This window comes from Burkholderia glumae LMG 2196 = ATCC 33617 (genome assembly GCF_000960995.1).
GTDB classification, from domain to species: domain Bacteria; phylum Pseudomonadota; class Gammaproteobacteria; order Burkholderiales; family Burkholderiaceae; genus Burkholderia; species Burkholderia glumae.
Window position 1 is genome coordinate 2,695,641 of sequence record NZ_CP009434.1, and the last position, 56,700, is coordinate 2,752,340.

Genomic DNA, 56,700 nt, shown 5'->3' on the forward strand with positions numbered 1-56,700 from the left:
ACAGGTATTTCGGCGAATTCCAGCGGTTGTTCTTCGTCAGGTAGCGCTTGATGAACTGCTTGAGCGAGTCGGCGTCCTCGTCCACGCCCCAGAAGTTGCGGTTCTTGAACGGCGCCACCGCGGCCGAGTAACCGGTGCCCACCGGATTCACGAACACCAGGTCGCTCTTGTCGAGCAGGCTGTCCGGGTTGTCCTCCATCTGATAGGGGGCGGGCGGCGTGAAGCTCGGCATCGAGGTGCGAATCCGGCGCGGCGCGAACGAGCCGAGCAGCACGAACACCGACGACGAGCCCGGCCCGCCGTTGTAGAAGAACGTGACGGGGCGCGTCTCCTCCTTCTGCCCGTCCTGCGTGAAGGCCACGTAGAACAGCTTCGCGTTCGGCTGCGAGCTGCTCGCGTCCACCGTCACGAGATGGCCGGCGCTGGCCGTGTAGGCGATCCGCTTGCCGCCGATGACGGCGGTGTGATGCGTGACGGCGGCGCTCTCCGTGGTGTCGCTGACCGAATCGTCGGGGCCGTTGCCGTAGGCGACCGGGTCGAAGAACGGCTCGTCGCGGCCGCGCGCGAGCGCCACCGGATTGACGGTCGGCGGCACCCCCTGCGAATTGTGTGCGCCATGATGCAGCGGAAACGTCTCGCCGCTTGCTGAGGAACCCGAATCGTTGCCCATCGTACCGCTCCTTTGATTTGGTCTTGCCTGCCTGAACGAACCACCATGAACCTCCTGCCACCCACCAGCCGCCGGTTCCGCCCGGCACCGCTCGCCCGTGCCCGTGCCCGTGCGCGGGTCGCGCGGCGGCGCCCGCGCCGGCCGGCGGCGCCCGCGCCGCGCGCCTAGTGCGCCGCGCCTTGCAGCACGGCCGCGATCTGCTTGCCGTCGGGGCTGCCGAGGCCCGTGCAGGCGTCCCAGCCGGCGGCGGCCGCAAAGGCGCCGTTGTTGCCGCGCGTTATGTCGTGGAATGCCGAGGGCTGCGCGTACAGCTTCGGATTGGCCCAGCCGACCGGGCTGCCCGCCGCGGCGTTGATGCGCGCGATCAGCGCGGCCCACAGCGGCGCCACGGCGCTGGTACCGCCCATCACGGCGGTGGTGCCGGCCACCGATATCTGATAGCCGGTGGTCGGCGAGGCGTCGCCGGCCACGTCGGGCACGCCGCGCTTGGTGAGCGGCGTGCTGCCGCCGCCCTTCAGCGCCGCCGAGAGCCCCTTCTGATAGGGCGGCGCGTCGAACACGGCGCTCACGCCGCCGCCGCCCGCGCCGCCGCCGGCTGCCTCGTCGTTCCACACCACCTCGCTGCGGATGCCCTGGCCCGCCTGGGCGTCGAGCGTGGTGCCGCCGCAGGCGAGCACGTAGGGGCTCGACGCCGGAAAATCGACGTGGTTCGAGCCGTCCTGCAGGCCGTCGCCGGAACCGTTGTCGCCGGAGGCCGCGCAGATCGTCACGCCGAGCGCGGCGGCCGACTTCAGCACGTTGTTGAAGGCCTGGATCGACTGCCGGGTCCAGCCGGCCTCGGGGCCGCCCCAACTGATCGACACCACCGACGGATGGTTCTTGGTGTCGTGGATCGCCTGGTTCACGGCCTGGATGAAGCCCGAATCGCTGTTCGGCGCGAAATAGACGGCGATGGTGGCGCCGGGCGCGATCGCCCCGGCCACCTCGATGTCGAGCGCGACCTCGCCGTCCGGGCCGTTCGGGTCGCCGGTCGGCGCATTGCTGCCGCCCGCCACGCTGATGTCGACGAGCGTCGGACGCGGCAGGCCGAGCTGGTCGAAGTAGCCGTTGATGTCGGCCGTGCGATAGCCGCCGCCCAGTTCGATCAGCGCGATGCACTGGCCGGCGCCGTCGCCGGCCGGGAAGTCATAGATCGAGGCGAGCTGCACCGGCGTGTAGGTGGTCCCGGCGGTGCCGCGGGCAGGCTGGAACGGCGGGCGGAAGCGGAAATGCGGGTGCGCCTGCGGCCGCGTGTCGAGGCCGAGCACGGCGGTGACGGCGTCGTGTAGCTCGTCGGGCAGTGCGATCGCGCCGGTGCATGCGCGAAACTTGCCGACCGCGTGGTGCTGGTATTGCTGCAGCTTGACGCCGAACGCGCGCTCGAACTGCTCGATGGTGCCGGCCAGCACGACCACGCTTTCCAGCGGGTCGACGCGCTCGACCGTCAGGTGATGCTGGCGCGCGAACGCCTCGGTGCGCTTGACGTCGTCCTCGCGCGAGCCGAAGTGCTGGGCGAAATCCTCGCGCGACACCGGCTTGGCGGCCGGGTCGCCGCTCGCGAGCCGGTCGACCAGGGCGTCGAGCGCCTGTTCTCCCTCGCGCCGCAGCATCACCGTCACATGTATCCGTTCGGCAGGATCGCAGGCGCCGACGCATTGGGATTCGGTGATGACCTTCGGCTCGCTGCCTGCGTGAAGATGCCTTGCCATGTTATGACCCTCCAAGTTACCGCGTGTACGGACTACGGAAAATCCGATCCGGCCTGCCGGATGCGTGGCTGGCGGGCCGCCGGCGTCGCGCTCTCAACGACGCCGGATCGATCGATCTGAATGAAACGGCCAAACGAGTGTAAAGCAGCGGCGGCGATCGCGCGCGCGAGTTCGCGGCGCGTTCGGCTTGCGGAACGCAACATGTGCAACAAACCGTTGCGATGGGACGCCCGCGCCGGCCGTCGATCCGGCGGCCGAAAGACAGCGCGCGCGGGCGGCGGCGGGCCGGACGCGGCGGCCGGCGCGCGGGACCTCAGGCGCCCGGCAGGCGGTGAGCGGCTCGGGGGGCAGTCGTTTCGTTGCGCGGCGCGCGCGAAATATTTTTTTGCACCGATTTTGGGCCGCCCGCGGCGGGTTGCCGGCCGGGTTGCGCGGCTCGCCGTCCAGGTCGGCCGAGCGGCCGGCCGCATCGTGAACGGCTCGAGCACGCGCGCGGCGGCCCGCCCGCGCAAGCCGCCGCCGGGTGCGCCGTCAGTCGACCGACAGCCGGCAGGCGAACGCGAACAGCGCGGTGGCGAAAGTCCAGCGTTGCAGCGTCTGCGCGAGCGGGTGCGCGCGCATCCAGCCCGAGATCCGCGAGGCGCCGATCACGTAGGCGGCATCGAACAGTGCGCCGGTCACGATCAGCAGCACGCCGAGTTCGGTCATCTGCCAGCCCACCGCGCCCGCGGCCGGCCGCACGAACTGCGGCAGCAGCACCGAGCAGAACAGCAGCGCCTTCGGGTTCAGCAGGTTGGTGAGCAGGCCCTTGGTGAAATGCCGGCGCAGCGGCAGGCCGGCGCGCGTGGCCAGCGCCTCGCCCGCGAGCGCGAACGGCGGCGAGCGGAACACCTGCCAGGCCACGTAGGCGAGATAGGCCGCGCCGCCGTAGCGCACCACGTCGTAGAGCCACGGCGCGTTGCGCAGCAGCGCTGCGACGCCGCAGGCCGACAGCGTCACGTGAACGGCCCGCGCGAGCGCGAGGCCGCCGGCCGCCGCGAGGCCGGGGCGCACGCCGCGATTGATGCTGGTCTGCAGCAGCAGCGCCATGTCGGGGCCGGGAAGCGCGTAGACGGCGGCGAGCGCCGCGATGTAGAGGGCGAGCAGATGAGGCGAAATCATGGCGTGAATCGGGCGAAAGAAGCACAAGGACGGGAAAGCCGGCTCGGAAGCGGCCTGAAAACGCGCGCGGCCGCCGCAGCAAGGCCGGCGCGCGGGATGGCGCGCGACGGGCTTCATATTGCCGAAGTCGGCGGAGCGCTTTTGAGCTATCTACCCACTGCAATCAGGCAAGACGAGCGGCAATCCTCTATATTTCGATAACGAAAAAACGGAAACCGCCAATCATGTTCGATCTCGACAAAACCGACCGCGCGATCCTGGCCGCCGTGCAGCGCGACGGGCGCATCCCGATCGCGCGGCTCGCCGAATCGGTCGGCTTGAGCGAAACGCCGTGCGCGCGGCGTCTGAAGCGGCTGGAGAGCGAGGGCTACGTCGAGCGCTATCGCGGGCAGCTGTCGCGCCAGCGGCTCGGCTACGGCGTGGTGGCGTTCGTGCTGTTGCGCATCGCCGTCCATGAGCGAACCCTGGCCGACCGCTTCGAACGCGAGGTGCTGGCGATGCCGCGCGTGCTGTCGTGCCACAACGTATCGGGCTCGGCCGACTATCTGCTGCAGGTGATCGCGCGCGATCTCGACGACTACGGCAGCTTCGTGCGCGACGCGCTGCGCGTGCTGCCCGGCGTGACGTCGGTGGAATCGGTGCTGTCGCTGCGCGAGGTGAAGGCCGACGCGGGCCTGCCGATGCCGTGACGGGGCGCCAGGCGCCGCGGCCGCCGGCACGGCCGACCCACGCGGCGCGCCCGCGCCGCCGCCGCGCGGCTCAGCGCGCGGCGGGCACGCGCAGGTGGGCGCTGGCGAGATCCTCGAGGAACGCGGCCACGATCGGGTCGGTCTTCGCGCGGCGCGCCACGACCATGTGGAACGTCACGTCGTAGTTGAGCAGCTCGGGGTTCAGCGGCGCGAGCAGCCCTTGGGCGACGTAAGGCGCGGCGAAATGCTCGGGCAGGTAGCCGAGGTGGTGGCCCGACAGGATCAGCAGCGCGACCGCCTCCATGTTGTCGGCGGTGCCCGTCACGCGGTCGGGCGAGGTGGACAGCTGCGCCTCCGGCAGCGGATAGGTGCGCCAGGCCCATTCGTGGCCGGCCGCGTCGGCGGCCGACAGCCCGCCCGCGCGCTCGAACAGCGGATGGCCGCGCCCGCAGTAGGCCACCTGCCGCTCGACGAAGAGCGGCGTGTAGTCGAGCACCGGCACGCGATGCCAGAAATAGCCGACCGCGATCTGAATCTCGTCGCCGAGCAGCTTTTCCTCGAGGTCGCCGGGCGGGCGCACCGAGATCGAGAACTTCACCGCCTCGTCGCGCGTGCGAAACGCGGCGATCGCCTCGGCGATGCGCGCGTTCTGGCTGATCGGCGTGTGCCCGATCAGGCCGATATTGAGCGTGCCCACCAGTTGCCGGTCCATGTGGCGCGCGGCGCTGCCGAACTCGTCGAGCGCCACCAGCAGCTTGCGGCTCATGCTCCGGAACCGCTCGCCCTTGGGAGTGAGGCGAAAGCCGCTGCGGCCGCGCTCGCAGAGCCGGTAGCCGAGCCGCGTCTCCAGCGACGACAGCTGCGCGCTGATGGTGGACTGCCCGACGTTGAGCACCGTCTGCGCGGCCGTCACGCCGCCCGCGTCGGCCACCGCCAGAAACACCCGGATCAGGCGCAGATCCAGCGTCGACAGATTCCCCAGCACCGCTTGCCCCCCTTGATTACATCGATTTCAGTCGATGTTGACGTCGAAACCTTGGCATTTTTCCTGTGCGGCGAAACGCGTACAACTGTGCGTCCCGCCGCGTCGAATGATACGGCAACCGTTCCCACCCAAGCGCATCATCGAGACGCCTCCATGACCGATCCCCGCTACTTCCAGCCGCTCGGCGGCAACGAAATGCCGCGCAGCGGCGGCATCGCCACCATGATGCGGCTGCCCCACCTGCCCGACGCGGCCGGCCTCGACGCCTGCTTCGTCGGCGTGCCGTTCGATCTCGGCACCTCGAACCGCACCGGCGCGCGCTTCGGCCCGCGCCAGATCCGCGCCGAATCGGTGCTGCTGCGCCCCTACAACATGGCCACGCGCGCCGCGCCGTTCGATTCGCTGCGCATCGCCGACGTCGGCGACGTCGCGATCAACCCGTACAACCTGCACGATTCGATCGCGCGCATCGAGGCGGCCTACGACGCGATCCTCGCGCACGGCTGCAAGCCGATCACGCTCGGCGGCGACCACACCATCGCGCTGCCGATCCTGCGCGCGATCCACCGGCGGCACGGCAAGGTCGCGCTGATCCACGTCGATGCGCACGCCGACGTCAACGACACGATGATGGGCGAAAAGATCGCGCACGGCACGCCGTTCCGCCGCGCGGTGGAGGAAGGCCTGCTCGCGACCGACCGCGTGGTGCAGATCGGCCTGCGCGGCACCGGCTACGCGGCCGAGGATTTCGACTGGTGCCGCCAGCAGGGCTTTTGCGTGGTGCAGGCCGAGGCCTGCTGGAACCAGTCGCTCGCGCCGCTGATGCGCGAGGTGCGCGAGCAGATCGGCGACACGCCCGTCTACGTCAGCTTCGACATCGACGGCATCGATCCGGCCTACGCGCCCGGCACCGGCACCCCCGAGATCGCCGGGCTGACCGTGCCGCAGGCACTCGAGATCGTGCGCGGCACCTATGGCCTGAACCTCGTCGGCGCCGATCTGGTGGAAGTCGCGCCGCCCTACGATCCGTTCGGCACCACCGCGCTGCTCGGCGCGAACCTCGCCTACGAGCTGCTGTGCGCGCTGCCCGGCGTGCGATATCGCGACTGACGCCGCGCCCGATCCGACGCACCGGGAGCCGAGCGCGCCGGCTGCCTCGCTGCCGCGCCCAGGCGCTCACGCTGGAGCAAGGCGCCTCGCCCGGGCATCACGTTGCGGTGGCCGCTCGGCAACCGCCGCGACGCGCCGCGGCGAAGATCTGCCGGTGCCTGCCGTGGCCGGCAGGTGCCCGGGGGCCATTGGAGAACGACCTCTAAAATCCGACAGGGGCCGCCGGCGCGCTGCGGCACGCGAGACCTGCCCCACCTCGGCGCCGCCGTGCGCCCTGCCTCGATACGGCGATGCCCCCGGCCGCCTGCCGATACCTCCCAGGCCGGCGACGAGCCAAATATTAAGCAGGACGCATTTTCCTTGAGCGTCGCTCGCCGCATTTGCTACGCTTGTTTCGACGCCCGGGCGGCGTCAAAAAATGTTTCTAAAATTTAAACGCTTAAATTCTACTGGAGCCGACCGGTTCGGCATCCATGTTCAGGAGGATGACGATGGACAGACGATCGATGTTGCGCTGGAGCCTCTCGGCCGCGGCGCTCGCCGGCCTTGATCTCGCCGGCGCGGTGCCGGCACTTGCCGCGCTGGGCGCGTCGGCACCCGGCTCGTTCGCGATGGGCGCGGACGTGTCGACACTGCCGCAGCTCGAGGCGCGCGGCGCGCGCTTCTTCGACCGCAACCAGGCGGGCGACTGCCTCGCGATCATGCGCGCGCACGGTGTCGATTCGATCCGCATCAAGGTATGGAACGACCCCGGCAATCCGGCCTTCTACCCCGCCAACCAGAGCGATCCGGGTGGCTACAACGACGCCGCGCACGCATGCGCGCTCGCGCGGCGCGCGGCCGCCCTCGGCATGCGCGTGCTGATCGACTTCCACTACAGCGACTGGTGGGCCGACCCGGGCAAGCAGTATCCGCCGCACGCCTGGGCGGGCAAGAGCCTCGCCGAAACCTGCGCACTGCTTTCCGCCTACACGACCGACGTGCTGCGCCAGCTGGCGCGGGTCGGCGTGCGTCCCGAATGGGTGCAGATCGGCAACGAAATCACGGGCGGCATGCTGTGGCCGCTCGGCAAGTACGACCAGTGGGACAACCTCGCGCAACTGCTGAAGACCGGGCACGACGCCGTCAAGGCATTCGATTCGAAGATCAAGGTGATGCTGCATCTCGACAGCGGCGGCGACAACGCGAAGAGCCGCTGGTGGTTCGACAACGCGACCCAGCGCGGTGTCGCATTCGACGTGATCGGCCTGTCGTACTACCCGCAATGGCAAGGCTCGCTGGACGACCTGCGCAACAACGCGAACGATCTCGCCGTGCGCTACGGCAAGGAGCTGATCGTGGTCGAGACGGCCTATCCGTGGACCACCAGCGACGGCGACAGCGAACCGAACTCGATGACGAACACCGGCTCGACGACGTTCCCGCCGTCGCCCGCCGGGCAGGCGCAGTTCATCGCCGCGGTGGCCAACATCGTGAAGGGCATCCCGGGCGGGCGCGGCAAGGGCGTGTTCTGGTGGGAGCCGGAATGGATTCCGACGCCAGGCGTGGGCTGGAAGGCCGGTGCCGGCGACCAGTGGGACAACAACACGCTGTTCGACTTCCACGGCAACGCGCTCTCGTCACTGGATGCGTTCCGGCAGCGCTGAGGCCTGACCGCTCGCGGCGTGAGCCGCGAGCGCGGCGGCCGGCCCGGGGCCGGTCGCCGCCGTGCGTCAGCCGGGCGTATCGCAGCGTCCGCGCGCGCGGCGCGCATCGTTCGCGGCGCCGGCGCCCGGCTCGCGGGCCGCGCGCAGCAGCCCCCATGCCGCGAGCGCCAGCGCGCCGCAGCACAGGAACGTCGCGCGATAGCCGAACAGGTCGAGCAGCGCGCCGGACAGGATTCCCGACACGATCGACCCGACGCGGGCGGTGCTGAAGAACATCGCGGTCGCGGTGCCGGGGCGCGCCGGCATCATGTCGCACACGCGCGTCATGCCGAGGCACGACGTAATCGCGACGACAGCGGCGCTCAGCAACTGGAGCGGCAGCACCGCGCCGACATGCGGCACCACCGCGAGTCCGGCGAAATAGAGCGCATGCACGGCCGCGCAGCCGGTCAGCCAGCGGGCCTTGTCGAGCCGGGACGAGCGCACTCCGAGCCAGAGCATCATCGGAATCTCCAGCAGCGCCGCCAGGCCGAGCGCGGCCGACACGTCCGCGGGCGAGCCGCCCAGGCCGCGCACGAGGAACAGCGGCAGCACGATCATCGTCGCGTTCGCCGCCAGGCCGATCAGCGTCAGTGCGGCCAGCGTGCGCATGACGACCGCTCGCGGCGCGGTGGGATGCGCCGCGGCCGCCGGCGCACCGGCGGCGCGCGCCGGCGCTGCGGCAGGGGCGGCCCGCGCGGCCGGCTCGGGAATCCGCATCACGATCATCATGCACACCGCGAAGCCGAGCGCGGCGGCAAGAAACAGGCCGAAGAAGCCCGCTTGCGCGAGGATCAGCGCGCCGAGCGCCGGCCCGAACACCCACGCCACGGACAGCATCGTGCGCAGCGCCGCCGCGGCGAGCTCGCGCTCGGCTTCGTCCGCCGCCGGCAGCACCGCGCGGGCGAACGAGAAGATGTGCGACAGCGACACGGCGCCCGCCCCCAGCAGCAGCGTGCCGGTGGCGATCACGGGCGCCTGGGCGCGCAGCCGGCACAACAGCGCGAAGCCGAGCCCGGCGGCCGCGAGCGACGCGACGAGCAGGGGCCGGTGGCGGGCATGGCGATCCGACCAGCGCCCCGCCCAGGTGCTCGCGATCACGCCGCTGGCCGCGATCAGTGTCATGAACCCGCCGGCGACCCACGGCGACATGCCGGCCGCCTCGACGCCGAACAGCGACAGAAACGGCGCGGTAAACGACATCGCGACGCCCAGCATCAGCGCGGCCGCGGACAGCGCGACGAAATGCGGAATCCGGACCAGGCCGGCAAACCGGGCTCGCATGCGCTCAGCCCGGCACGATCCAGGCCGCGGCGTCGACCGCGCCGATCACCGGCCCGCCCAGCACGAAGGTCGCGTTCACCGGCGCGGGCGCCGGCACCGGCGTTGCGCCGTAGTTGAGCGCGAACGTCAGGCGGCCGCGCCGGCGCAGCCGCAGGCCCTCCGGCAAGGCCTGCACCGGCAGCCCGGCCGCGCGCACGCTGCGCACGATCACCGCACGCAGCACGGTCGGATCGAAACAGGCCGGCGCGTACATCACGCGGCCATGCGCGACGAGTGCCGGCACGCCGTCGTCGAAGGACGCGAGCACCTCGACCTCGCCGCTGTCCTCGATGTGGTCGCGCCATTTGACGGCATGCCCCTCCACCCCGTCGATGCTCACGCGTGGCGCCAGCGACGGCCGCAGCGATTCGACCTGTTCGATCCGGGCCGGCAACACCTCCCTCAGCGGGCCGGGCGCGAGCCCCGGCACGATCGCGAACTCGGCGGTCCGGGAGCCGCTGCGCGGGCCGAACAGCCAGTGCCCGGCGCCGCGCTTGACCTGCTCGACCAGGCCGTCCGGCACGACCGGCAGGCTCGGCGCCACGACCAGCGCATAGCCGTCCAGGTCCGCGCTCGCCGCGACCAGATCGACGTCGAGCCCCAGCTCGCGCAGCGCCCGATACCAGTCGAACACATGCTGCTGATAATCGAAATCGGCGCCGTGCGGCTGAATCCGGATCATCCAGTCGGCTTCGTAGTCGAACAGCAGGGCCACGCGCGCGGGCGCCGGGCGAGCGTTCGTCAGCGCCGGATCGAGCGTCGCGAGTTCGGCGGCGACCCGTGCGACTTCGCGCCCGCCGGCGGACAGCCGGTCGTCCGGCGTATTCAGCCCCGAATGCAGTTGCTCCTGCGCATGCGGATATTGCCGCCAGCGGAAATACGACACGAGTTCCGCACCGTGCGCGAACGCCTCCCAGGTCCACAGCCGCACCGCGCCCGCGTGCGGCACGGGATTGTACGGCCCCCAGTTCACGGGGCCGGCCTGCTGCTCCATCACCCACATCCGCCCGCGGCCGATCGCGCGATACAGGTCATGCGAGAACGCCGACACGTCCGGATGCCCGGTGCGCGCCCAGCGCCGCTTGTCGCCTTCGTCGAGCGGCAGCACCTCGGTGCGCGGCACCGGATAGCTGTCCCACCCGGCGACGTCGAGGCCGGCGCGGGCGAACGCGTAGTGATCGAATTCCGTGAAGAAACCCATGAAGTTGTGCAGCACGTCGCGGCCCGGCGAATGCGCGCGAATCCGTTCGACCTGCAGCGCATGGAACCGCGCGACCTCGTCCGACTGGAAGCGCATGAAATCGAGCCGATGCGCCGGATTGGCATCGGTCGGCGTGTGCCGAGGCAGCTCGATCTCGTCGAAGCTGCGGTACTCCATGCTCCAGAACACGTTGCCCCACGCGCGGTTCAGCGTCGCGATCTCGCCGTAGCGCGCGGCGAGCCAGCGCCGGAAGCCGGCCAGCGCGGCGCGCGTGTAGCTCGGCAGCGTGTTGTGGCAGCCCAGCTCGTTGTCGGTCTGCCATGCGATCACGGCCGGATGGTTGCCGTAGCGGCGCGCCATCGCGTCGACGATGCGCAGGCAGTGTTCGCGATAGACCTCGCTCGACACGTCGTAATGGCGGCGCGAGCCGAACTGCCAGGCCTGCCCGTCCGCGCCGACCGGCAGGATCTCGGGATGGCGTTCGACGAGCCACTTCGGCGGCGAGGCGGTCGGCGTGCCGAGCACGATCCGCAGGCCATGCCGCGCGAGCGTGTCGATCGCCTCGTCGAGCCAGTCCCAGCAGTAGCGCTGCGGCTCCGGCTCCATGCGGCTCCATGCGAATTCGGCGATCCGCACGCAGCCCAGGCCAAGCTCGGCCATGCGACGCGCATCGCTCGCCCATTGTTCGCGCGGCCACTGCTCGGGGTAATAGCAGACGCCAAGGCGCATCGCGGCGTTCGTGCCGGCAGGAGAAAGGCTCATCGGGTCATCCTTTGGTCGCGCCGAACGTCAGGCCGGCGACGAAGTGTTTCTGCATCGCGAAGAACATCGCGACCGACGGCAGCGCGGCCAGCACCGAGCCGGCCGACACCAGGTTCCACGCGGTGGTCCATTGCCCTCTCAGCGCGGCGACGCCCACCGTGATCGGCGCGGCATCGTCGCCCTGGGTCAGGCACAGTGCCCAGAAGTAGTCGTTCCAGACGAAGGTGAACACCAGAATCGCGAGCGCCGCGAGGGCGGGCCGCACCAGCGGCAGCACGACGCGCAGGTAGATCGTCCATTCGCTCGCGCCTTCCACGCGCGCGGCCTCGATCAGCTCGAACGGCAGCTCGCGAATGAAGTTGCGCAGGAACAGCGTGCAAAAGCCGGTCTGGAACGCGGTATGGAACAGCACCAGCGCCCATACCGTGTTGTAGAGGCCGATGCCGAGCATGAGCTGCCGCACCGGGATCATCAGGATCTGGATCGGCACGAAGTTGCCGGCGACGAACAGCCCGAGCAGCACCGCGTTGCCGCGGAACCGGTAGTTGGCGAGCGCGTGCCCGGCCAGCGAGGCGAGCAGGATCGACGCGACCACCGACGGCACGGTGATCAGGATGCTGTTCGCGAAGTAATGGAGCATCGGCGTCTGGGTCAGCGCGGTGCCGTAGTTGTCGAGCAGCGCGAAGTGCTGCGGCCAGGACCAGTAGTGGCCGGCCGCCAGCTCGTCGCTGGAGCGGATCGAGGTGACCAGCACGGCCATCAGCGGCGTGAGCCACAGCGCGAGCGCGCAGGGCAGGGACACGCCATAGAGCCAGCGCGACGGCCGGCTCCAGCGGGAAACGGGCATGGGATACATGGACTTCGGGCTCCGGTACGGGATCAGGATTCGCTGCGCACGAGCTTGCGCAGTTGCCACGCGATATAGACGAGCATGATCGCGAACAGCACGACCGCGATCGCGGCCGAATACCCTTCGCGGTAGTACTTGATCGCCTGGTCGTACATGAAGTACGCGAGCACCGTCGAGCTGTCGAACGGGCCGCCCCCCGTCATCACCGAGATCAGGTCGAAACTGCGCAGCGCACCGATCACGGTCAGCACGATCGCCATGAACGTCGCCGGCCGCAGTTGCGGCAGGATCACGTGCCACAGCAGCGTGAAGCCGCGCGCGCCTTCCATCCGCGCGGCCTCGACGATCTCGCTGTTCAGGCCGGTCAGCCCCGTGAGGTAGAGAATCATGCAGAACGGAATCTGCGGCCACAGCGCCGCGACAATCACGCCGTAGGTCGCGTAGCGCGGATCGCCGAGCACCGGGATGCCGTGGCCGACGATCAGCTTCAGCAGGCCGAAGGTCGGGTCGTAGAACCACGAGAACACGAGCCCGACGACCACGCCCGGCAGGACGAACGGCGCGAAGAACAGCGATTTCACGAGCCGGATGCCGCGCACGTTCTGGTTCAGGTACAGCGCCAGCGCGAGCCCGAGCGGCGGCGCGGCGAGGAACAGCGCGAGCCAGGCGAGGTTGTTCTTCAACGCGACGTAGAACGTGTCGGATTGCACGAGTTCGCGGTAGTTGCCGAGGCCGATGAACACGGGCGGCGTCATCCCGTCCCATTCGTGAAAACTGAGCCAGATACTGCTGACGATCGGATACAGCACGAACAGGCTGAACAGCGCGAGGCCGGGCAGCACGAACAACAGCGCCGCGCGGCTGCGGCGGCGCGCGAGTGACGCGCCGGTGCGCGGCCGGCGGCGCGCACCGCGCGGCAATACGTTATCGGACAGGCTGAGTGACATCGGGAAACCCTCGGCAAGACGGACGAAAGCGGTATCGAGGGCCGGCGCGGCCGGCCCGTTCCACGCGCGCTACTTCTTGTAGATGCGCTTGCGCGTCTGCTCGAGGCGCTGCAGGATGGCGTCGAGCTGCGTCGGGTCGGACATGAACTGCTGCATCGCCTTCATCCCCTCGTCGGCCATCTCCTTGGTCATGTCGCGGTCGTAGAACTGCGCGATGCCGCCCGTCGTCGCCGCGAGCGTATGGAAGCCGATCTTCGAGATCGGGTCCTGCGGCTCGGGCGCCTTGTTGTTCGACGGCAGCTGGCCCATGCCCTTGGCGAACTCGCCGTTGATCGCGGGCTGCCCCATGAAGGCGAGCAGGCGGCGGGCATCGGCCTTGTTGTGGGCCTTGGCCGGCACCACCAGCACGTTGACCGGGCCGTCCTCGGCCAGCGGCACCGATGCGTCGATCACCGGGAAGCGGAAGAAGCCGATCGGGTTGCGTGCCGCGCCGAGCAGGGCCGCCGAATACCAGGTACCCATCAGCGTCATCGCGGCCTGGCCGTTCACGATCAGCGGGCTCAGCGAATCGACGTCGTAGGACAAGGCGTTGTCGATGAAGTCCTTGTCGTCGATCAGCTTCTTCCATGCCGCATAGACGGCGCGCACGCGCGGATCGGTATAGGCGACCTCGCCCGCCATCAGCTTCTGGTGGAATGCATAGCCGTTGATTCGCAAGTCGAGATAGTCGAACCACGCGGCGAGCGTCCATGCATCGCGCGCGGCCACCGCGATCGGCGCGATGCCGGCCGCCTTCAGCTTGCGGCACGCCTCGAGGAACTGCGCCCAGTCGGCCGGCTCGCCGTGAATGCCGGCCTTGTCGAACAGGTCCTTGCGGTAAAACAGGCCATACGCGTCATAGCCGAGTGGAAGGCTGTAGAGCTTGCCCCCGTAGGTCGAGGACTGCTTCACGGCCGCGTAGGTGGCGTTCCAGCCGTTCTTCTGCCAGTCCGGCGTCAGGTCCTCGATCAGTCCGCGCTTGGCGAAATAGGCGAGCCGCTCGCCGTTGTTCCAGCTCACCACGTCGGGCGGGTCGGTCGCGAGCCAGCCGGACATCTGCACCTTGAACGCCTCCTCGCCGATATAGCTGACCTTCAGGTCGATGTCGGGATTGGCCTTGCGGAACTGCTCGAAGGTGTTCTGCCATGTCGCGCGCTGGTTGCCGCGCGCGGCGACGTTGACCTTCAGCGTGCCCGCATCGGCCGCGCCGGACGCGGCCAGCGCGGCGACGGTCGTCAGGGTGAGCAGCAGCTTGCTGGTGCGAAATCTCATCGTTGTCTCCTGGTTTTTGCCTTGTATGGGCCGCGCGCGGGAGGCGCGGCGAATCGATGTGCCGCTAGGCGAACGCCGGCTGCGCCTGCACCGCCGGTAGCGCCGCGCCGGTCTCGTCGAACAGATGGCAGTGTTCGACCGGCAATTGCAGCGCATGCCGCTCGCCGCGCCGCAGCGCGGCCTGTCCGGGCAGCTTCGCGAGCAGCGACGTGCCGCCGGGCTGGTCGAGGTGGACATAGGCGGCCTCGCCGAGTTGCTCGACGAGCGCGACCTCGCGCACGATCGACGGCGCGTCCGGGGCGCTGCCCGTCCCGATCGCGAGGTGTTCCGGCCGAATGCCGACGGTCAGCGGCGTGCCCGCCGCCATGCCGCGCGGCAGCGCGCGGCCTCGCAGCGTGAGCCGCTCCGAGGTGCCGGCGAGCACCAGCCGGCAGGCATCCGGATCGTTCGATTCGACGGCCGCCGGCAGGAAGTTCATCCGCGGCGAGCCGATGAATCCCGCCACGAAGCGGTTCGCCGGCCGGTGATACAGCTCGAGCGGCGCGCCCACCTGCGCGATGCTGCCGAAGCGCGCGACATCGTCGCCCGCGTGCAGCAGCACGACCTTGTCGGCGAGCGTCATCGCCTCGATCTGGTCGTGCGTCACGTAGATCGAACTCGATTGCCCGAAGCGCGCGTGCAGGCGTGCAATTTCCACGCGGGTCTGGCCGCGCAGCGTCGCATCGAGGTTCGACAGCGGCTCGTCGAACAGGAACACGCGCGGCTCGCGCACGATCGCGCGGCCGATCGCGACGCGCTGCCGCTGGCCGCCCGACAGCGCCTTCGGCCTGCGATCGAGCAGCGCCTCGAGTTGCAGCACGCGCGCGGCCTCGGTCACGCGCCGGCGGATTTCATCCTTCGGCACGCCGGCGATGCGCAGGCCGAAGCCGATGTTGTCGAACACCGTCATGTGCGGAAACAGCGCGTAGCTCTGAAACACCATCGCGACGCCGCGCTCGGCCGGCGGCGTGTCGTTCATCCGCTCGCCGCCGATGCGCAGCTCGCCTTCGCTCACTTCCTCGAGCCCGGCGATCATGCGCAGCAAGGTCGACTTGCCGCAACCCGACGGCCCGAGGAACACGCAGAACTCGTGCGACGCGATCTCCAGGTTCACGTCGCGCAGCACCGGCGCATGGTCGCCGTAGCGCTTGGATACATCCTTCAATGAAATGGCAGTCATCACGGGCCTCCGTCTGCGTCACGCAGCACCGTGAATGAAATTTAACCGCTTAAATTTTTGTAGCGCCAAGCGCCGGATTCGCCGTACCATGATGTCTCCTGTCCATCGGCGTCGAGGGTGCCCACGCGTGCTTTGCGCGTCAGGCCGCGATCGATCCGCCGAAATGCTTGTTCGGGGTGTGTCGAGAAATTAGCGCACCGACCTTCACTGTGCAACTTGTGGAACGCCATCCCAATATATGCGCGCAGTTTCGTTTTCGTCAACCCTGACCCTCCTGCCGGCCGCGGCCGACCAGCGCCGATGGTGACGCTCGCCGAAGTCGCGCGCCGCGCGAACGTGACGGCCGCGACCGTCTCGAACGTGCTGCGCAACCCGCAGAAGGTGAAGACGTCCACCGTCGAGCGCGTGATGGCCGCCATCCGTGAGCTCGGCTACCGGCCGAACCTCACGGCTCGCGCGCTGGCCGAAGGCCGCACGCCGACGCTCGCGCTGATGCTGTCGAACATCACCAACCCGTTCTATCCGGAGTTCGTGCTGGCGGCCGAGCGCGAGGCGCGCAAGCGCGGCTACTACCTGCTCGTCACGAACACCGACGACGACCCCGCGATCACGCGCAGTTACCTGGAGCGGATTGCCGGCACGCTCGCGGCCGGCGCGATCGTGATGAACACCGATCTCGCCGAAGCCGAGCTGGCCGACCTCTCGCGCCACGGCGCAGCCATCGTGCTGTGCATGTGGGAGCACCTGCCGGCGTCGCACACGCTGCCCTGCGTGACGGTCGACTTCGCGGCGGCCGGTGCGCTGGCCGCCGCGCACCTGTCCGAGCTGCGGCACCGGCGCTTCGGCGCGCTGGTGGGCAAGGGCTCGGGCGGCCCGCAGTCGGTGCGGCTGCGCGGCTTCGTCGATGCGCTGCTGGCGCGCGGCCACGCCGAAGGCGCGGTCACGACGCTGTCGACGCACGATTCGATCGAGGGCGGCTATGAAGCGACCATGACGCTGCTGCGCGCGCATCCGGAGCTGACCGCGCTGTTCGCGACCAACGACCTGATGGCGATCGGCGCGTTGCAGGCGGCGGCCGACCTGGGCCGGCGCGTGCCCGCCGACCTGTCGGTGGTCGGCATGACGGATACCCAGCTCGCACACCAGTTCCGTCCCGCGCTGACGACGGTGCGGTTCCCGACGCCGTTGATCGCCGCGCATGCGATCGCCACGGCGCTCGAGATGATCGAGGGCGAGCTGCCAGGCGCAAGCACGCGCGTGTGCGGCACACCGGAGCTCGTGGTCAGGGAGTCCACGGCCGTCGCGCCGGCACGCCGCAAGGCGGCATCGGCGCGACGCCCGAATTGAAGCGATGGCGCCCGGCCGCGGTCGTCGGCTGCACGGCCCGGCGGCGGCCGGCGCCTCGCCCCGAGCCTGCGCGAGATCGAAGCGCTGCCTCCGGCAAGCTGCGCTTGCACGACCCGATCCATGGATCGCCGGCGGGTCCGCCGCTCGCCCGAAGTCGAAGGCTGCGCGATCTCATACCTGCCCTGTCCAGCGCATGCGAAACGACCTCGATGCCGCAGTCACGGCGGCCGGCGATCGCGCCGCGCATCGAAACCGCCGCATGCGGACGATGGCCGGCGCGCCTGCGATGGGCCGGTCACGGTGTTCGGCCTGCGGCCCGCTCCATCGCGCGCCGCAGCGCCGCGTAGACGGCCGGCCGGTTGCTCTGCGAGACGTTGAACCGCAGATGGCGCGTGGCCGTGCGCGAGACGCTGAACACGTTGCCGGGCGCGAGCACCACGCCGTCGTCGAGCGCATGGCGCGCCACCAAGGCCGCGTCGAGTCCCGCCGGCAGTTCGGCCCACAGGAACATTCCCGCCTGCGGCCGAATCCGCACCTCGAGCCCGGCCGCCCCGAGCTGGCGCAGCGTCTCGCCCATCGCGTCGCCGAGCCGCGCACGCAGGCCGTCGAGATGACGCCGATAGCTGCCGTCCACCAGCAGCCGGTGGACCACCGCCGGGTTCAGCCCGCCGTTGCCGAAGGTCGTCGCGAGCTTCAGGTCGATCAGCGGATCGATCCACTCGCGCCGCGCGGCCAGGTAGCCGCAGCGCACGGCCGCCGACAGCGTCTTCGAGAAGCTGCCGATCGAGACCACGCGCTGCAGGCCGTCGAACGCCGCGAGCCGTGGCGCCGGCTCGGCTTCGAAGTCCGCGAAGATGTCGTCCTCCACGATCAGCACGTCGTGCTCGGCGGCCAGCGTCAGCACGCGGTGCGCCACGGCCGGCGCGAGCGCCGCGCCGGTCGGATTGTGGAGCGCCGAGTTCGTCACGTACAGGCGCGGCCGGTGCTCGGCCAGCACGCGCGCGAATTCGGCCGGGTCCGGCCCGTTCGCCGTATAGCGCACGCCCACCAGTTGCACGCGGTGCGCGCGCAGCAGGGCCTGGAAGTTGAAATAGCAGGGATCGTCGACCACCACGGTGTCGCCGGGCTCCAGCAGCAGCCGGCAGACGAGGTCGAGCGCATGCGTGCCGCCGTCGGTCAGCAGGATCTGGTCGGGCGGCGCGTCGATGCCGTGCTGCGCGAGCCGCCAGCCCAGTTGCTGGCGCAGGGCCGGCAGGCCGCGCGGCGCGCCGTAGTCGGCCAGGTCGGCCCGCGCGTCGCGCGCGACCGCGCGCAGGGCCCGGCGCATGCCGTCGTCGGGCAGCCACGACGCGGGCAGCCAGCCGCAGCCCGGCTTCAGCACGTCGCCGCCGCTTTCGAGCGACTGGCGCGTGAGCCACAGCGGATCGAGTTCGCGATCGAGGCGCGGGCCGACCTCGGCGAGCGCGAACGGCGGCGCGTGGCCCGCCACGAAGAATCCGGCGCCGCGCCGCGCGGCCAGCGTGCCGTCGGCGACGAGCCGGTCGTAGGCATCGACCACGGTGGATTTGGACACGCCGCAGTTCTCGGCCATCGCCCGGATCGACGGCACGCGCGCGCCCGGCCCGAGCGTGCGGCCCGCGATCCGGGCGCGCAACGCCGCCATCACGTGCGCGACGCGCGTCCCGCCGGCCGGCGCCGGCGCGGGCGCCCCCACCGGCATCTCGCCGCGATTCACCGCCATCTGTACGGCTCCATGATCAGTACAGTTTCCTCGAATTGTGCTGCTGCATAGCTTAACCCGCCGGTGGCCGCATGGGATGCTCGGTGTTTCCCCCTTTCGCCTCCCCACGCATCCATGCAGACCTCCACGCAAGGCTGGCTCAACGGTTTTCTCGGCGTCGTGATCTTCAGCGGCTCGCTGCCGGCCACGCGCATCGCCGTCCACGGCTTCGATCCGGTGTTCCTGACGCTCGCGCGCGCCGCGATCGCGGGCCTGCCGGCGATGCTGCTGCTGGCCGCGTTCCGCCAGCCGCGCCCGGCGCGCGCCGATCTGGTGCCGCTCGTGATCGTCGCGCTCGGCGTGGTGGTCGGCTTCCCGCTGCTGACGGCGCTGGCGCTGCGGCATGTCACGTCGGCGCACGCGATCGTATTCGTCGGGCTGCTGCCGCTCGCCACCGCGACGTTCGGCGTGCTGCGCGGCGGCGAACGCCCACGCGCCGCGTTCTGGCTGTTCTCCTCGCTCGGCAGCGCGGCCGTGGCGGCGTTCGCGCTGCGCCGCGGCCTGCACGCGTCGCCGCTGGGAGACCTGCTGATGCTGGCCGCGATCGTCGCCTGCGGGCTCGGCTATGCGGAAGGCGCGCGGCTGGCGCGCCGGCTCGGCGGCTGGCAGGTGATCTCGTGGGCGCTCGTGCTGTCGCTGCCGGTGATGCTGCCGCTCGCGTTCGCGGCCCGACCCGCCTCGTTCGCCGCAGTCGGCGCGCCGGCCTGGTGGAGCCTCGCCTACGTGTCGCTGTTCAGCATGCTGATCGGCTTCGTGTTCTGGTATCGCGGGCTCGCGCTCGGCGGCATCGCCAGCGTCGGCCAGTTGCAACTGTTGCAGCCGTTCCTCGGGCTGCTGCTCGCCGCATGGCTGCTGCACGAACCGGTGCCGGCCGCGATGGTCGGCGTGACGGCGGCGGTGGTCGGCTGCGTGGCCTGCGCGCGGCGCTTCGCGGCTACCCCGCCCGCGCGCGCGGTGCGCTGAGCGGACATCGGCCGCTCCGGCTCGGCACGCCCCGGCGTGCCGGTGTGCCAGGCCAGCGCCGGAACCGTGACGCCGGGCCGACACGCATGCCGCGCATCGCGGCGCCGCAGTGGTCCGCCGGTGTGCCGTAAGCCGTTGGAAAGATTGCGGGTGGCACCGCGCCATGTCATCAAACTGCCTGAGTCGCGGCGCTAGGATCGGGTGATCGACTCCTTTCACTCCCCTCCCGGCCCGCCATGAACCAATCCGCGTTACCCACCGCAGATGCCGGCCGCTCACGGCGATTCGGCCAGCTGGTCTTTCTCGCCGTGCTCGTCGTCGGCGGCGCGTATGTGCTCACTCATCTGATGGCCGATCTCGCGCCGGTCGGCGAGCCTTCGGTGTTCCCCTACGTGCTGCTCGGCATCGCGCTGCTGATCGCGCTCGGCTTCGAGTTCGTCAACGGCTTCCACGACACGGCCAATGCGGTCGCCACCGTGATCTACACCCATTCGCTGGCGCCGAACGTGGCCGTGGTCTGGTCCGGACTCTGGAACTTCGCGGGCGTGCTGCTCTCGAGCGGCGCCGTGGCCTTCGGCATCCTGCAGTTGCTGCCGGTGGAGCTGATCCTGCAGGTCGGCAGCGGCGCCGGCTTCGCGATGGTGTTCGCGCTGCTGATCGCGGCGATCGTCTGGAACCTCACGACCTGGTACTTCGGCCTGCCCTCGTCTAGCTCGCACACGCTGATCGGCTCGATCATCGGCGTCGGCGTGATGAACCAGCTCATGCACGGCGCCTCGGGCACGAGCGGCGTGGACTGGAGCCAGGCGCTCGGGGTCGGCAAATCGCTGCTGTTCTCGCCGATCGTCGGCTTCGTGCTCTCCGGCCTGCTGCTGCTTCTGCTCAAGGGGCTCGTGAAGCTGCCGCAGCTCTATCGGGAACCGCCGAAGGACAAGACGCCGCCGTTCTGGATTCGCTGCCTGCTGATCCTGACCTGCACCGGCGTATCGTTCGCGCACGGCTCGAACGACGGCCAGAAGGGCATGGGGCTGATCATGCTGATCCTGATCGGCACGGTGCCCACCGCCTTCGCGCTGAACAAGGCGGTCACGCCGGCCGAATCGCAGACCTTTATCGCCGTCGCGCATCAGGCGGCCGCGACCTTCGGCAAGTACACCAACGGCGCCGCGGCGCCCAGCAACTCGCGCCGCGTGGTCGAGACCTACCTGCAGACGCACCGGATGACGCCGGACACCGTGCCCGCCGTGCAGCAGTTGTCGAACTCGCTCGCGGCCGCGGTCGGCTCGACCGGCTCGATCGCGAGCACGCCGCAGGGCGACGTCGACAACCTGCGCAACACCATGTACCTCGTGTCGGAGGCGATCCGCCTGATGGACAAGGCCGGGCAGCCGGCCTTCTCGGCCGACGATCGGGCCGCGATCAACAACTATCGCGCGCAGCTCGACCACGCCACCAAGTTCATCCCGACCTGGGTCAAGGTCGCCGTCGCGCTCGCGCTCGGCCTCGGCACGATGGTGGGCTGGAGGCGGATCGTGGTCACCGTGGGCGAGAAGATCGGCAAGCAGCATCTGACCTACGGCCAGGGCGCCTCGGCCGAAGTCGTCGCGATGGTCACGATCGGCGCGGCCGACATGTACGGGCTGCCGGTCTCGACCACCCATGTGCTGTCGTCGGGCGTGGCAGGCACGATGGCCGCCAACGGCTCGGGCCTGCAATGGTCGACCGTGCGCAGCCTGGTGCTGGCCTGGCTGCTGACGCTGCCGGCCTCGATCGTGCTGGCCGGCGCGCTCTACTGGGTGTTCCACGCGCTGCTCTGAGCCCGCGCGGCGTGGCGCGGGCCGCGCCCGCCTCGGCCCGGCCCCTGGCCCGGCGCGGCAGCCGGAGTTGCCGCGCAAGAAACGGAGCGGCACGCGCGCGTGGGGACGCTACGATGCTGTCCTCATGCCGAATGCGGAGAGCCGCGATGCCCCCCAGCCCCGAACCCCGCCGTACCGCGCCGTCGCCGACGCCGCCCGCCCCGTGCTTGGACGACGCCGCTGCGTTCGTCGGCGCGCTCGCGTCGGCCGCGCCGGACTGGCGCGCCATCCGCGAGGCGCTCACGCGCGACGGCGTGGCCGTCATCGAGCGGCTGCTCGCGCCCGACGCCTGCGATGCGCTGATCGCCGCCTATGACGACCAGGCGCGCTATCGAAGCCGGATCGTCATGGCACGCCATGGCTTCGGCCGCGGCGAATATCGCTACTACGCCTATCCGCTGCCGCGCGGCCTCGCCGCGCTGCGGCGCGAGCTGTATGCGCCGCTGGCGCCGATCGCGAACGACTGGAACCGCGCGATGGGCATCGACACGCGCTACCCCGCCGGTCACGACGCGTTCGTGCGCCGCTGCCATGACGCCGGACAACATCGGCCGACGCCGCTGATCCTGCGTTACGGTGCAGGCGACTACAACTGCCTGCACCAGGATCTGTATGGCGAGCACGTGTTTCCGCTGCAGGTCGCCGTCCTGCTGTCACGGCCCGGCGTCGATTTCACCGGGGGAGAATTCGTGCTGACCGAGCAGCGGCCGCGCGCGCAGTCGCGCGTGGAAGTCGTGCCGCTGGAGCGCGGCGACGCCGCGATCTTCGCCGTCCATGCGAGGCCGGTGCAGGGGACGCGCGGAGTGGTTCGCGTCAACCTGCGGCACGGCGTGAGCCGGCTGCGGTCGGGGCATCGGCATACGCTCGGCCTGATCTTTCACGACGCGCAGTGAGGGAGCGACTGCGCTCGATGCCAGGCAGCACCTGGTGCGGCGGCCTCGATTCGATGCGCGTACCGCCAGGGAGCCGGGCCGCTCAACCCTTCGATACGCTGGTGCGCAGCCGGTCACCGGCATTCGCCGCGAGCCGTGCATAACCGGGCAGCGTCAGCAAGGCGAGCACGCCGGCCGCGAGAAACGCCCAGCGGAAATCGGCAAGCACATAGTGCGTGCCGACCGCGTCGCCGCGCAGCATCGATGCGAGCCGCAGCGACATCGCGCCGAACGCGATGCCCATGCCGATCGTCATTTGCTGCGCCGCGCTCGACAGCGTGCTGGCGGCACTGGTCTGCGCCGGCGGGATGTCGGCGAACGCGAGCGTCGCCAGCGTCGAGAACTGCATCGAGCGCGACAGCCCGTAGACGAACACGACGAACAAGGTGATGACGAGCGGTGTCGAGGCGGTGAGCCAGCCGCACGCGATCGTCGCCGCGCCTGCGATTGTCACGTCGACGAGCGCCACGCGGCGGAATCCGAAGCGATCGAGAATCCACGAAGTCAGCGCCTTCATCCCGAGGTTGCCGGTCGCGCTCGCGAGCAGCAGCAGCCCGGACTGGAACGGCGACATGCCGAAGCCGACTTGGAACAGCAGCGGCTGCAGATACGGTACTGCATTGATCGCCACGCGCGTGACCGAGCCGGTCAGCACCGTGACCGAGAACGTCGGCACCTTCAGCGTGGTGAAATCGAGCAGCGGATGCGGCGTGCGGCGTGCATGCCAGAGCGCCGCGGCGCCGAACCCGATCGCGGCGGCGATCAGGCCGAACGCGGCCATGAAATGCGCGTCCTGCTGCCCTGCCGCCTCGGTGCCGCAGAGCATGCAGGTCAGCGTCGCGCCCGACAGCACGAAGCCGAGCCAGTCGAGCGGGCGCGCCTGCTCGGCGCGCTCGTTGCGCACCAGCAGCAGCACGCAGGCAAACGCGGCAATGCCGAGCGGCACGTTGAGCAGGAAGATCCAGCGCCACGACGCGTAGGTGGTGATGAAGCCGCCGACGGGCGGCCCGACCACCGGCGCCACGATGCCGGGCCAGGTGATCGTCGCGATGGCGCGCATCAGCTTCGCCTTGTCGGTGCTGCGCACCACGATCATCCGGCCGACCGGCACCATCATCGCGCCACCCACGCCCTGCAGCAGTCGCGCGGCGGTAAACGTTTCGGTGCCGTTCGACAGCCCGCACAGCACGGAGGCGATCGTGAAGATCGCGATCGCCGAAGCGAACACGGTGCGCGAGCCGAAGCGATCGGCGATCCAGCCGCTGATCGGGATGAACACCGCGAGCGCGAGCATGTAGGCGGTCATGCCAAGGCTCAGCGCGTTCGGACCGACGCCGAACGATTTCGCCATCTGCGGCAGTGCGGTCGCGATGACCGTCGTGTCGAGATATTCCATGAAGAACGTCGCGGCCACGAGATAGGGGAGAAAATCTGTCGTCGGACGACGATCGACGTGCGTGTCGGTCATACGCAATGGCGGGCGAAAGGAGTCGGTGGGACGTCAAGACAACAGGCCAACCGGCGCCGGTTGGCCGAGGCGTCGATGGTACGCCGATTGATCGTCGCTGCGATACGGCTGCCGCCGCCGCGCCGGCGTGGTTTTCGACGGCCGTGCGAAGCTCGCCGGAAGCCCTTGAGGAGATGACGCCGCCAACCGGCCGGCTCAGATTTCGGTGGCGAGCAGGGCATCGCGCTGGTCGGGCGTCAGCGCCGCGATCTCGACGCTCGATTCGCCGTGGAAAATCATCGAGCCATACACTTCAGCGAGACAACTGCTCGCGCTGTCGAGCGCGTAGTCGTCGTCGATCGACGCGTGAAGATGAACCTCACGCCATGCATTGATCGCGGATTCGATCCTCACGATGGAAATCGGCTGGATCGCCTTATCGCTGGAAGTTGCGGCCATGGTTCCTTGCTGGTATCCCGAATGATTGCGGCAGTTGATTATCTATCGAATGCCGAACCCACCGGGTCGATGAAATGACTGGAGCACAAATGCGGTTCGCTCCGCATCGGGGACGCGTAGCATACCACTCGCTGAATCGAGTGACGCATTCAATCGGGCTTGCGGCTCGCGGCATGATCGGTGTCTGCGCTTTGCATTGCACATGACTTTTCCGAGCCTTGAAAGACAAAACCCCCACTGCGCTGGCAGCGGGGGTTTCGAAGGAGGAAGCCTGACGATTACCTACTTTCACACGGGCAATCCGCACTATCATCGGCGTAGAGTCGTTTCACGGTCCTGTTCGGGATGGGAAGGGGTGGGACCGACTCGCTATGGTCATCAGGCTAAAGGGGTTGTCACGTCGCGACAGCGCGCCATGACCAATCTCGAAGAAGTAGTAGGGGTTGTGCTTGTACACCGGCACATTGCTCACTCAACCGCTGTTCGTCGACCTGTTGGTTCGACATGAAACAGACCGGTTATAGGATCAAGCCTTACGGGCAATTAGTATCAGTTAGCTGAACGCATTACTGCGCTTACACACCTGACCTATCAACGTCCTGGTCTCGAACGACCCTTCAAGGGGATCAAGTCCCCGGGGATATCTCATCTTAAGGCGAGTTTCCCGCTTAGATGCTTTCAGCGGTTATCTCTTCCGAACATAGCTACCCGGCGATGCCACTGGCGTGACAACCGGTACACCAGAGGTTCGTCCACTCCGGTCCTCTCGTACTAGGAGCAGCCCCCTTCAAATATCCAACGCCCACGGCAGATAGGGACCAAACTGTCTCACGACGTTTTAAACCCAGCTCACGTACCTCTTTAAATGGCGAACAGCCATACCCTTGGGACCGGCTACAGCCCCAGGATGAGATGAGCCGACATCGAGGTGCCAAACACCGCCGTCGATATGAACTCTTGGGCGGTATCAGCCTGTTATCCCCAGAGTACCTTTTATCCGTTGAGCGATGGCCCTTCCATACAGAACCACCGGATCACTATGACCTGCTTTCGCACCTGCTCGACTTGTCGGTCTCGCAGTTAAGCACGCTTATGCCATTGCACTATCAGCACGATTTCCGACCGTACCTAGCGTACCTTCGTACTCCTCCGTTACACTTTGGGAGGAGACCGCCCCAGTCAAACTGCCTACCATGCACTGTCCCCGACCCGGATCACGGGCCAAGGTTAGAACCTCAAACAAACCAGGGTGGTATTTCAAGGACGGCTCCACCGAAACTAGCGTTCCGGTTTCATAGCCTCCCACCTATCCTACACAGATCGGTTCAAAGTCCAATGCAAAGCTACAGTAAAGGTTCATGGGGTCTTTCCGTCTAGCCGCGGGGAGATTGCATCATCACAAACACTTCAACTTCGCTGAGTCTCGGGAGGAGACAGTGTGGCCATCGTTACGCCATTCGTGCAGGTCGGAACTTACCCGACAAGGAATTTCGCTACCTTAGGACCGTTATAGTTACGGCCGCCGTTTACCGGGACTTCAATCAAGAGCTTGCACCCCATCATTTAATCTTCCGGCACCGGGCAGGCGTCACACCCTATACGTCCACTTTCGTGTTTGCAGAGTGCTGTGTTTTTATTAAACAGTCGCAGCCACCAGTTTATTGCAACCCCTTCACCCTTCTGGCGCAGGCCAGTCAAGCTACAGGGGCGTACCTTATCCCGAAGTTACGGTACCAATTTGCCGAGTTCCTTCTCCCGAGTTCTCTCAAGCGCCTTAGAATACTCATCTCGCCCACCTGTGTCGGTTTGCGGTACGGTCACTGTTAAACTGAAGCTTAGAGGCTTTTCTTGGAACCACTTCCGATTGCTTCGCTTCCGAAGAAGCTCGCGCCACACCCTTGAATTCCGCGCCCGGATTTGCCTAAGCGCCTTCTCCAATGCAGCGACCGGGACTTCCAACACCCGGACAACCTTCCGCGATCCGTCCCCCCATCGCATTTAACAATGGTGCAGGAATATTGACCTGCTTCCCATCAGCTACGCATTTCTGCCTCGCCTTAGGGGCCGACTCACCCTACGCCGATGAACGTTGCGTAGGAAACCTTGGGCTTACGGCGAGGGGGCCTTTCACCCCCTTTATCGCTACTCATGTCAGCATTCGCACTTCCGATACCTCCAGCACACTTTACAATGCACCTTCGCAGGCTTACGGAACGCTCTCCTACCATGCGAGACTAGCTCGCATCCGCAGCTTCGGTATATGGCTTAGCCCCGTTACATCTTCCGCGCAGGACGACTCGATCAGTGAGCTATTACGCTTTCTTTAAAGGGTGGCTGCTTCTAAGCCAACCTCCTGACTGTTTTAGCCTTCCCACTTCGTTTCCCACTTAGCCATATTTGGGGACCTTAGCTGGCGGTCTGGGTTGTTTCCCTCTTGACACCGGACGTTAGCACCCGATGTCTGTCTCCCGTGATTGCACTCTTCGGTATTCGGAGTTTGCTATGGCGGGGTAATCTGCAATAGACCCCCCAACCATGACAGTGCTCTACCCCCGAAGGTGAGACACGAGGCACTACCTAAATAGTTTTCGGAGAGAACCAGCTATTTCCAAGTTTGTTTAGCCTTTCACCCCTATCCACAGCTCATCCCCTAACTTTTCAACGTTAGTGGGTTCGGACCTCCAGTACGTGTTACCGCACCTTCATCCTGGCCATGGATAGATCACTTGGTTTCGGGTCTACGCCCAGCAACTGAACGCCCTATTCGGACTCGCTTTCGCTACGCCTGCCCTATTCGGTTAAGCTTGCTACTGAACGTAAGTCGCTGACCCATTATACAAAAGGTACGCCGTCACCCCTTACGAGGCTCCGACTGTTTGTATGCATGCGGTTTCAGGATCTATTTCACTCCCCTCCCGGGGTTCTTTTCACCTTTCCCTCACGGTACTGGTTCACTATCGGTCGATCACGAGTATTTAGCCTTGGAGGATGGTCCCCCCATCTTCAGACAGGATTTCACGTGTCCCGCCCTACTTGTCGTACACCTAGTTCTTTCATACTGTTTTCGCCTACAGGGCTATCACCTGCTATGGCCGCACTTTCCAGAGCGTTCGGCTAACAATACAAATAAAGAGTACAGGCTCTTCCCATTTCGCTCGCCACTACTTTGGGAATCTCGGTTGATTTCTTTTCCTGCGGTTACTTAGATGTTTCAGTTCACCGCGTTCGCTTCACATGACCTATGTATTCAGTCATGGATACTCCAAAAGGAGTGGGTTTCCCCATTCGGACATCTACGGATCAAAGCTCGTTTGCCAGCTCCCCGTAGCTTTTCGCAGGCTACCGCGTCCTTCATCGCCTGTGATCGCCAAGGCATCCACCACATGCACTTGTTCGCTTGACCCTATAACGAGTCTGTCTCGCTCTCCCGAAGGAGATGACAGCCGCTACAGGTTGAGTTCTCGCATTTGTGCCGTATTCCAATTGAGCCGAACTTGCGTTCGAATCATCTTGAGATACATCGATACAATCACAACCCGGATAACTTCCACGCCCATCTCAAATAAGCGCTTCCGCTATCCACTTTACTACTTCTTCCAGATTGTTAAAGAACGACAGCCGATAAGCGCTACTTCTCGCTCATCCTCTGACTGGCTCAATCGCCAATGACAACTGCTCAGCATCCCTGAACGTTTGTCATTGAAGATTGGTGGAGGCAGACGGGATCGAACCGACGACCCCCTGCTTGCAAAGCAGGTGCTCTCCCAGCTGAGCTATGCCCCCTTCCCTACAGAGACTACCCAGGTGTTCCGTGTCAGACAATTGGTGGGTCTGGTTGGATTCGAACCAACGACCCCCGCCTTATCAAGACGGTGCTCTAACCGACTGAGCTACAGACCCCTGAGTCTGTCTTGATCAACAGCCGATAAGCGTGAACGCTCAATGTATGCGGAATAAGCTCGAGAAAGGAGGTGATCCAGCCGCACCTTCCGATACGGCTACCTTGTTACGACTTCACCCCAGTCATGAATCCTACCGTGGTGACCGTCCTCCTTGCGGTTAGACTAGCCACTTCTGGTAAAACCCACTCCCATGGTGTGACGGGCGGTGTGTACAAGACCCGGGAACGTATTCACCGCGGCATGCTGATCCGCGATTACTAGCGATTCCAGCTTCATGCACTCGAGTTGCAGAGTGCAATCCGGACTACGATCGGTTTTCTGGGATTAGCTCCCCCTCGCGGGTTGGCAACCCTCTGTTCCGACCATTGTATGACGTGTGAAGCCCTACCCATAAGGGCCATGAGGACTTGACGTCATCCCCACCTTCCTCCGGTTTGTCACCGGCAGTCTCCTTAGAGTGCTCTTGCGTAGCAACTAAGGACAAGGGTTGCGCTCGTTGCGGGACTTAACCCAACATCTCACGACACGAGCTGACGACAGCCATGCAGCACCTGTGTATCGGTTCTCTTTCGAGCACTCCCGAGTCTCCTCAGGATTCCGACCATGTCAAGGGTAGGTAAGGTTTTTCGCGTTGCATCGAATTAATCCACATCATCCACCGCTTGTGCGGGTCCCCGTCAATTCCTTTGAGTTTTAATCTTGCGACCGTACTCCCCAGGCGGTCAACTTCACGCGTTAGCTACGTTACTAAGGAAATGAATCCCCAACAACTAGTTGACATCGTTTAGGGCGTGGACTACCAGGGTATCTAATCCTGTTTGCTCCCCACGCTTTCGTGCATGAGCGTCAGTATTGGCCCAGGGGGCTGCCTTCGCCATCGGTATTCCTCCACATCTCTACGCATTTCACTGCTACACGTGGAATTCTACCCCCCTCTGCCATACTCTAGCCTGCCAGTCACCAATGCAGTTCCCAGGTTGAGCCCGGGGATTTCACATCGGTCTTAGCAAACCGCCTGCGCACGCTTTACGCCCAGTAATTCCGATTAACGCTCGCACCCTACGTATTACCGCGGCTGCTGGCACGTAGTTAGCCGGTGCTTATTCTTCCGGTACCGTCATCCCCGAAGGATATTAGCCCTCAGGATTTCTTTCCGGACAAAAGTGCTTTACAACCCGAAGGCCTTCTTCACACACGCGGCATTGCTGGATCAGGCTTTCGCCCATTGTCCAAAATTCCCCACTGCTGCCTCCCGTAGGAGTCTGGGCCGTGTCTCAGTCCCAGTGTGGCTGGTCGTCCTCTCAGACCAGCTACTGATCGTCGCCTTGGTAGGCCTTTACCCCACCAACTAGCTAATCAGCCATCGGCCAACCCTATAGCGCGAGGCCCGAAGGTCCCCCGCTTTCTTCCGTAGATCGTATGCGGTATTAATCCGGCTTTCGCCGGGCTATCCCCCACTACAGGACATGTTCCGATGTATTACTCACCCGTTCGCCACTCGCCACCAGGTGCAAGCACCCGTGCTGCCGTTCGACTTGCATGTGTAAGGCATGCCGCCAGCGTTCAATCTGAGCCAGGATCAAACTCTTCAGTTCAATACCTGTTACTGTTTTCGGTTCCGTTAAGAACCGGTCGCTCACTCAAAGCTGACAGGTTATGAATTGCTTCATCAACCTGACTTACTTTTGTGTGAGACTCTTGATACTTTTGCTTCCCGATCCGAAGATCAGGTCCGCGTCGATCAAGCGCCCACACTTATCGGCTGTTAATTTTTAAAGAGCATTTCCACCGATCCGACCGAACTGTTCGGCCTTCCCGGCAGCGCTGCGTTGTCAGCAGCAGAGAAGCGAGATTATGATCAACGTTTCGCAGCGCGTCAACTACTTTTTTGCTCGCCGCGATCCACTTCTTCGTCGATCACTTCCCTTCGGCCGGTTCCACTGGCTGCCCAACCTCGGCGCCCCGCTTCTCCCACCTTGCTTCCCTTTCCGCACCGCGTTTCCGGCAGCGCGAAAGAGGCGTGATTCTAAGCACGCCCCACGCTTCCTGCAAGCGCTTTCGTGAAGAAAATCCAAAAGAACGGCACCAAGGGCGCCGCTCGCGCGGCGCCCTTGGTCGTAAGCCCTTGATCGGAAACGGGGAAGGCTCCTGAGCGCGGCCGCTCGCGTCACGCGCGCACCACGCAAGAGGCGATCCGCAGGAAGTGATCGAGTGATTGCGTGACACCTCCAGCCAGCTTCGCGCCGTCGTCCCAGCGGCGCAGGCGCACCGCATCGGCCGCGTAAGGGCGCAGCAGGAATGCGCGCGCCTCGTCCTCGTGATAGGCGCCGCCCTGCAGCGTCAGGCTGCGCACCGAATCCTCGGACAGCATCCGGGCATAGCCGGGCTCGATCGCGCACAGGCAGCGCTTCGCATCCACGTGCAGCCGGATCGGTTCGAGCACCGCGTCGGGAAACAAGCCGCGCAGAAACGGCAGCGCGTAATACTGGTGAAGATCGTCGATCCCGCGCGCGCTCGGCGTCTCGCCCTGCTCGTTCAGCAAATGTCCGAGGTCGTGTAGCAGCGCCGCCGTGACCAGCGCGTCGCCGGCTTCGTCCTCTTCGGCCAGCTGGGCGCTCTGCAACGCGTGCTCGAGTTGCGTCACGGGCTCGCCGCTATAGGCGGTGGCGCCGCGCTGCTCGAACAGCGCGCGGATGTCTGCCAGCGTCAATGCCACGTCGCCACTCCCCGCACCGGGCGTGCGCCGCGCGCACGCCCAATCGAAAACCCGCCGACGATGCCGCGCCGACGCCCGTCACTGCGCATGTATCACCGGCCCCGGCATGCGCCGCGTGGGCTCGAACGCGAAATCGTCGCCGCGCGCCAGATGGTTCAGCGCGAGATCGAATACGTCGAAATTGCGCCAGCGCCGGCCCGCATCGGCCGTCACCAGGACGCGCCGGTTGAACAGCAGCGGCACCGCCTGCTCGCCGAACCCGCCATGCGAGCGCAACGGCGCCGTCAACGCCGACAGGTCGTGCTCGCGTTCGCGCCGGCCGAGCACGGTGTCGTCCCGCGCGACCACCACGACGTCGCCGATCCGATCCACCGGCAGCTCGAAGCAGGCGGCGGCCTCGTCCCGGGCCAGCGCGAGCGCGATGCCGTCGAGGCGGCGCAGCAGCATCACCACCTCGCTGGCATCGAGCCCGTCCGGCAGATGGATCGTCGCGAACGATCCGAGTGCGCCATGGTGCGCGACGTGCGGGTCCGCGATCGGCAGCACCACGCGCGTGCGCGGAAAATCGAGCCAGGCGTCGAGCGCGTCCTGCAGATAGACCACCTTGGGCGCGCCGGTGCGCGGATCATGCTTCGCGCCGGTGCCGTGGTCGGCCGTCACGGCCACCACCCACTCGAGCGCGTCGAGCTGCGCCAGATGCCGATCGATCGCCGCGTAGAAGGTGTTCGCCTGCGCGCTGCCGGGCGCCCACTTGCGTTGCACGTAATCATGCGTGGCCAGATACATCAGCTCGACGCGGCGCGTCTTCGCGAGCCGCACGCCCGCCGCCAGCACGAACTCGGACAGCGCAGCGCCATAGACGTCGGGCGACGGCAGGCCGACGAAATCGAGCGCATCGGCGATGCCGTTCTCGGCCAGCGAGGTCTGTCCGGCCTTCTCGGCCGAGAAGCAGATGCCGCGCAGGCCGGTGCCGAGCAGCCGGCGCAGTTTCTCGCGGGCCGTGACGACCGCCACCCGCGCCCCGGCGCGCGCCGCCGCGGCGAGCACGGTGTCGGCGCGCAGGTCGGCGGCCTGGTTCAGCGCGATATCGGCGCCGTGGCCCTGTTGCGCGCCGGCATCGTGAATCGTGTTGCCGCAGATGCCGTGCAGCGCGGGCGGTGCGCCGCAGGCGATCGACAGCTGGTTGGCGTGGGTCAGCGACGGGATCACGCCGTCCGCGCCGAGCGCCGCGCCGTCACGCATCATTCGCGCCATGAACGGCGCGGCACCGTCGGCGACGGCCGCCTCGAGATAATCGGGCGAGCCGCCGCTGAGGCAGACGATGGCGGTGCGTGCCGAAGGCAGGCGATAGTGGCGACCATTGACCTCGATCGTCTGGTTCATCGGGTTCAGCATGACTCCTCCTGTTATCGCTGCGATGCGGCGCTCACGGCCGCCGGCACCGCCGTGCGATCTGCGCCGGCGGCCCGCGCCGCGCGCGGCATCCACGGGGCCGATTCAGCCATTCAGTCCATCGATCAACCAATCCATCAGCGCCGCAGCCGCGGCACTCGCGCGGCGATCAGCATCAGCGCCGCGAGCGAAGCCGCCAGCATCAGCAGCGAGAGCGCCGAAGCCGGCAAGTAATAGCCGCGCTCGACCTCGCCGATCACGACGATCGGTACGGTGGCGAAGCCGGGCGGATAGACCGTCATCGTCGCGCCCAGCTCGCCGAGCGACAGCGCGAAGCCGAGCGCCAGGCTCGCGCGCAGCGCCGGCACGAGTTGCGGCAGCAGCACGCGGCGCAGCACCATCGACGGCGGCGCACCAAGGCTCGCGGCGGCTTCCCGCAGCACCGTCAATTCGGGCCGCAGCGCGGCGGCCGCGCATCGGTAACAAAATGGCAGAACCAGCGCGAGTTGCACGAGCATGACGATCGCGGCCGAGCTCGAAAGATCGACCGGTCTTTGATGATAGGCGATCAGCACCGCAAGTCCCAGCACCACGCTCGGCACGCCGTTGGGCAGCATCACCAGCGCATCGACGAGCGCGCCCGCCCGCCCCTGCACGCGCCCTTCCAGCGCAAGCGCGAGCCAGAGCCCGAGCGCGGTGCCGATCACCGCTACGCCGAAGCCGATCTCGAGGCTGGCGGCGAGCGCATCGAACTCGGGCTCGCCGAGCCGCGAGAACCAGCGCAAGCTGTAGCCGGTCGGCAGGATCGTGCCGGACCATTGCGTGGCCACGCTCGACAGCGCGACCACCACCACCGGCAGCACGAACAGCCAGAGGCAGGCGAACGCGGCCAAGGCCAGCGCGATGCGCGCGGCATGCTTCAGCACGGGGTCGGTCCAGCCGGCGGCGTGTCGCGGCGCCGGCACGCCGGCCGGACCGCCGGCGGCATCGCCATTCCGGCGCAGGTCAGCGGCCATCCCGCCCTCCCATCGCCCGGCGATTGATCCAGCGGTAAAGCACATACAGCGACAGCGACATGGCGAGCATCACGACGGCGCCGGCCGCCGCGGCCGGCAGGTCGAGATCGACCGACGCACTGGTGTAGATCGCGACCGGCAGCGTGACCAGCCGCGCGCTGCCGAGCACGAGCAGGATCCCGAACTCGTTGAGCGTGAGCAGGAAGCAGAGGATCGTGCCGGCCGCGATGCCGGGCCACGCGATCGGCAGAATCACGCGGCTTGCCAGCATCCAGCCGTTCGCGCCGAGGCTGCGCGCCGCCTCGACCAGCCGCAGGTCGAGCGTGGCGAACGCGGCGAGCGTGGGCCGCACCACGAACGGCGTGTAGAACACCGTCTGCGCCAGGATCACGCCGCCGATGCCGAACAGGAAGTCGAGCGGCGGCGCATCGAGGTGGAACAGCCGCTGCAGCGCGATGCTGATCGAGCCCTGCGAGCCGTACAGGAAGATCAGCGTGAAGGCGACCAGGAACGAGGGGAAGGCCACGTAGAGCTCGAGGAAGCGCGTGACGAGCGAGGCGCCCGGAAACGGCCGGAAGAACAGCAGTGCCGCGAGCAGCACGCCGAGCACCGACGCGCTGCCGGCGCTCACGCACAGCACCGATAGCGTGGTGCCGAGCACGCCGCGCGTGTCGGGATTGCCGAAGAACGTGCGATAGGCGGCAAGCGTCAAGCCATGATCGCCTGTCATGCTGAGCAGCAGCAAGCGCGCGAGCGGATAGAGCACGAGCGGCCCGAGCACCACCAGCACCAGCACCAGCAGATGCAGCCGCGCGCGGTGCGTGGCCCGGCGCGCCGCGCGCGCGTGACTGGACACCGCCGCCTCGCGGCGCGCGGCGGCGCCCGCGCCGTCCAGATCAGGGCTCGATAAGGACGACATCATCGGCCTCGCAATGCAGGGAAACGCGCGTGCCGCGCTCCGGGGTCGGACCGCGGCCGCGCTGCATGGTGACGCGCACGGGCTCGTCGGCGGCCGCGTCGAGCATCACCGAGACGGACAGCTCGGAGCCGTGCCATTCGACCGATGCGATCGTGCCGTTCAGGCCGCCGCTGCCGGGCGCCTTCAGCGTGAAGCGTTCGGGCCGCACGCAGGCGACGCGATCGCGCACGTCGTGCAGCGGGTCGCCGATCGGATAGACGACGTGCGGCGGGAGCAGGTTCGCGGCGCCCAGATAGCGGGCCACGAAGCCGTCGCGCGGCGTGTCGTAGAGCTGCTGCGGCGTGCCGATCTGCGCGATGCGGCCGTCGCGCATCAACAACGCGCGATCGGACAGCACCAGCGCGTCGTCGCGGTCGTGCGTGACGCAGACGATCGTCAGGTTCGGCAGCCGCTCGTGCAGCGCCTTCAATTCGCTGCGCACCGAGGCGCGCAGGTTGGCGTCGAGCGCCGAGAGCGGCTCGTCGAGCAGCAGCACGTCCGGCTCGATCACGAGCGCGCGCGCCAGCGCCACGCGCTGCTGCATGCCGCCGGAAAGCTGGGCCGGCATCACGTGGCCGGCGTCGCCGAGCTGCACCAGCTTGAGCGCATCGGCCACGCGCCGCGCGATCTCGCCCGAGCCCAGGCGGCGCGCGCGCAGCCCGAACGCGACGTTCTCGAACACCGACAGGTGTGGGAACAGCGCGTAGTTCTGGAACAGCAGGCCGAGGTTGCGCTTGTGCGGCGGCGCATGCGTGAGGTCGCGGCCGGCCACCACGAGCGTGCCGCTCAGGCCGTCGGCCTTCACGAAACCGGCGATGAAGCGCAGCAAGGTGGTCTTGCCGCAGCCGCTGCGGCCGAGCACGGTCAGCAGTTCGCCGGCGCCGATCGCGAGCGACAGGTCGTCGAGCACGGTGCGCGCGCCGTAGCGCACGCTCAGGTGCTCGATCTGCACGCCATCCGGCGCGGCCGCACGCTGGTTCGCGTGCGAGCGTGCCGGGCCGAGGGCGCCGGGATGGATCAGGCTGGCGATATTCACGGGCCTCCCTCGTGGCCGATCACTTCGGCTTGACGACTTCGGTCTGCTTGCCGGAGCCGCCGATCACGTCCTTCTTCCAGCGCTCGGTCCAGCCGGCCTTCTTCGCCATCACGGCGTTCCAGTCCACCGCAATCAGCTTCACGCCCGCGATCGCGCGCTTGACGGCCTCGCCGTTCTTGCCCGCCAGCGGCACGTCGCTGCGGCCCGGGATGCCGAACATGTCGGGCACCTTCGCCTGCACGTCGGCCGACATCAGGTAGTCGATCAGCTTCTTGCCTTCGTCGGGGTTCGGGCCGCCCTTGATCAGGCCGATCGCATACGGCAGCTGGAACGTGGTGGGCGCCTCGCCCGCCTTGGCCGAGAGGAACACCGGCTTGACCGACAGGCCGCCGTGCTCGGCGTCGTCGAGGTCCATCTGCAGGTCGCCGTTGGCCACGCTGATCTCGTTGCGCGAGAGCAGCACGTTCAGGTAGCCGGTGCCCTTGGTGTGGAACTTCACGCTGCGCTCCAGCCTGGCCAGGTAGTCGAACGCGGCGTCCTCGCCCATCAGCGTCGAGGTCAGGATGATCACGGCCATCCCGTCGCCGGCCGTGGCCGGGTTCGAGTAGGCGATCTTGCCGGCGTAGTCGGGCGAGAGCAGGTCCGCGAACGTCTTCGGCGGGTTCTTCACCACCTCCGGGTTCAGCGCGAACGAGAAGTAGTTGTTGACGAAGGTCGCCCACGAGCCGTCGGCCGCCTTCGCGATCGCCGGCACGTTCTTGTAGTTGGCGCTCTGGTAAGGCTGCAGCAGGCCGAACTGGCCCGCCTGCTGAATGAAGGGCGGCAGCGTGACGATCACGTCGGCCTTCGGCGAACCCTTCTCGACGTTCGCGCGGTTCACCACCTCGCCGCTGCCGGCCGTGACGATGTTCACCTTCACGCCTTCCTTCTTCTCGAACGCGGGCAGCACGTCGCGGTAGAGGTTCTCGAGGCCGTCTGCCGTGTACAGCACGACCGCGCCGGCCGCCTGCGCCGGCATCGCGAAGGCCTGCAGCAGCCCGGCGGCGCACGCCGCGAACGCCAGCTTGCGCATCGTCGTGCCGAACGAATTCTGGAATGTCATCTCGCTTCTCCGTGGGGCGGAAACATGTCGGGCCGGGCGCCTGCCGGCATCTGCCGTCTTCGAGGGCCGGCCTGGGGCCCGGCTGCACGCCGCCGGTCGCATCCATCGCGCCGGCGGCAAGCGAAGCATCACAGCGTTCGATGACAACTCCATGACGACACCACTTGACTCCACAAAATGACATATTTTGCCACTACGATGCGCGCATCCGGTGCGCCGACCGCCGCGCATCGCCCTTGCACCGCCCCGGAGGCAGCATGCGTTCCGACCACGACCCGATTCTCCTGACGCCCGGCCCGCTGACGACCTCGCCGGCCACGCGCCGCGCCATGCAACGCGACTGGGGCTCGTGGGACGCCGCCTTCAATCGTCTGACGCAGCAGGTCTGCGCCGACCTGCTGCGCATCGCCGGTGGCGACCACACCTATTGCTGCGTGCCGCTGCAGGGCAGCGGCACGTTCGCCGTCGAGGCCGCGCTCGGTACGCTGGTGCCGCGCGACGGCGTGGTGCTGGTGCCGAATCACGGCGCCTACTGCGCACGCATCGTCAGGATTCTCGACCGGCTCGGCATCGAGACCGTCGAGCTGCCGTTCGCCGAACACCAAGCCGTGAACGCCGCGCAGATCGAGGCACGGCTCGCCGCCGAGCCGCGCATCACGCACCTCGCGCTGGTGCACCTGGAAACCAGCGCCGGCATCCTCAATCCGCTCGCGGACGTCGCCGCGGCCTGCGCGCGGCACGGCACGCGGCTGATCGTCGATGCGATGAGTTCGTTCGGCGCGCTGCCGGTGGAGGTGGCCGCCCACGGCATCGACGCGCTCGTCTCGGCGAGCGGCAAATGCCTGGAAGGCGTACCGGGGATGGGTTTCGTGATCGTGCGGCGCGCCTTGCTGGCGCAGTGCGCGGGCCGCTCGCCGTCGCTCGCGCTCGACTTGCACGACCAGCAGGCCTACCTGCAGCGCACCGGGCAATGGCGCTTCACGCCGCCGACGCACGTGGTGGCCGCGCTGCACGAGGCGCTCGCGCAGTTCCACGCGCAAGGCGGCCAGCCGGCGCGCGGCGCGCGCTACGCGGCGAACTGCACCGCGCTGCTCGACGCCATGCGCGCGCTCGGCTTCGAACCGTTCCTGGCCGCCGAGGTGCAGGCCCCCGTGATCGTCACGTTCCATGCGCCGCGCGACCCCGCTTACGCGTTCGCGCCGTTCTACGCGGCCGTGCGCGAGGCCGGCTTCGTCCTGTATCCGGGCAAGCTCACGCAGGTGGAGACGTTTCGCGTGGGCTGCATCGGCGCGATCGACGCGCCGCAGATCCGCCGCGCCGTCGCGGCGATCGACGGCGCGCTGCGCGGGCTCGGAATCGCGATACGCTGAGGCCGCCGCAACCGCGCGTCGCGCCGGCCCCTGCTCACGAAAAAAGCCCGGCGCCGCCGAAGCGGAGCCGGGCCAGCCGGGCGGGTGGAGAATCTGCTACAGCACGATGCGCTTGATGTCGCCGACCACGAAGATGTAGGACAGCGCGCCGATCAGCGCGATCACGCCGATGAAGGCCAGCGCGCCCACGAACGAACCGGTCGCCGCGACGATCAGGCCGATCACCAGCGGCGTGATGATGCCGGCCAGGTTGGCGGCCAGGTTGAAGATCCCGCCCGTCACGCCGAGCAGCCCTTCCGGCGCGATGTCGGAAACCAGCGTCCAGCCGAGCGCGGCCATGCCCTGCGCGAAGAACGCCACCGACATGATGGCGATCACCGCCTCGTTGCTCTGCACGTAGTTGGCCAGCACGATGGTCGAGGTGAGCAGCAGGCCGGCGATGATCGGCAGCTTGCGCGCGACATTGGCCGACTTGCCGCGTCGCAGCAGATAGTCGGAGAAGAAGCCACCGAACATCACGCCGATCGAGGCCGCGATGAACGGCAACACCGCGAAAAAGCCGATCTTCAGCCACGCCATGTGGCGCTCCGTGGCGAGATAGGTCGGAAACCACGTCAGGAAGAACACCAGCGTCGAGTTGCCGGCGAACTGGCCGAGACAGATGCCGGCGAGCTGGCGCTTCTTCACCAGCCGGCCGGCCATGGCCCAGCTGAAGCGCGACGGTGCGGCCGTCGCGGCGCCCGCCCCGTTCGCGGCTTTTGGCGCGCCCGCCTCGCCGTCGATCAGGCCGCCGCCTTCGGCGATGTAGGCGAGTTCGGCCGCGTTCGCGCCCGGATGCTCGCGCGGCTCGCGGTAGAACCTCAGCCAGACGAGCCCGAACAGGATGCCCACGCCGCCCACCACCCAGAACAGCGAGCGCCAGCCGAACGCCCCCATCAGCGCGAACAGCACCGGGCTCAGGAACGCCAGGCCGACGTATTCGCCGACGGTATAGGTGCCGGTGGCCATCGCGCGCTCCTTCTGCGGAAACCAGGTGGCCACCACGCGGCTGTTGGTCGGGAAGCACGGCGCCTCGCTGAGGCCCAGGCCCAGCCGGCAGGCCAGCAGCGTGCCGACGCCATGCACGAAGCCCTGCAGCAGCGTGCAGAGCGACCAGAGCGTCATCGACAGGTAGTAGGTGAGCTTGCTGCCGAAGCGGTCGAGGAACAGACCGCCGGGGACCTGCGCGATCACGTAGGTCCACGAGAACGAGGAGAACATGATGCCCATCACCGCGGCGCCGATCCCGAGCTCCTTGGTGAGCGCGGGCGCGGCCACGCCGAGCACGGTGCGGTCGAGGTAGTTGATCATCGTGCCGAACGCGAGCAGCGCGAGGATCCGGTAGCGCGCCGAGGTGCGGCGCGCGGTACCGGCCGCCGGCGCGGAGGCGGCCGCGGCCGCGGACGGTTGGGGCGAGTGCTGCATCGTAGTCTCCTGATTCCTGATTATTGTGGTGACGGCAGTGGTAACGACGGTGGCGACGGCGAGCCCGGCCGGCTCGCCCTACTGCGCGACGAGGGTCTCGAAATGCGCGAGCATGCGCTCGGCGTCGGGCTCGCGGCCGGTGAAGATCTCGAACGCATCGACGGCCTGGAACACGGCCATTCCGCCGCCCGGCAGCGTCCGGCAGCCCGCCGCGCGCGCCACGCGCACCAGCTCGGTCTCCAGCGGAAAGTAGACGATGTCGGCCACCCACGGCCGCGTCGCGAGCAGATGGGCCGGCAGCGGCAGCCCGGGATGCTTGAGCATGCCGGTCGGCGTCGCGTGGATCAGGCCCGTGGCCGACGCCATCGCCGCGTCGAGCGCGCCGCCTGCCGTCACGCTCGCCGCCGGGAAGCGCGCCTGCAGCTCGGCCGCCAGCGAGTCCGCCCGCGCGGGCTCGACGTCGAACAACGTCAGCGCCTGCGCGCCGAGCATCAGCACCGCATGCGCCACCGCCGCGCCCGCGCCGCCCGCGCCGAGCTGCACGACGCGCTCCATCGGCGCGCCGGCCAGACCGCGCCGGAACGACTTCGCGAAGCCGGACCAGTCGGTGTTGTGGCCGCTGCGCTTGCCGCCCGCGAAACGCACGGTATTGACGGCACCGAGCGCGCGCGCGTCGTCCGACAGCGTGTCGAGATGCGCGATCACGCGCTGCTTGCACGGATGCGTGATGTTCAGGCCGTCGTAGCCCATCCGCTCGGCGGCGTCGAGCAGCTCGGGCAGCGCGTCCACGGTGAGGCCGAGCGCGTCGAGGTCGAGACGCCGGTAGACATAGTTGAAGCCCTGCAGGCCGCCTTCCCGCTCGTGCATCGCCGGCGACAGCGAGCCGCCGATGCCCTGCCCGATCAGGCCGATCAGAAACGACGTGCCGCTCATCGCACCGTCTCCTCGAGCAGCGCCGCGAGCCGCTGCAGCGCGAACTCGTAGCCTTGCGTGCCGCAGCCGCAGATCACGCCGCGCGCCACCGCCGACACATACGAGTGATGGCGGAACGCCTCGCGGTGGTAGACGTTCGAGATGTGAACCTCGATCACCGGCTTGTCGATCGCGGCCAGCGCGTCGGCCAGCGCGACCGAGGTATGCGTGTAGGCGGCCGGATTGATCACCACGCCGTCGATGCGCGTGCGCGCCTCGTGCAGCCAGTCGATCAGCTGGTGCTCGGCGTTCGACTGCCGGCATTCGATCTCGAGGCCGAGCGCGGCGGCGGCGGCAGCGCAGCGGCGCTCGACGTCGGCCAGCGTCTCGGCGCCGTAGATATGGGGCTGGCGCGTGCCCAGCAGGTTGAGGTTCGGTCCGTTGAGCACCAGGACCTTCGATTTCGACATGACGCACTGACTCCGGAAACAGGGAACGACCGACGATGACGCAGCATCGCGCAACACTTTTTGATGTGGAGCAAGTTTGCACGCTCGGCGCGACACTTGTCTTTCGGGGTTTATGCTTATTTGTACCATCTAGTTAGTTTGTATAATCCGCTTCATGTCTCAATAAAATCGGGATGTTGCGCGATCAGCGAACGCGGCCGGATTAACCCGCTGGTTCGCGGCCGGCTCGCCGGCGGGCTCGCCGCCGCCTCGATTCCTCGCAGGAATTCATCCATGAAGCGTTCGATCGCCACGGTGTCGCTGTCCGGCACGCTCGTCGAAAAACTCAACGCGATCGCCGCGGCCGGCTTCGACGGCGTGGAGATCTTCGAAAACGACCTGCTCTATTTCGACGGCTCGCCCGCCGACGTGCGCCGGATCGCGGCCGATCTCGGCCTCGAGATCGTGCTGTTCCAGCCGTTCCGCGATTTCGAGGGCGTCGATGCCGCCCAGCTCGCGCGCAATCTCGAGCGCGCGCGGCGCAAGTTCGACCTGATGCACGCGCTCGGCACCGACCGGATCCTGGTGTGCAGCAGCGTCTCGCCGCAGACCATCGCCGACGACGCGCTGCTGACCGAGCAGCTCGGCGCGCTGGCCGAGGCCGCGCGCGGCGCGGGCGTGATCGCCGCCTACGAGGCACTGGCCTGGGGCCGCGTGGTGAAGACCTACGGCCACGCGTGGCGGCTGGTGGACGCCGTGAACAGCCCGCACCTGGGCCTCGCGCTCGACAGCTTCCACACGCTGTCGCTCGACGACGATCCCGACGGCATCGCCGCGATCCCCGGCGAGCGGATCGCGTTCGTGCAGATCGCCGACGCGCCGAAGCTCGCGATGGACGTGCTCGAATGGAGCCGCCACTACCGCTCGTTCCCGGGCCAGGGCGACTTCGACCTCGCGCGCTTCACGGCGCGCGTGATCGAGTCGGGCTTCACGGGGCCGCTGTCGCTGGAGATCTTCAACGACGGCTTCCGCGCCGCGCCGACCGCGATCACGGCGGCCGACGGCCTGCGCTCGCTGCGGCACCTGGAGGACGTCACGCGCACGCGGCTGGCCGCCGAGGGCCGCGCGCCGGCGGCCGGCCAGCCGCTGTTCGCGCCGCCCGCCGCGCCCGCGCACGTCGGCTTCAAGTTCATCGAGTTCGCGGTGGACGCGGCGGCGGCGGAGAACGTGGCAGGCTGGCTCGGCCGGCTGCGCTTCCGGCTGGCGGGCCGGCACCGCTCCAAGCACGTCACGCTCTATCAGCACGGCGCCGCCTCGATCGTGCTGAACGCCGAGCCCGATTCGTTCGCGGACGCGTTCTTCCAGCGGCACGGGCTGTCGCTGTGCGCCTCGGCGTTCCAGGTGGACGACGCGAAGCGCGCCTTCGAGCGCGCGGCGAGCTTCGGCTTCGCGCCGTTCTCGGGACGCGTCGGGCCCAACGAGCGCGTGGTGCCGGGCGTGCAGGCGCCGGACGGCAGCCTGCATTACCTCGTCGACGAGCGGCCCGACGCGCCGACGCTCTACGAATCGGATTTCGTGCTGACCGAGATGGACGGGCCGAGCGAACCGGGGCCGCTGACCGGCATCGACCATGTCTGCCTTGCGCTGCCGGCCGACGCGCTCGACACCTGGGTGCTGTACCTGCGCACCGCGTTCGGCTTCGAGGCGGAAAAGAGCTGGCTGGTACCGGACCCGTATGGGCTGATGCGCAGCCGCGCCGTGCGCAGCCCGGACGGCAGCGTGCGGATCGCGCTGAACGCCTCGGTGGACCGCCACACGGCGGTGTTCGAATCGCTGGCCCGCTATCACGGCTCGGGGCTCAACCACGTCGCGTTCCGCACCGACGACATCGTCAAGGCAGTGGCCGAGGCGAGCGCCGACGGCGTGACGTTCCTGGCGATTCCGGGCAACTACTACGACGACCTGGCCGCGCGCTACGCGCTCTCGGACGCCTTCGTCGAGCTGCTGCGCCGCCATCACCTGCTGTACGACCGCGACGAACACGGTGGCGAATTCCTGCATGCCTACACGGAGCTGGTGGACGAGCGCTTCTCGTTCGAGATCGTCGAGCGCCGCGGCGGCTACGACGGCTACGGCGCCGCCAACACCGCGGTGCGGCTGGCCGCGCAGGCGCAGCGCAGGAAGTGAGGCTCACGGCACCGGGGCCGCCGAGCGGCGAAGCACGGCAATGCCGGCCGTGCGGCCGGCGTCCGCCCCGCCGTTACAAGCCGTAACTTCGCGGCTCGCCGGCCGCGCCCGGCCCGGTCGAATTTTAAGAATCGCTTAAGCCTCGATCGTCACACTTCGCCTCCAATCGTTATCAAGATCAAACAGGAGGTTTGCAATGAGCGCCAACGAAGCACCCGGCCGCCCGGCCAGCCCCCTTTCGCGTCCGAAGACGATGCTGCGGCGCCTGCTCAGCCATCACGAGATCGCGACACTGCTCGTGCTGCTGCACGCGCCGATCTCCGCCAACGCCAAACCCGAACTGCCGGCCTTGCAGGAAGCCGGCCTCGTCGAAATGGTCGGCAACGATGCCGACGCCCCCACCTTCCGGCTCACGGCCGACGGCACGGCCGTCCTGAAGGGGCTCGGCCTGCGCTGATGCGCCCACGGCGCGCGGCCTGCCCGCTTGCCGCTTGCTTGCGGTTCGCTCTCTCGCCGGGCCCCGGGCGCGTCTTCGGCCGGCGCCGGCCGACTTGACCGTTAGTTGCTCTCGATGGTGCTCTCGACGGTGCTCTCGCTGGCGGCGGACGGCGGCATCCTGCCCACATCAGGCCCGCAGCCGGGCGCGCGACTCGCACTCTCCCGCTCCACGCCCACCGTCGCCCGTTCCGGACCGGATCGATACCTCGCCGCCCGAGGCTTCAGGCGTCGCGTTCCGCCTGCAACATCATCCGGTACTCGGTCGGCGTGACGCCGACGGTCGCCTTGAACTGGCGCGAGAACGCGCTGTGATCGGTGTAGCCGCATCGCGCGGCCACGTCCGTGACCTTCTCGTGCGTGACGAGCAGGGCGGTGGCCGCGTCGAGCCGCGTCTTCAGCAGCACCTGGCGCGGCGTCAGGTGGAACACCTTGTGGAAATAGCGTTCGAGCTGCGCGACCGACATCCCGGCCATCGCCGCGAGCTGCTTCAGGTTCAGCGGCTGCACGTAATGCGACTGGATGTACCGCACGACGTCGGCGAGCCGGCCGTAGGCCGGATGCGAGCCCTCGTCGGCCTTCAGGTCGCGCGAGATGCCGGCCAGCCCCACCACCCGGCCGTGCGCATCGCGCAGCGGCTGCTTGGTGGTCAGGCACCAGCCGGGCTGCCGGCCCGGATACAGATGCAGCTCGAGCTGGTCGGCCAGCGGCTGGCCGGCGTGGATCGCGGCCATGTCCTGTTCGAGGTAGCTGCGCCCGAAGCGGCGCGGGAACACCTGCTCGGTGGTCTTGCCGTACAGCCCGCTCGTCTCCTTGAAGCCGCAGCGCTGCGCGAGCGTGCGATTGGCCAGCACGTAGCGGCCCTGGACGTCCTTCACGAAGAAGGCGACGTCGGGCAGCGCGTCGAGCACCGGCGCGAGCAGCGAGAAATGCGCGAGCATCGCGTCGAGCCCCGGCGCCGCGCCGGGCGGCGGGCGCAGCGCGTCGGCGAGCGGCATGGCGGCGGAGGGAGCGGCAGGAGGCGTCATCGCGGTGGCGGAGTGCGGGCGGCGGGTGCGTCGATTCTATCGGAGCGTGCGCTCGACGCTGCGCCGGGCCCGCGCTACCGGACCGCCTCGCCGGCGAGCGCGGCCAGCGTGGCGACCCGCACCGGCGCGAACGGCGGCCGCGGCACGGCTTCCTGCCAATCGAGCAGCACGCCGGCCGCCGCGCCGCAGACGCGGCCCTGGCAAGCGCCCATCCCGCAGCGCGTCAGCAGCTTGGCGTCGCGCGCGTCGGCATGGGCGCGCGCGGCGCCGATCGTCACGTCCTCGCAGCGGCACAGCAGCGTGTCGTCGGGCGGCAGCGCGCGCGCCGCGTCGCCGAGCGCGAACGCCGCCGCGACGCGCGCCGCGAACCCGCGCCAGACCTCGCGCTCGCGCACGAGCGCTGCGAAGCGCGCGGCATCTGCGGCGCCGTCGGCCGCCGCGAGCCCGGCGATGGTGCCCTCGACGCGTGCCAGCTCCATCCCGCCGATGCCGGTGCTCTCGCCGGCCGCGTACACCGCGTCGAGCGAGGTGCGCTGCCGCGCATCGACCAGCACCGCGCCGCCGCGCACCTCGCAGCCGAGCGCGCGCGCCAGCGTCAGGTTCGGCAACAGCCCGTAGCCGCAGGCGAGCCGGTCGCATTCGATCACGCGCGAGCCGCCGCCGTCCGTCTCGATCCGCACGGCTTCCACGCGCGCCTCGCCGTGCGCGGCGCGCACCACGCTGCCGGTCAGGTATGCGCTGCCGGCGAAACCGCGCGTGAGCCTCGCGGCCTGCCAGAGCTTGGACGGCGTGGCCAGCAGCGACAGCCCGAAGCGGCGCACGGCGCGCGCCGGCGCCTGTTCGAGCACCGCGGCCACGCGCGCGCCGGCCGCGCGCGCCGTCGCGTAGGCGGCGACCAGCAGCGGGCCGCTGCCGGCGATCACGATCCGCTCGCCGCGCACCGGCACGCCGCTCTTGATCAGCGCCTGCAGGCCGCCCGCGCCCGTCACGCCGGGCAGCGTCCAGCCGGGAAACGGCAGCAGCAGCTCGCGCGCGCCGGTGGCCACCACCAGGCGCCCGTAGCGCAGCGTCGCGCCGCCCGCGGCGGTCTCGACGAGCAGGCCGCGCTCCGGCAGCGCGGCCACCACGCGGGCGCCCGAGACCGGCTCGACGCCGCTCGCGCGCAGCGCGCCGAGCGCCTCCACGAGCGGCGCGGCGGCCGGAAACACCGGCCCCTGGCGCCAGACCTGGCCGCCGGGATGCGGATTGTCGTCGAGCAGCGCGACGCTGGCGCCCTCGCCGGCGGCGGCCCGCGCGGCGGCGAGCCCTGCCGGCCCGGCGCCGACGATCACCACGTCGTAATGCGGCTTCATGATGGGGAGTTCCAGGTCGTGTCGATCGTCATGCCCTCGCGGCACGGCGTCTGGCAGGCCAGCACGTGGGCGCGGCCGTCCACCGACACGCGGCATTCGTGGCAGATGCCCATGCCGCAGAGCATGGTGCGCGGCGCGCCGCCGACCGAGGTGCGCGTGCCGCGCACGCCCTGCACGAGCGCGAGCGCGGCCGCGACGGTGGCGCCCTCGGGCACGCGGCAGGCGCGCCCGTCGATGGTCACGCCGAGCGCGGCGGCAGCGGTCCGGATGGGCTTGCGATCAGGCATGGGCGGCTCCGGCAAGCGGCCGGGACGGGCTGTAGGGTTCGGGAGGAATCGGCGGCTCGCCGCCCGCCAGCTGGGCGGCGATCAGCTCCGCCGTGGCCAGCGAGGTCGTCACGCCGAGCCCTTCGTGGCCGGTGGCGAGCCATACGCCGGGCCGCTCCGCCACCGGGCCGATCAGCGGCAGCCCGTCCGGCGTCGCGGCGCGAAAGCCGGTCCAGGCACGCAGCGCGCTCAGGTCCGCGAGCCCCGGCAGGTACTGCTGCGCGCGCGCCAGCATGCGCGCCAGCACCGGCATCTCGACGGCCGGATCGGTGGTGCCGAACTGGCGCGACGAGCCGATCAGGATCTGCCCGGTGGGGCGCGGCTGCGCGTTGAACGCCACCGAGGTGCCCTGGGCATGATGCGCGCTCTTGATATAGCCGAGTTCGAGCAGCTGGTGCGTGATCGCGCCCGGATAGCGGTCGGTGATCAGCAGGTGGCCCTTCTTCGGCTGCAGCGCGACGCCGTCGACGAGCCGGGCCGCGGCGAGCCCGTTGGCGACGACCACCTGCGCCGCGTCCAGCGTCTCGCCGCCGGCCAGCCGCACCGTCGTGCCGTCGAGCGCGACGGCGGCGCAGCGCAGGCGCAGCCGGATGCGCGCGGCGCCGGGCGAGTGCCTGAGCAGCCATTCGGCCGCCGACGGCGCGTAGACGATTCCGTCGCCGTCCACCAGCAGCCCGCCCGCGAGCCCCGCCGCGAGCATCGGCTCGCGCGCGCCCAGCGCGGCCGCATCGAGCACCTCGGCCGAGACGCCGGCCGCGGCGTAGCCGTCGCGCATCGCGCGCGCGGCCTCCAGTTCCTCGTCGTCGGCGGCCACCCAGAGCGTGCCGCAGCGCAGATAGGCATCGCACTGGCGCAACTGCGGCGCGAGCGCGCGCCACCGTGCGAGCGAGCGGCGCGACAGCGCGAGTTCGGCCGGCGTGTCGTTCATCACGACCAGATGGCCCATGCCCGCCGCGGTCGCGCCGCCGCCGATGCCGCCCGCGTCGAGCACCTCCACGTCGAGGCCGCGCGCGGCCAGCTCGGCCGCGCAGGCCGCGCCGACGATGCCGGCGCCGATCACGATCACGTCCGCGCGTGCCATCAGCCGAGCCGGATCCCGTTCGCGAACGGATCGCGCGCGTCGAAGCAGAGCCGCCCCTCGGCCATCACGTAGGCCTGCCCGGTCAGGGTGGGCATGATCGCGGGCTCCCCTTCCACCGGCTCGGCATGGTGCGCGTAGCGCAGCTCGAACACGCTGCCGATCACGCTCTCCTGCCGCCACGGCGCGCCTGCGGCGAGCTTGCCGTCGGCCGCGAGGCAGGCCGCCTTGGCGCTCGTGCCGGTGCCGCACGGCGAGCGGTCGTAGGCGTCGCCGGGGCACAGCACGAAGCTGCGGCTGTCCAGGTGCGGCTGCGACGGCGGCCCGAACAGCTCGATATGGTCGATCAGCGCGCCGTGCGCGCCGGTAATGCCGGCCGCGATCAGCGCGTCGCGCGTCGCGCCCGAGAACGCCGTCAGCGCCTTCAGCTGCGCGGGCTCGACGCGCTGCCGGTGCTCGCGGTCCGACACCAGGAAGAACCAGTTGCCGCCCCAGGCGATGTCGCCCGTGAGCGGGCCGTGGCCCGGCACCTCCACGGTCACGTCGCGGCGGTAGCGATAGGCCGGCACGTTGCGCACCGACACCGAGCCGTCCGGGTTCAGCGTGGCCTCGACGATGCCCACCGGCGTCTCGATCCGGTGCACGCCCGGCCCGATCCGGCCCAGGTGCGCGAGCGAGACCACCAGGCCGATGGTGCCGTGGCCGCACATGCCGAGATAGCCGACGTTGTTGAAGAAGATCACGCCGGCCGCGCAGCTCGGATCGTCGCTCTCGCAGAGCAGCGCGCCGACCATCACGTCGGAGCCGCGCGGCTCGGTGACCACCGCCGCGCGCCAGTCGTCGTGATCGCGGCGCAGGCGTTCGAGCCGTTCGGCGAGCGGCCCGCGGCCGAGATCCGGCCCCCCGGACACGACGAGGCGGGTAGGTTCACCGCCCGTGTGCGAATCGATGAATTCGAGTGTTTTCATGCCGCTATCGTAGGAACGCGCGGCGCCCGGCGTCTTGGCGCCATTACGCGCACGCCATGACGAAATCAGCACAGTCAGGGAAACCGCGCATATGCTGATTTCGTCATTTCGCGCGCACGTTGCACGCAAGACTCCGCCTTTTTCGCTACCTAGACTGCGCAGGAGTCGTTCGTTTTCGCGGCAATTCCGGCTGGCCGGCCGGTGTCACGCAGCCATCCCGGCGCCGATCCCGCGATTCGCCGATTTCAGCACAGTAGAGGGCAGCGGCACGCCGCCCTCCCGCGATCGCCAACAAGCCGGCGCACGCGCGCCGGCCACAGCAGTCAAAAGGGGAATCGAAAGTGAAGGTGAAGATCTCGCATATCGCGCTTGCCGCAGCCGCCGCCCTCGCCGGCGCGGCCACGCCGGCCCTGGCCGGCGATGCCGTCAAGATCGGCTTCGCCGCGCCGCTGACCGGCACCCAGTCGAACTACGGCACCGACATGCAAAAGGGCGTGCAGCTCGCGATCGACGATTTCAACGCGACCAAGCCGGTGATCGGCGGCAAGCCCGTCACCTTCGTGCTCGACTCGCAGGACGACCAGGCCGACCCGCGCACCGGCACGACGGTGGCGCAGCGGCTGATCGACAGCAACGTCGCCGGGATCATCGGCCACTTCAACTCGGGCACCAGCATCCCGGCCTCGGACCTCTACGAGCGCGCGGGGCTGCCGCAGATCTCGATGGCCACCTCCCCGCAATACACGGCGCGCGGCTACAAGACCACCTTCCGGCTGCTGACGAGCGACGCGCAGGCCGGCCGCATCGTCGGCAACTACGTCGTCAACACGCTGCACTACAAGCGCGTGGCGATCATCGACGACCGCACCGCCTACGGCCAGGGCATCGCGGACGAATTCGCCGACGCCGTGCAGAAGGCGGGCGGCACCATCATCAAGCGCGACTTCACCAACGACAAGGCGCTCGACTTCTCGGCGATCCTGACCAACCTGAAGGGGATGAGCCCCGACGCGGTGTTCTACGGCGGCGGCGACGCGCAATCGTCGCCGATGATCCGCAAGATGCGCCAGCTCGGCATCAAGGCCGCGTTCGTGACGGGCGAGATGTCGAAGTCGCCGACCTTCCTGAAGGTGGGCGGCACGGCGGCCGAGGGCGCGATCGTCTACATGGGCGGCCTGCCGAAGGAAAAGATGCCCGGCTTCGCGGGCTTCGAGCAGCGCTACAAGGCACGCTTTCACGAGGACGTGGTGACCTACTCGCCCTATTCGTACGACGGCACGATCGCGCTGCTGACGGCGATGAAGAACGCGAACTCGACCGACCCGAAGGTCTATGGCCCCTATGTCGACAAGGTGTCGGTGAAGGGCGTGTCGGCCCCCACCATCTCCTACGACGCGAAGGGCGACCTGCGCGACGCGCCGGTCACCATCTACCGCGTCGACCACGGCGCGTTCAAGGCCGTCGATACCATCGCCGGGAACTGAGAGCCGGCCGGGCCGCCGCCGCGGGCCGGCTCGCCCCTCCAGGACTCCTGAGCTTGGCCCGCCCCGCCGCCGCCGCGCTCGCGTGCGGCCCGGCCGGCGGCGGCGCCGGCGCCCGCCACGGCTGGCCGCCGGCCTCGATCACGTGCTTGGACGGCGCGCCCGCCCGGATGGGGTTGCCGGCCGCAGCAAGGCTGCCGGGCGAGGTGCCGGGCAAGGTGCCGAAGCGGGCTGCTTAACCGTTCGGTTCACGCCGACCATGCGGTTTTCCCTGTGTCGGAACGCCGCACTTCATCCTGTAGAATCCAGCGACCCGCCTGTCCGTCGTCCCCGCGTGTCCTCGCTCCCGGCCGCGCAGCCCGGGCCGCGCGCCGATCCGGCGCACCGCGCGGGACGCTTGACGGTGTCGCGCGCCGCGCCCGCCGCAAAACTCGAATATCGATCGTCCAGACCATGCAAGCATACGAAACGAGCCACGCGCAAACCGCTGCCGCCGAGCGCCCCCTCACGCGCAGCGATTACAAGACCCTCGGCCTCGCGGCGCTCGGCGGTGCCCTGGAGTTCTACGACTTCATCATCTTCGTGTTCTTCGCACCGGCGATCGGGCAGCTGTTCTTCCCGCACGACATTCCGGACTGGCTGCGCCAGTTGCAGACTTTCGGCATCTTCGCGGCCGGCTATCTGGCGCGCCCGCTCGGCGGCATCATCATGGCGCACTTCGGCGACCTGGTCGGGCGCAAGCGGATGTTCACGCTGAGCGTGCTGCTGATGGCGATCCCGACGCTGCTGATGGGCCTGCTGCCCACCTTCGACACGATCGGCATCCTCGCCCCGGTGCTGCTGCTGCTGTTCCGCATCCTGCAGGGCGCGGCGGTGGGCGGAGAAGTGCCGGGCGCCTGGGTGTTCGTGTCCGAACACGTGCCCGGCAGCCGCATCGGCTACGCCTGCGGCACGCTCACGGCGGGCCTGACGGCCGGCATCCTGCTCGGCTCGCTGGTGGCCGCCAGCGTCACCGCGCACTTCTCGCAGGCCGAGATCGCCGCCTACGCGTGGCGCCTGCCGTTCCTGCTCGGCGGCGTGTTCGGCATGTTCTCCGTCTACCTGCGCCGCTGGCTGCACGAGACGCCGGTGTTCGCCGAGCTGCAGGCGCGCAAGGCGCTGGCCGCCGAGATTCCGCTCAAGGCCGTGCTGCGCGATCACGGCCGCGCGGTGCTGGTCTCGATGGTGCTGACCTGGATGCTGTCGGCCGCGATCGTGGTGGTGATCCTGATGACGCCGACGCTGCTGCAAAAGCAGCTGCACATCCCCGCGGCCACCGCGCTGTTCGCCAACAGCATCGCCACGCTGTGCCTGACGATCGGCTGCGTGACGGCGGGCGCGCTGGCCGACCGCTTCGGCGCGAAGGCGGTGCTGGTGGCGGGCTCGCTGCTGTTGGCCGCCAGCTTCTGCACGCTGTATGCGCGGGTGGCCGCCGACGCCTCGACGCTGGTGCCGCTCTACGCGCTCACCGGCTTCCTGGTGGGCACCGTGGGCGCGGTGCCCACCGCCATGGTGCGCAGTTTCCCGGCCGTGATCCGCTTTTCCGGCATCTCGTTCTCGTACAACGTCGCTTACGCGATTTTCGGCGGGCTCTCGCCGGTGATCGTGTCGCTGATGATCAAATCGAACCCGTTCGCACCGACCGCCTATGTCGGCGCGGTCTGCGTGATCGGCGCACTCGGCGCGCTTTGCGCGCGCAGCGTGCGCTGAGCGGCGGGAGCCGGCCGCTTCGTGGTCCGCCCGGGGCGCCTCGCGGCGCCCTTTTTCATGCCCGGCGCCCATGCGAGGCGCGGCCGAGGCGGGACCTCAGCGCAACAAGCCGTAGCCCTGCGGGCGCCGCACGCCGTCGATGCTCGCCCCGCCCGCGCCCGTCACGAACAGCAGCAGGAAGCCGCCCGCGATCGCGACGTTCTTCCAGAAATGGACCACCAGGTCGTGCTGCGCGGCGGGGTTGGTCGCGTCCCAGAAGTTGTGGCCGATCACGGCGGTGAGGATGGTATAGGCCGCGAGCAGCAGCGCGAGCGGCTTCACGCGATAGCCGACGATCAGCAGCAGCGCGCCGAGCCCCTCGACGGCCACCGCCAGCGGCGCGGCGAACTGCGGAAACGGCACGTAGAGGTGCTTCAGGTAAGCGACGAATTCGCCGTAGCCGAACAGTTTCATCGCGCCGCCCCACAAGAACAGGGCCGCCATCAACAGCCTCGCGATGAAGATCACGCCGGAATCGACGGAACGCGTCATGTCTTTCTCTCCTCTGGTTCGGCGCGAGCCGCCGACGGCGGCCGTCGAGACTCGCAAATGCGCCAGAATAAAAAGATTCCGAGCGGCGTTCCAAGCAAAAGGTTGTAGCAAATCTTTACACCGGATGGCGGCCGGAGGGAAATTTCCCATGGTCGAACCGGCGAAACAGGTATGCGATTTTCCCCATTTGGCGCACCGGCGCGTCACGCACGGGCAAGCGTTGCCGATCTCGCGGCCGGCCCAAGCGGAAAAATTTTCCTCGCCGGCCGCGCGCCGATCCTGCGGCCGGCCACACAAAAAATTTTCCGCCTGCGACTAACGCCTGCCGGACGGCATCCGCGCCTGCTAGGCTTTCGATTCCCGCTCGCCTGCGCCATGCGCTCATGCCCGTGTCCCCGTCGAATGCACTCGATATCGCCCGGCTCGCCGTCAGCGTCTTCACGCCGCTGTCGGTCACCGCGCTCGGCTGGCTGATCAGCCGCCGGCTCAAGCGGCTCGAACTGGTGCAGTGGACCAACCAGAAGCTGATCGAGAAGCGTCTTGCGATCTACGACATCATCGCCCCGCAGCTCAACGCGCTGCTCTGCTTCTATACGTGGGTCGGCTACTGGAAGGACATCTCGCCCGACGACGTGATCCGCATCAAGCGCGACCTCGACAGGACGCTGCATGTCTACCGCCATCTGTTCGACGACGAGGTCTATCACGCCTATCACGCGCTGATGCTCGCGCTGTTCGACGTGCACTCGGGCGCCGGGCGCGACGCGCGGATTCGCTCGCTCGTCACCGGGCCGAACGGTGATCGCACCGTGCATGGCAACTATGCGTGGCACGCGAGCTGGAGCGAGCGCTTCGCGATCGCGAAGGTGCTGCCCGGCGACGAGATCCAGTCCCGCTACTACCGGCTGATGGACGCCTTGCGCGGCTCGCTCGGCGCGAACCGGTGAACCGCGGCCCGGCCGCCTGCCGCCCATGTTGCGCGCCCCAATGACAACGCCCGCCGGAGCGCGGCGGGCGTGACGGGTTCGAGGCCGTCCGAGTGACGGCCGCGCCGGCCCCGGCCGATCAGGTCACCGGGGCCGGGTTGAACAGCGTCAGCGCGTTGGCCAGCTTCCACTGCTCGGCCCAGGTCTTGCGCCCGCTCGCGACGTCGAGCATCAGGTGGAACAGCTCCCAGCCCACCTCCTCGATGGTCTTCTCGCCGGTGGCGATGCTGCCGGCGTTCAGGTCCATCAGATCGTGCCAGCGGCGCGCCAGGTCGCTGCGCGTGGCGACCTTGATCACCGGCACCTGGGCCAGGCCGTAGGGCGTGCCGCGGCCCGTCGTGAAGATGTGCAGGTTCATGCCGGCGGCGAGCTGCAGGGTGCCGCAGATGAAGTCGCTGGCCGGCGTGGCGGTGTAGAGCAGCCCCTTGCCCCTGGCGCGCTCGCCCGGGCTCACCACGCCCGAGATCGCCGAGCTGCCCGACTTCACGATCGAGCCCATCGCCTTTTCGACGATGTTGGACAGTCCGCCCTTCTTGTTGCCGGGCGTGGTGTTGGCGCTGCGATCCACCCGACCGCGCTGCAGATAGGCGTCGTACCAGGCCATCTCGCGGATGATCTCGCGCGCGACCTGCTCGTTCGCGGCCCGCGAGGTGAGCTGGGCCACGCCGTCGCGCACTTCGGTCACCTCCGAGAACATGATGGTCGCGCCGGCGCGCACCAGCAGGTCGGCCGCGAAGCCCACCGCCGGATTCGCGGTCAGGCCCGAGAACGCGTCGCTGCCGCCGCACTGCACGCCCACCACCAGCTCCGCGGCCGGCACGGTCTCGCGGCGGCGCCGGTTCAGGCGCTCCAGATGCTGCTCGGCCATCGTCACGATCGAGTCTATCATCGACATGAAGCCGACGTGCGCCGCATCCTGCAGGCACACCACGCCGCCGTTGTCGGGCTTGTCCGCCGCCACCGGGATCACGCCGGCCGGCAGCAGCCGCTCGGGCTGCAGCTTCTCGCAGCCGAGGCTCACCACCATCACCTCGCCGCCGAAGTTCGGATTCATGCTGATGTTGCGCAGCGTGCGGATCGGAATCTCGGCGCCGGGCGCCTCGATCGCGACGCCGCAGCCGTAGGTGTGCTCGAGCCCCACCACCCCGTCGACGTTCGGGTAGCGCGGCAGCAGCTCGCGCCGGATTCGCTCGACGGCGAACTCCACCACGCCCGACACGCACTGCACGGTGGTGGTGATCGCCAGGATGTTGCGCGTGCCGACCGAGCCGTCCGCGTTGCGGTAGCCCTCGAACGTGTAGCCCTCGAGCGGGGCCTGCTCGGGGGCCTTCCTGGTGGCGAGCGGCAGGTCGTCCAGGCCGGGCGGCTCGGGCATGCGCAGCGTGCGCTCGTTCACCCAGCTGCCGCGCGGCAGGTCCTTCGCCGCGTAGCCGATCACGACGTGGTAGCGCAGCACCGGATCGCCTTCCTTCAGATCGACCAGCGCAACCTTGTGCCCTTGCGGGACGCCTTCGCAGAGCGTCAGCCCGTCGGCGAACTGCGAGCCGGCGGGCAGCCCGCCGTCGTTGACCACGATCGCGACGTTGTCGTCCGGGTGGACGCGAATGTAGAGAGGGGACTGGGACATCAGGGGAAATCCTCGTTGCAACGCGCAGTGAATTGACAGTCATCATACAACATTGGCGAAGCCTCCGTGATTGTGCGTAAACCCTGATGCCGAAAGGCAGAAATCGATCGGGGAAAGGCTGGGCGGAGGCTTGCGCCGGTCCCATTGATGTTGTACGATGACATACAACACATTCCTCGTTACCGAATGAACCCGCGCCCGGCGCACCTAGGACGATCCAACATGACCACGCCTCAGGAACTCAAGCAGATCATTTCGGAAGGGCTGCTGTCCTTCCCCGTCACCGACTTCGACGCCGAGGGCAACTTCCGCCCGGGCACCTATGTCGAACGCCTCGAATGGCTCGCGCCCTACGGCGCCTCGGCCCTGTTCGTGGCCGGCGGCACCGGCGAGTTCTTCTCGCTCACGCGTGAGGACTACTCGAACGTGGTGCGCACCGCCACCGCAACCTGCAAGGGCAAGGTGCCGATCCTGGCCGGTGCCGGCGGCCCCACGCACGTGGCCATCGAGTACGCCAAGGAAGCCCAGCGCCTGGGCGCCAACGGCATCCTGCTGATGCCGCACTACCTGACCGAAGCCTCGCAGGAAGGCATCGCCGCGCACGCCGAGGAAGTCTGCAAGGCCGTGCCCGACATCGGCGTGATCATCTACAACCGCGCCAACTCCAAGCTCAACGCCGACATGCTCGAGCGGCTGGCCGAGCGCTGCCCGAACCTGATCGGCTTCAAGGACGGCGTGGGCGAGATCGAGGCAATGGTCACCATCCGCCGCCGCCTGGGCGAGCGCTTCGCCTACCTCGGCGGCCTGCCCACCGCGGAAGTCTATGCCGCGGCCTACAAGGCGCTGGGCGTGCCGGTGTACTCCTCGGCGGTGTTCAACTTCATCCCGAAGACGGCGATGGACTTCTACCGCGCGATCGCGGCCGACGACCACGCCACGGTCGGCAAGCTGATCGACGACTTCTTCCTGCCGTACCTGAAGATCCGCAACCGCCGCGCCGGCTACGCGGTCAGCATCGTGAAGGCCGGCGCGAAGCTGGTCGGCCACGACGCCGGCCCGGTGCGCGCTCCGCTCACCGACCTGGACGAAGCCGAACTGGCCCAGCTCGACGCGCTGATCAAGCAGCTCGGCGCGCAGTAAGCGCGGCAGGCCGGCGCGCCTGCGGCCACCGCTCTCGACAACCCCTCGCCTCCCCCCGGGAGCGGGGGGTTTGGCTTTCTGGCCGCCGCTGCATGCCCGAGCCCTCGCTTCAGGCGCCTGGCTCGCCGGCCGCGCGCAGCCCGCTCACGGTGTCGAGCAAGAACGTACCGGGCGCGGCGCGCACCTCGTCGAGCGTGGCTCGCGTGACGGCTCCGGGCCGGATCGATGCCGGCCGCCAGATAATCGAGCGCGACGTCGAGCGCGTGGCGGCGCACCTTGTCGGGATCGTGCGCATTGTCGATCAGCGCCTGAGTGTCGGCACTCAGGATGGTTGGCTGGCGGGTGTCCTGCCGTGGCAGCCGGGTACGCAGCGAGCCGACGGAATGGCCCAGATGCAGCGGGCCGGTGGGGCGGTCGCCCGTCAGCACGACGGGCAGCGGGGCGGCGTTTGCCTGGAGCTCGGACATGGGCAGGCTCTCCGGAGAAAACCGCCGCGCCGCGCGCGGCATGGCTTTGCGCAAGCATGCGCGGGACGGCTGCATCGATGCTTCGGGCTACCAACGAGGCCCGCCGCCGACCTGCGAGCGGGACGCGGCGCCTGCCCGGCGGCCCTGGCTCGATCGGGCGCGCGCGGGCAGGCCGTCAGCGCCGCGGGGCGCGGCGGCATCAGGAGCGCCGGGCGGCGAGCGCCACCGCAGCGTGAAACCGAACCGCGCCGATCTCGGGCACGGTGCCCCCCCGGCAGGCGCCACCCCGTCCTGCCCACGGGCGCGCAAAAAAGCACCGGCTTCGACGCCGCCGCCTCGAAGCCGGCCAAAAAGCCGGACCGGCACGGCGCACGCCTCGGAGAGCGTCGCCGCGCCGGTCCCGACCGGCTTACTCGGGCCGGCCGTTGCGCAGGCGCGCGAGGCCGAGCGGGTTCGACTCGCGCAGGCTTTCCGGCAGCAACGATTCCGGGAAGTCCTGGTAGCAGACCGGACGCAGGAAGCG

General features: G+C 68.6%; 46 protein-coding genes, 2 tRNA genes, 3 rRNA genes and 1 pseudogene (2 of these 52 running past the window's edge). 14 read left to right on the forward strand and 38 right to left on the reverse strand.

From position 1 onward, the window contains the following. From KS03_RS12015 to KS03_RS12025, 3 genes are all read right to left on the reverse strand, one after another. A protein-coding gene (locus KS03_RS12015; RefSeq protein WP_012733269.1) for a S10 family peptidase crosses the window boundary here: on the reverse strand, positions 1 to 670 show its 5' portion. Its footprint begins 1,007 nt before the window's first position; the window shows 670 of its 1,677 coding nt (coding positions 1-670); its start codon is at positions 668 to 670; its stop codon lies off the left edge, out of view. 164 nt (positions 671 to 834) lie between these two features. Next, complete coding sequence (locus tag KS03_RS12020) at positions 835 to 2,418, reverse strand: S53 family peptidase (protein ID WP_039201345.1); 1,584 nt, start codon at positions 2,416 to 2,418, stop codon at positions 835 to 837. A gap of 531 nt (positions 2,419 to 2,949) precedes the next feature. Next, positions 2,950 to 3,579 carry a LysE family translocator gene (locus KS03_RS12025; RefSeq protein ID WP_012733267.1) on the reverse strand — a complete coding sequence of 210 codons (630 nt, stop codon included), beginning with the start codon at positions 3,577 to 3,579 and terminating at the stop codon, positions 2,950 to 2,952. Between the two features lie 224 nt (positions 3,580 to 3,803). On the opposite strand from KS03_RS12025, the gene KS03_RS12030 reads away from it, so the two are divergent. Then, positions 3,804 to 4,268 (forward strand): Lrp/AsnC family transcriptional regulator, encoded by a 465-nt coding sequence (locus tag KS03_RS12030; protein ID WP_012733266.1) that lies wholly within the window; start codon positions 3,804 to 3,806, stop codon positions 4,266 to 4,268. Between the two features lie 70 nt (positions 4,269 to 4,338). Here KS03_RS12030 and KS03_RS12035 read toward each other — a convergent pair whose 3' ends face one another. After that, positions 4,339 to 5,253, reverse strand: a complete 915-nt coding sequence (locus KS03_RS12035) for a LysR family transcriptional regulator (protein ID WP_012733265.1) — start codon at positions 5,251 to 5,253, stop codon at positions 4,339 to 4,341. Between the two features lie 153 nt (positions 5,254 to 5,406). Between KS03_RS12035 and speB the strand changes: the two genes are divergently transcribed. Together speB and KS03_RS12045 are read left to right on the forward strand one after the other, a co-directional pair. Then, on the forward strand, positions 5,407 to 6,363 hold the full coding sequence (gene speB, locus KS03_RS12040) for an agmatinase (RefSeq protein ID WP_012733264.1): 957 nt from the start codon (positions 5,407 to 5,409) through the stop codon (positions 6,361 to 6,363). A 491-nt stretch (positions 6,364 to 6,854) separates the two neighbouring features. Further along, a complete protein-coding gene (locus KS03_RS12045; RefSeq protein WP_012733263.1) occupies positions 6,855 to 8,009 on the forward strand; it encodes a glycoside hydrolase family 53 protein in 1,155 nt (384 codons plus the stop codon). Between the two features lie 66 nt (positions 8,010 to 8,075). Here the strand turns inward: KS03_RS12045 and KS03_RS12050 are convergent, their stop codons facing one another. From KS03_RS12050 to KS03_RS31340, 7 genes are all read right to left on the reverse strand, one after another. Further along, positions 8,076 to 9,332 carry an MFS transporter gene (locus KS03_RS12050; RefSeq protein ID WP_012733262.1) on the reverse strand — a complete coding sequence of 419 codons (1,257 nt, stop codon included), beginning with the start codon at positions 9,330 to 9,332 and terminating at the stop codon, positions 8,076 to 8,078. Positions 9,333 to 9,336: 4 nt separating this feature from the next. Then, positions 9,337 to 11,301 (reverse strand): beta-galactosidase, encoded by a 1,965-nt coding sequence (locus KS03_RS12055; RefSeq protein ID WP_012733261.1) that lies wholly within the window; start codon positions 11,299 to 11,301, stop codon positions 9,337 to 9,339. 37 nt (positions 11,302 to 11,338) lie between these two features. Continuing rightward, a complete protein-coding gene (locus KS03_RS12060) occupies positions 11,339 to 12,190 on the reverse strand; it encodes a carbohydrate ABC transporter permease (RefSeq protein WP_012733260.1) in 852 nt (283 codons plus the stop codon). 23 nt (positions 12,191 to 12,213) lie between these two features. Continuing rightward, positions 12,214 to 13,131, reverse strand: a complete 918-nt coding sequence (locus KS03_RS12065) for a carbohydrate ABC transporter permease (RefSeq protein WP_012733259.1) — start codon at positions 13,129 to 13,131, stop codon at positions 12,214 to 12,216. Between the two features lie 69 nt (positions 13,132 to 13,200). Then, the gene (locus KS03_RS12070; RefSeq protein WP_012733258.1) at positions 13,201 to 14,442 is read right to left on the reverse strand and encodes an ABC transporter substrate-binding protein; all 1,242 of its coding nucleotides are present in this window, start codon (positions 14,440 to 14,442) and stop codon (positions 13,201 to 13,203) included. 64 nt (positions 14,443 to 14,506) lie between these two features. After that, positions 14,507 to 15,661, reverse strand: a complete 1,155-nt coding sequence (locus KS03_RS12075) for an ABC transporter ATP-binding protein (RefSeq protein ID WP_012733257.1) — start codon at positions 15,659 to 15,661, stop codon at positions 14,507 to 14,509. Positions 15,662 to 15,702: 41 nt separating this feature from the next. After that, complete coding sequence (locus KS03_RS31340; protein ID WP_127913869.1) at positions 15,703 to 15,924, reverse strand: hypothetical protein; 222 nt, start codon at positions 15,922 to 15,924, stop codon at positions 15,703 to 15,705. 37 nt (positions 15,925 to 15,961) lie between these two features. Between KS03_RS31340 and KS03_RS12080 the strand changes: the two genes are divergently transcribed. Then, positions 15,962 to 17,008, forward strand: coding sequence for a LacI family DNA-binding transcriptional regulator (locus KS03_RS12080; protein WP_012733256.1), 1,047 nt, complete (start codon positions 15,962 to 15,964; stop codon positions 17,006 to 17,008). 295 nt (positions 17,009 to 17,303) lie between these two features. Here KS03_RS12080 and KS03_RS12085 read toward each other — a convergent pair whose 3' ends face one another. Further along, positions 17,304 to 18,671: an aminotransferase-like domain-containing protein gene (locus KS03_RS12085; protein ID WP_012733255.1), complete on the reverse strand. Its 1,368-nt coding sequence runs from the start codon at positions 18,669 to 18,671 to the stop codon at positions 17,304 to 17,306. 192 nt (positions 18,672 to 18,863) lie between these two features. Between KS03_RS12085 and KS03_RS12090 the strand changes: the two genes are divergently transcribed. The 3 genes from KS03_RS12090 to KS03_RS12100 all read left to right on the forward strand — a co-directional run bounded on the left by KS03_RS12090 (position 18,864) and on the right by KS03_RS12100 (position 22,500). Continuing rightward, positions 18,864 to 19,751, forward strand: coding sequence for a DMT family transporter (locus KS03_RS12090; protein WP_012733254.1), 888 nt, complete (start codon positions 18,864 to 18,866; stop codon positions 19,749 to 19,751). A 236-nt stretch (positions 19,752 to 19,987) separates the two neighbouring features. Beyond that, the gene (locus KS03_RS12095) at positions 19,988 to 21,568 is read left to right on the forward strand and encodes an inorganic phosphate transporter (RefSeq protein WP_012733253.1); all 1,581 of its coding nucleotides are present in this window, start codon (positions 19,988 to 19,990) and stop codon (positions 21,566 to 21,568) included. A gap of 146 nt (positions 21,569 to 21,714) precedes the next feature. Beyond that, the gene (locus KS03_RS12100) at positions 21,715 to 22,500 is read left to right on the forward strand and encodes a 2OG-Fe(II) oxygenase (protein WP_371821532.1); all 786 of its coding nucleotides are present in this window, start codon (positions 21,715 to 21,717) and stop codon (positions 22,498 to 22,500) included. An 82-nt stretch (positions 22,501 to 22,582) separates the two neighbouring features. Here the strand turns inward: KS03_RS12100 and KS03_RS12105 are convergent, their stop codons facing one another. The 13 genes from KS03_RS12105 to phnS form a co-directional block, all read right to left on the reverse strand. Then, positions 22,583 to 24,007: a DHA2 family efflux MFS transporter permease subunit gene (locus tag KS03_RS12105; RefSeq protein WP_012733251.1), complete on the reverse strand. Its 1,425-nt coding sequence runs from the start codon at positions 24,005 to 24,007 to the stop codon at positions 22,583 to 22,585. A gap of 195 nt (positions 24,008 to 24,202) precedes the next feature. Next, complete coding sequence (locus tag KS03_RS12110; protein ID WP_012733250.1) at positions 24,203 to 24,445, reverse strand: DUF3717 domain-containing protein; 243 nt, start codon at positions 24,443 to 24,445, stop codon at positions 24,203 to 24,205. Between the two features lie 269 nt (positions 24,446 to 24,714). Next, positions 24,715 to 24,828, reverse strand: a 5S ribosomal RNA gene (rrf, locus tag KS03_RS12115). A gap of 139 nt (positions 24,829 to 24,967) precedes the next feature. Continuing rightward, a 23S ribosomal RNA gene (locus KS03_RS12120) occupies positions 24,968 to 27,848 on the reverse strand. Positions 27,849 to 28,152: 304 nt separating this feature from the next. Then, positions 28,153 to 28,228: transfer RNA gene (locus KS03_RS12125), tRNA-Ala, on the reverse strand. A 40-nt stretch (positions 28,229 to 28,268) separates the two neighbouring features. Next, positions 28,269 to 28,345: transfer RNA gene (locus KS03_RS12130), tRNA-Ile, on the reverse strand. 64 nt (positions 28,346 to 28,409) lie between these two features. Beyond that, positions 28,410 to 29,942, reverse strand: a 16S ribosomal RNA gene (locus KS03_RS12135). The 16S, 23S and 5S rRNA genes sit together here with 2 tRNA genes alongside, the layout of an rRNA operon. Before the next feature lie 572 nt (positions 29,943 to 30,514). Further along, positions 30,515 to 31,063, reverse strand: a complete 549-nt coding sequence (locus KS03_RS12140; RefSeq protein WP_012733249.1) for a phosphonate degradation HD-domain oxygenase — start codon at positions 31,061 to 31,063, stop codon at positions 30,515 to 30,517. Positions 31,064 to 31,141: 78 nt separating this feature from the next. Then, positions 31,142 to 32,446, reverse strand: coding sequence for a phosphonoacetate hydrolase (gene phnA / locus KS03_RS12145; protein ID WP_012733248.1), 1,305 nt, complete (start codon positions 32,444 to 32,446; stop codon positions 31,142 to 31,144). Between the two features lie 146 nt (positions 32,447 to 32,592). Continuing rightward, the gene (phnV, locus tag KS03_RS12150; RefSeq protein ID WP_012733247.1) at positions 32,593 to 33,471 is read right to left on the reverse strand and encodes a 2-aminoethylphosphonate ABC transport system, membrane component PhnV; all 879 of its coding nucleotides are present in this window, start codon (positions 33,469 to 33,471) and stop codon (positions 32,593 to 32,595) included. Further along, positions 33,461 to 34,390 carry a 2-aminoethylphosphonate ABC transporter permease subunit gene (phnU, locus tag KS03_RS12155; RefSeq protein WP_012733246.1) on the reverse strand — a complete coding sequence of 310 codons (930 nt, stop codon included), beginning with the start codon at positions 34,388 to 34,390 and terminating at the stop codon, positions 33,461 to 33,463. The genes phnV and phnU overlap by 11 nt, the downstream gene beginning before the upstream one ends. Then, the gene (gene phnT, locus KS03_RS12160) at positions 34,368 to 35,465 is read right to left on the reverse strand and encodes a 2-aminoethylphosphonate ABC transport system ATP-binding subunit PhnT (RefSeq protein ID WP_012733245.1); all 1,098 of its coding nucleotides are present in this window, start codon (positions 35,463 to 35,465) and stop codon (positions 34,368 to 34,370) included. The genes phnU and phnT overlap by 23 nt, the downstream gene beginning before the upstream one ends. Positions 35,466 to 35,484: 19 nt before the next feature. Then, on the reverse strand, positions 35,485 to 36,567 hold the full coding sequence (gene phnS, locus KS03_RS12165; protein ID WP_012733244.1) for a 2-aminoethylphosphonate ABC transporter substrate-binding protein: 1,083 nt from the start codon (positions 36,565 to 36,567) through the stop codon (positions 35,485 to 35,487). A gap of 257 nt (positions 36,568 to 36,824) precedes the next feature. Here phnS and KS03_RS12170 point away from each other — a divergent pair, with 257 nt between their 5' ends. Beyond that, complete coding sequence (locus KS03_RS12170; RefSeq protein WP_012733243.1) at positions 36,825 to 37,937, forward strand: 2-aminoethylphosphonate--pyruvate transaminase; 1,113 nt, start codon at positions 36,825 to 36,827, stop codon at positions 37,935 to 37,937. 96 nt (positions 37,938 to 38,033) lie between these two features. On the opposite strand, the gene KS03_RS12175 is transcribed toward KS03_RS12170, so the two are convergent. The 4 genes from KS03_RS12175 to KS03_RS33070 form a co-directional block, all read right to left on the reverse strand. Next, positions 38,034 to 39,401 carry an MFS transporter gene (locus tag KS03_RS12175; RefSeq protein WP_012733242.1) on the reverse strand — a complete coding sequence of 456 codons (1,368 nt, stop codon included), beginning with the start codon at positions 39,399 to 39,401 and terminating at the stop codon, positions 38,034 to 38,036. A gap of 78 nt (positions 39,402 to 39,479) precedes the next feature. Next, entirely contained in the window at positions 39,480 to 40,334 is an 855-nt protein-coding gene (locus KS03_RS12180; protein WP_012733241.1) for a shikimate dehydrogenase, read from the reverse strand. Continuing rightward, positions 40,331 to 40,783: a type II 3-dehydroquinate dehydratase gene (aroQ, locus tag KS03_RS12185; protein WP_012733240.1), complete on the reverse strand. Its 453-nt coding sequence runs from the start codon at positions 40,781 to 40,783 to the stop codon at positions 40,331 to 40,333. The genes KS03_RS12180 and aroQ overlap by 4 nt, the downstream gene beginning before the upstream one ends. A gap of 152 nt (positions 40,784 to 40,935) precedes the next feature. Continuing rightward, a complete protein-coding gene (locus tag KS03_RS33070) occupies positions 40,936 to 41,058 on the reverse strand; it encodes a hypothetical protein (RefSeq protein WP_254985467.1) in 123 nt (40 codons plus the stop codon). Here KS03_RS33070 and KS03_RS12190 point away from each other — a divergent pair. Then, positions 41,057 to 42,949 (forward strand): bifunctional sugar phosphate isomerase/epimerase/4-hydroxyphenylpyruvate dioxygenase family protein, encoded by a 1,893-nt coding sequence (locus KS03_RS12190; RefSeq protein WP_012733239.1) that lies wholly within the window; start codon positions 41,057 to 41,059, stop codon positions 42,947 to 42,949. The two genes, KS03_RS33070 and KS03_RS12190, sit on opposite strands and share 2 nt — an antisense overlap. Positions 42,950 to 43,145: 196 nt before the next feature. Then, entirely contained in the window at positions 43,146 to 43,406 is a 261-nt protein-coding gene (locus KS03_RS12195) for a hypothetical protein (protein ID WP_012733238.1), read from the forward strand. 262 nt (positions 43,407 to 43,668) lie between these two features. Here the strand turns inward: KS03_RS12195 and KS03_RS12200 are convergent, their stop codons facing one another. From KS03_RS12200 to KS03_RS12220, 5 genes are all read right to left on the reverse strand, one after another. Then, on the reverse strand, positions 43,669 to 44,442 hold the full coding sequence (locus tag KS03_RS12200) for an AraC family transcriptional regulator (RefSeq protein WP_012733237.1): 774 nt from the start codon (positions 44,440 to 44,442) through the stop codon (positions 43,669 to 43,671). Between the two features lie 104 nt (positions 44,443 to 44,546). Next, positions 44,547 to 45,824, reverse strand: coding sequence for an FAD-dependent oxidoreductase (locus KS03_RS12205; RefSeq protein ID WP_012733236.1), 1,278 nt, complete (start codon positions 45,822 to 45,824; stop codon positions 44,547 to 44,549). Beyond that, a complete protein-coding gene (locus tag KS03_RS12210) occupies positions 45,821 to 46,111 on the reverse strand; it encodes a 2Fe-2S iron-sulfur cluster-binding protein (RefSeq protein WP_012733235.1) in 291 nt (96 codons plus the stop codon). Before KS03_RS12210 ends, KS03_RS12205 begins: the two co-directional genes overlap by 4 nt. Next, the gene (locus KS03_RS12215) at positions 46,104 to 47,231 is read right to left on the reverse strand and encodes an NAD(P)/FAD-dependent oxidoreductase (protein ID WP_012733234.1); all 1,128 of its coding nucleotides are present in this window, start codon (positions 47,229 to 47,231) and stop codon (positions 46,104 to 46,106) included. Before KS03_RS12215 ends, KS03_RS12210 begins: the two co-directional genes overlap by 8 nt. After that, a complete protein-coding gene (locus KS03_RS12220) occupies positions 47,231 to 48,196 on the reverse strand; it encodes a 4-hydroxyproline epimerase (protein WP_012733233.1) in 966 nt (321 codons plus the stop codon). The genes KS03_RS12215 and KS03_RS12220 overlap by 1 nt, the downstream gene beginning before the upstream one ends. A gap of 341 nt (positions 48,197 to 48,537) precedes the next feature. Here KS03_RS12220 and KS03_RS12225 point away from each other — a divergent pair, with 341 nt between their 5' ends. After that, positions 48,538 to 49,680 carry a branched-chain amino acid ABC transporter substrate-binding protein gene (locus tag KS03_RS12225; protein WP_012733232.1) on the forward strand — a complete coding sequence of 381 codons (1,143 nt, stop codon included), beginning with the start codon at positions 48,538 to 48,540 and terminating at the stop codon, positions 49,678 to 49,680. Positions 49,681 to 50,130: 450 nt separating this feature from the next. Further along, on the forward strand, positions 50,131 to 51,426 hold the full coding sequence (locus KS03_RS12230) for an MFS transporter (RefSeq protein WP_012733231.1): 1,296 nt from the start codon (positions 50,131 to 50,133) through the stop codon (positions 51,424 to 51,426). Between the two features lie 96 nt (positions 51,427 to 51,522). On the opposite strand, the gene KS03_RS12235 is transcribed toward KS03_RS12230, so the two are convergent. Beyond that, entirely contained in the window at positions 51,523 to 51,957 is a 435-nt protein-coding gene (locus KS03_RS12235) for a DoxX family protein (RefSeq protein ID WP_012733230.1), read from the reverse strand. 383 nt (positions 51,958 to 52,340) lie between these two features. Between KS03_RS12235 and KS03_RS12240 the strand changes: the two genes are divergently transcribed. Continuing rightward, complete coding sequence (locus KS03_RS12240) at positions 52,341 to 52,904, forward strand: hypothetical protein (RefSeq protein WP_012733229.1); 564 nt, start codon at positions 52,341 to 52,343, stop codon at positions 52,902 to 52,904. A 118-nt stretch (positions 52,905 to 53,022) separates the two neighbouring features. Here the strand turns inward: KS03_RS12240 and garD are convergent, their stop codons facing one another. After that, a complete protein-coding gene (garD, locus tag KS03_RS12245) occupies positions 53,023 to 54,570 on the reverse strand; it encodes a galactarate dehydratase (protein WP_012733228.1) in 1,548 nt (515 codons plus the stop codon). 222 nt (positions 54,571 to 54,792) lie between these two features. On the opposite strand from garD, the gene kdgD reads away from it, so the two are divergent. After that, positions 54,793 to 55,710 carry a 5-dehydro-4-deoxyglucarate dehydratase gene (kdgD, locus tag KS03_RS12250; protein WP_017432736.1) on the forward strand — a complete coding sequence of 306 codons (918 nt, stop codon included), beginning with the start codon at positions 54,793 to 54,795 and terminating at the stop codon, positions 55,708 to 55,710. 209 nt (positions 55,711 to 55,919) lie between these two features. On the opposite strand, the pseudogene KS03_RS29930 reads toward kdgD, so the two are convergent. Further along, positions 55,920 to 56,177, reverse strand: a pseudogene (locus KS03_RS29930) (tryptophan--tRNA ligase); the annotation flags it as partial. 409 nt (positions 56,178 to 56,586) lie between these two features. Beyond that, on the reverse strand, positions 56,587 to 56,700 hold the final stretch of the coding sequence (locus KS03_RS12260; RefSeq protein ID WP_012733227.1) for an aldehyde dehydrogenase (NADP(+)). 1,464 nt of this gene lie beyond the right edge of the window; 114 of the gene's 1,578 nt are visible here — the last part of the coding sequence; its start codon lies beyond the right edge, outside the window; its stop codon occupies positions 56,587 to 56,589.

What these genes read in the sequence shown, in the direction of transcription:
- KS03_RS12110 (WP_012733250.1), bottom strand. Translation starts at nt 24,445, where the DNA reads ATGGCCGCAACTTCCAGCGATAAGGCGATCCAGCCGATTTCCATCGTG.
- speB (WP_012733264.1), top strand. Translation starts at nt 5,407, where the DNA reads ATGACCGATCCCCGCTACTTCCAGCCGCTCGGCGGCAACGAAATGCCG.
- KS03_RS12030 (WP_012733266.1), top strand. Translation starts at nt 3,804, where the DNA reads ATGTTCGATCTCGACAAAACCGACCGCGCGATCCTGGCCGCCGTGCAG.
- KS03_RS12205 (WP_012733236.1), bottom strand. Translation starts at nt 45,824, where the DNA reads ATGAAGCCGCATTACGACGTGGTGATCGTCGGCGCCGGGCCGGCAGGG.
- phnU (WP_012733246.1), bottom strand. Translation starts at nt 34,390, where the DNA reads ATGTCGTCCTTATCGAGCCCTGATCTGGACGGCGCGGGCGCCGCCGCG.
- KS03_RS12060 (WP_012733260.1), bottom strand. Translation starts at nt 12,190, where the DNA reads ATGTATCCCATGCCCGTTTCCCGCTGGAGCCGGCCGTCGCGCTGGCTC.
- KS03_RS12180 (WP_012733241.1), bottom strand. Translation starts at nt 40,334, where the DNA reads ATGAGCGGCACGTCGTTTCTGATCGGCCTGATCGGGCAGGGCATCGGC.
- KS03_RS12170 (WP_012733243.1), top strand. Translation starts at nt 36,825, where the DNA reads ATGCGTTCCGACCACGACCCGATTCTCCTGACGCCCGGCCCGCTGACG.
- KS03_RS12195 (WP_012733238.1), top strand. Translation starts at nt 43,146, where the DNA reads ATGAGCGCCAACGAAGCACCCGGCCGCCCGGCCAGCCCCCTTTCGCGT.
- KS03_RS12200 (WP_012733237.1), bottom strand. Translation starts at nt 44,442, where the DNA reads ATGCCGCTCGCCGACGCGCTGCGCCCGCCGCCCGGCGCGGCGCCGGGG.
- phnV (WP_012733247.1), bottom strand. Translation starts at nt 33,471, where the DNA reads ATGGCCGCTGACCTGCGCCGGAATGGCGATGCCGCCGGCGGTCCGGCC.
- KS03_RS12090 (WP_012733254.1), top strand. Translation starts at nt 18,864, where the DNA reads ATGCAGACCTCCACGCAAGGCTGGCTCAACGGTTTTCTCGGCGTCGTG.
- KS03_RS12100 (WP_371821532.1), top strand. Translation starts at nt 21,715, where the DNA reads ATGCCCCCCAGCCCCGAACCCCGCCGTACCGCGCCGTCGCCGACGCCG.
- KS03_RS33070 (WP_254985467.1), bottom strand. Translation starts at nt 41,058, where the DNA reads ATGGATGAATTCCTGCGAGGAATCGAGGCGGCGGCGAGCCCGCCGGCG.
- KS03_RS12085 (WP_012733255.1), bottom strand. Translation starts at nt 18,671, where the DNA reads ATGGCGGCGTTGCGCGCCCGGATCGCGGGCCGCACGCTCGGGCCGGGC.
- kdgD (WP_017432736.1), top strand. Translation starts at nt 54,793, where the DNA reads ATGACCACGCCTCAGGAACTCAAGCAGATCATTTCGGAAGGGCTGCTG.
- KS03_RS12210 (WP_012733235.1), bottom strand. Translation starts at nt 46,111, where the DNA reads ATGCCTGATCGCAAGCCCATCCGGACCGCTGCCGCCGCGCTCGGCGTG.
- KS03_RS12220 (WP_012733233.1), bottom strand. Translation starts at nt 48,196, where the DNA reads ATGAAAACACTCGAATTCATCGATTCGCACACGGGCGGTGAACCTACC.
- KS03_RS12080 (WP_012733256.1), top strand. Translation starts at nt 15,962, where the DNA reads ATGGTGACGCTCGCCGAAGTCGCGCGCCGCGCGAACGTGACGGCCGCG.
- aroQ (WP_012733240.1), bottom strand. Translation starts at nt 40,783, where the DNA reads ATGTCGAAATCGAAGGTCCTGGTGCTCAACGGACCGAACCTCAACCTG.
- KS03_RS12240 (WP_012733229.1), top strand. Translation starts at nt 52,341, where the DNA reads ATGCCCGTGTCCCCGTCGAATGCACTCGATATCGCCCGGCTCGCCGTC.
- KS03_RS12020 (WP_039201345.1), bottom strand. Translation starts at nt 2,418, where the DNA reads ATGGCAAGGCATCTTCACGCAGGCAGCGAGCCGAAGGTCATCACCGAA.
- KS03_RS12045 (WP_012733263.1), top strand. Translation starts at nt 6,855, where the DNA reads ATGGACAGACGATCGATGTTGCGCTGGAGCCTCTCGGCCGCGGCGCTC.
- KS03_RS12095 (WP_012733253.1), top strand. Translation starts at nt 19,988, where the DNA reads ATGAACCAATCCGCGTTACCCACCGCAGATGCCGGCCGCTCACGGCGA.
- garD (WP_012733228.1), bottom strand. Translation starts at nt 54,570, where the DNA reads ATGTCCCAGTCCCCTCTCTACATTCGCGTCCACCCGGACGACAACGTC.
- phnA (WP_012733248.1), bottom strand. Translation starts at nt 32,446, where the DNA reads ATGAACCAGACGATCGAGGTCAATGGTCGCCACTATCGCCTGCCTTCG.
- KS03_RS12175 (WP_012733242.1), bottom strand. Translation starts at nt 39,401, where the DNA reads ATGCAGCACTCGCCCCAACCGTCCGCGGCCGCGGCCGCCTCCGCGCCG.
- KS03_RS12055 (WP_012733261.1), bottom strand. Translation starts at nt 11,301, where the DNA reads ATGCGCCTTGGCGTCTGCTATTACCCCGAGCAGTGGCCGCGCGAACAA.
- KS03_RS12235 (WP_012733230.1), bottom strand. Translation starts at nt 51,957, where the DNA reads ATGACGCGTTCCGTCGATTCCGGCGTGATCTTCATCGCGAGGCTGTTG.
- KS03_RS12215 (WP_012733234.1), bottom strand. Translation starts at nt 47,231, where the DNA reads ATGGCACGCGCGGACGTGATCGTGATCGGCGCCGGCATCGTCGGCGCG.
- KS03_RS12070 (WP_012733258.1), bottom strand. Translation starts at nt 14,442, where the DNA reads ATGAGATTTCGCACCAGCAAGCTGCTGCTCACCCTGACGACCGTCGCC.
- KS03_RS12025 (WP_012733267.1), bottom strand. Translation starts at nt 3,579, where the DNA reads ATGATTTCGCCTCATCTGCTCGCCCTCTACATCGCGGCGCTCGCCGCC.
- KS03_RS12050 (WP_012733262.1), bottom strand. Translation starts at nt 9,332, where the DNA reads ATGCGAGCCCGGTTTGCCGGCCTGGTCCGGATTCCGCATTTCGTCGCG.
- KS03_RS12105 (WP_012733251.1), bottom strand. Translation starts at nt 24,007, where the DNA reads ATGACCGACACGCACGTCGATCGTCGTCCGACGACAGATTTTCTCCCC.
- KS03_RS12065 (WP_012733259.1), bottom strand. Translation starts at nt 13,131, where the DNA reads ATGTCACTCAGCCTGTCCGATAACGTATTGCCGCGCGGTGCGCGCCGC.
- KS03_RS12075 (WP_012733257.1), bottom strand. Translation starts at nt 15,661, where the DNA reads ATGACTGCCATTTCATTGAAGGATGTATCCAAGCGCTACGGCGACCAT.
- KS03_RS12230 (WP_012733231.1), top strand. Translation starts at nt 50,131, where the DNA reads ATGCAAGCATACGAAACGAGCCACGCGCAAACCGCTGCCGCCGAGCGC.
- KS03_RS12190 (WP_012733239.1), top strand. Translation starts at nt 41,057, where the DNA reads ATGAAGCGTTCGATCGCCACGGTGTCGCTGTCCGGCACGCTCGTCGAA.
- phnS (WP_012733244.1), bottom strand. Translation starts at nt 36,567, where the DNA reads ATGACATTCCAGAATTCGTTCGGCACGACGATGCGCAAGCTGGCGTTC.